Source organism: Desulfovibrio sp. ZJ200 (genome assembly GCF_011039095.1).
Classification (GTDB): Bacteria; Desulfobacterota; Desulfovibrionia; order Desulfovibrionales; family Desulfovibrionaceae; genus Desulfovibrio.
Genome location: NZ_JAAKEH010000013.1, coordinates 1 through 57,384, shown reverse-complemented (window position 1 = coordinate 57,384; position 57,384 = coordinate 1). Strand labels below are relative to the sequence as shown.

The following is a 57,384-nucleotide window of genomic DNA, read 5'->3' as shown; positions in this document are numbered from 1 at the left end:
GAATCTTTTTCATGTGCTTTCTCCTTTTCTGAAGCTGATTTTTTAGAGCATTTTGCCAATGAAATAAGCTAGAGCATTTTCTCTTTGAAAATGCTCTGCTGACGCGAAAGCGGCAGCCGCCGCAACGCGGCGTACATTCAGGCGAAAACCGCGTTTTTTGCCTGAATGCCACCTTTGACTTTCATAACAAGTCAAAGGTAATCTGCTCTAAACGCTCAACGCGCCGGAACGTGCGGCCCTGCGGCCCGTTCCCTCAACCCCTCCCGAACGGAAGGAGACCCGCCATGCCCCGTTTCGCCGCCAATCTAAGCATGATGTTCACGGAACGCCCCTTTCTTGATCGCTTCAGCGCCGCGGCGGATCAAGGCTTCCAATGGGTGGAGTATCTTTTCCCCTATGACTTTGCGCCCGAGGAGCTGGCGCGCGCGCTGGAGCGCAACGCTCTCCGGCAGGCCCTGTTCAACATGCCGCCCGGCGACTGGGCCGCCGGCGAGCGCGGCCTGGCCTGCCTGCCGGGCAGGGAAAAGGAATTCGACGCCGCGCTGGAAAAGGCCGTGCTCTACGCCAAAGCCCTGAACTGCCCCCGCCTGCACGTCATGGCCGGCACAATTCCGGCCGGAACGCCCGCCACAGCCCTTCAGGCCGCATACCTGGGCAATATCCACAGGGCCGCGGAACGTCTGGCCGACGAGGGGCTGGAGCTCTGCCTGGAGCCCATCAACCGGTACAGCATGCCGGGCTATTTTCTGCACGAGCAGGAGCAGGCCGCGGCCTATATCCAACGCCTGGACATGCCCAATGTGCGCCTGCAATTCGACTTTTTCCACTGCCAGATGGAACAGGGCGACGTTTCCGGGCGCTTGCGGCGTTTTTTCCCGCTCATCGGGCATTGCCAGATCGCGGGCGTGCCGGATCGGCATGAACCGGATCAGGGCGAGCTCCACTATCCGTATCTTCTGGGCCTGCTGGATGCACTGGGCTATCAGGGTCTGGTGGGCTGCGAATACACTCCGGCGGCCGGGACCGAGGAGGGGCTGGGCTGGCTCCGCGCCTGCGGCGTGCGGCCGGGCCGTGGCTGAAGCCGGGGCAGGCCTTTTCGCACACGGCAAAGAAGGGGCGCAGGCCGCAACGGGCACAGATGGCGGCGCGCCCGGGAGCCCTTGGCCGGGGCGGCGCCGTGGCGTGCGGCAGTCAAGGCATCCGGACGCCGCGCCCCGGGCTGCAATTTTCTGTTCTTAGAGCAGATTACCTTTGACTTTTTATGAAAGTCAAAGGTGGCATTCAGGCGAAAAACGCGGTTTTCGCCTGAATGCACGCCGCGTTGCGGCGGCTGCCGCTTTCGCGTCAGCAGAGCATTTTCAAAGAGAAAATGCTCTAATAATTGTACTTCCAGCGGATGCCGCCCCAGGTGTTCTCCTGCTCGGTGCGCAGCTCAAGCCTGGTGCGGGGCGTCAGTTCCAGGTCAATGAGAAAGGCCGTGCTGTCCTGCTTCATGCCTTGCTCCACGCCCACATAGATTTGATCGCCGATGTATTTGCCCATTTCCAAGCTGGGGCCCGCGGCGTCCGGATCGTCGCCCGGCCCTCCGGAGGCCGAATTGATGCGCAGCACGTCCACGCCCAGGGTTTTCCGGGTAAAGTCGAAAATCCCGGCCCCGCCCGAGCCGAAACCGGCCAGTTGGGCCACGGCCCCGGCCAGGCGCAGGGCCTCCAGCTGTCCCAGCTCGTCAGTGCTGCGACCGAACAGAATGCGCGAGATGATCTCCTCCCGGGGCAGGGAAGGATCGCTGCTCAGGCTGAGCTTCATTGTGCTCACCGTGCCGCTGATATTCACATGGGCCGTGATATCCGGGGTTTCGCAGGTCAGCACAATATCCAGCAGCGGATTGGACAACGAGCCCCCGCCAAAGGTGATCACCCCGCGCGTGAGCTTGAAATCCCTGGTCAGAAAATTGAAATTGCCGCGTATGGCCCGCAGTTCGCCGGTGATCAGCGGGGCCGCCAACGTGCCGCGCACCAGCAGATCGGCCTGCCACTCGCTGGTCAGGCCGTGGCCCTGGACCATAAAGCGCCCGGGCGCGCGAATCCGCATATCAAGAAGGCCGCCGCCTCCTTCGGCCGGAGATGCCGCGGCGGGCGCGGCCTGACGCCGGGCCCTGGCCGGAGGCGCGGGCGCCTCGCCGGCCCCCTGCACAGGCAGGGTGGTGATGCCGCCGCCGCGCGCCAGCTTGTTGAGCAGCAGCGCGCCCTGATTGATCACGATCTCGCCGCGCACCTGCGGCGCAAAGGCGCTGCCCGTGACCTGGGCCCTGCCGGAAAGATCGATGCGCAGATCCCGGCGGCGCAAGGGCCGCAAATGGTTGAGGCTGCCCTGAATCGTGAGATTGCGACCGTCCGCGTCACCCGTGCCCGCCAGGCGCAGGCTGCCGCCCAGGCCGTCGGCGGCCGTGAGCTCCAGGCGCAGACCGCTCCCGGCCAATATGCCGCCCACCGGGCTTTGGGGGCCCGGTTTTTTTCCGCGCTCTGCCAGATCCAGACGCAGATTGATGTCTGTGAGCAGCACGCCCAGCAGCAAATCCTCGTAGCGGGCCTTGTCCACGCGCAGGCTGCCGCTCACGCGCGGATCAGCCAGGGTGCCGCCCAGATCCAGGGCCAGGGCCACCTGCCCGTCCAGACGCCGATCCGCCAGGGGCAAGAGGGTCCAGAGGGGGCCCACCGCGCCCGTCCAGCGCACCTGCCCGCGCAAGGGCCCCTGCGGCGCGGGCCGGGGCAGGCCGTCGGCCCCGAACACAAGGGGCAGGCGCACGCGCAGACGCGCCTGACTGCCGCCCAGAGCCTTCACGCTTTCCGGGTTCAATTCCAGACGGGCGGCCAGCGCATTGCCCGCGGCGGAGCGCTCGATGCCGCCTGCCAGCGCCAAATCCAGGGGAGCCAGCGGGCTGCCCGGCACGCGCAGCTTATGCACGCGTACCCGGAAGTCCCCGCCGGGCGCGGCCGGCTTGCCGCTCAGGCGCAGGCGGGCCTCCACCGAACCCGCGGGCAGACCGGGCACAAGCGCGCGCCAGGGCTCCAGGGCCAGATGATCCACGTTGACGGAAAAATCAAGCTTGCCCGGGCTCAGCACGCCTTGCGCCCGCACCGCGCCCGACGGCGCAAGAGTCAGATCCAGGCCGGACACCGCAAGCCCCGCGTCGCCGTAGCGCACTTCAAGAGCGCGTGTGGCGCGCAGGCCCAGTTTTCGCCCGGGCACGCGCAGATCCAGGGTCCGCACGTCACATCGGCCAGGCCGCCATTGTGCCTGCACATGGGAAAGCACGCCGCCCGTGGTTTTGAGCTGCGCCTCCAGCGGGCCTTGCAGGGGCCCTTGCGCCACGGCCTCGGCTCCCAGGGCCCATTGCCCCTGCTTGAGTCCGGCCAGGGCAAGACGCGCCGCAAGACTGGCCCGGCCAAAGGCATCCGTAAGCCGCGCCTCGCCCGTCAGCCCGCGCAGGCGCAGAGCCTCGCCCTGCCCCGACGTGAGGCTGAAGCGGGGCACGGAAAAGCCGAGCAGGACTTCCTGCCCGTTTTGCCCCTGCCGCGAGGCAGAGCGCAACGTCAGTTCCAGGGCCGCTTCTCCGTCCAGCCTGTTGCCCGGCGTAAAGGCGGACAAAGCCCGCCAGTCCGTGACCCGGAGGCGCAGGCTGCCGTCCAGGCCGGGCATTTTTTCAGGCACAAGCAGGGCCGTAACCTGGCCCTCGGCCGTCAGGCCCGCGGCGCTCAGATGCAAGCGGCGCAGACCGGCGCTCAGGGCGTCGTCCGCGCCGTGCAGGCCGCGCCCCGCAAAAAGACGGGTCTCAAGGCTCGCGGGCTGTTGATCCAAACGGGCGCGCAGGGCCAGATCCGCGCCGGTTTCGCCCTGTTCCAGCGCCTTTTTCCAGGCCAGGGGCGCGGCTGCAAGCACCAGGTTCAGATCCTCCAGATCATGCCCGCCGAAGGCCAGGGCCGCGCAGGCCAGCGTCAGCCGGACATCAGGCGCGCCGAGCGGTCCGCGCGCCGCAAGATCAAGGCTCAAAGGCGCGCGCAGGGCGGAAAGCGGCTCCCGCGGCCCGGCCTTTGCCGGATCGGAGGCGGACATGGCCGCCGCCTCTGTAGTGCCTTCGGACGCGGGCGCGGACGCAATCACGGAGCTGTGGGGCGCGGGACTCAGGCGGACATGCAACGCGCTGTCCACTTTCCCGTCCAGCCAGCTTCCCGCCCCCCCCTGCCAGACGCCCTGCCCGCTCATGGCGAGCCGGCCGGCGGCAAGATCCAGAGAGTCCAGGCCCAGACGCGCATCAGTCGCCGGGCCCGTGGCTCCGGCCTCCAGCCCGGCCGTGAGCGCGAGCGTCAGGCGGGCTTCCGTGCCGAACAGGGTTTCGGGCAAAGCCGCGTCGCGCAGCACAGGCCGCGCCGCGCGCGCCTCCGCATGGGCCTCCAGATTCAGACGTGTCTGCTCGCCGGATGTCCCCTCAAGGCTTTTCTCGGGCCGCGCCCGGATCGTAACCGTGGCTTGCAGGCCTTCGCTGCTCAGGCCGGGCAAAGCCAGCGGCCTGCCCTGCGCGCCGGTCAGCCGGGCCTCCAGTTGCAGGCGCGCGCCCTCCGCCCCGGCCGCGAACCCGGCCTCCAGATTGCCGAGCAGGGCTCCGTCAGGCCGGGCCGGCGCAGCGCCGCCCAGAATGTCCGGGGGCAGGGCAAGGTTTTCCAGGGAGAATTTTTCCAGGCGCAGAGCAGGCAGCAAGCCCGGCAGATCAGCCCAGGTCCGGGCCGCGTCCGCCAGAGCCAGGCGCAATTCCTGCTCGCTCAGGGGCGGCCTGGGCGGCTCTTCCGGGCCGGGAGGCAGATCCGGCAGGCGCGAAACAACAGCATTGCGGCTTTGCAGCAGGGCAATGCGCACGCTTTGGGGCAGGGCGCGCCAGTCCCAGACAAAGCTGTTTTCCGGCGCATTGAGCCAAATCCCGTGCGCGTCGGCCGCCGTGATCCCAAAGTCCACGGTAAAGGGCAGAGCTCCGGAAAGATGCGTGATCTTGATCCGCAGCCCGCTTTCAGCCAGGGAACTTTCCAGAGCCGTGTTGAGCTTTTCGGTCAGCCAGGCCTGCCCGGTGTCGCTGCGCAGGAGAAAAATCACGACCGCCGTTGCCAGAACCAGCAAAAGAAGCAGCCCGGCCAAAAGGCCCGGCACAAGACGCGCCCAGCGAAAAGAGCGGCGCGGGCCGGGCTGCGGCGAAGTCGGGGAGGATTGCGGCGGCGCGGCCGCGTTGTTTTGCGCGCTCATCAGAAGGACTGTCCTATGCTGATATACACTTGCAGCGGCGGATCGCCCGCAATCTGCCGCAGGGGCGCTGCCACATCCAGACGCACCGGGCCGATGGGCGTGTAATAACGCAGGCCCAGGCCCGCGCCCCAATCCATGTCCCCGATGATTTTCGGGAACTCGTCCTTGTAGACCATGCCGCCGTCCAGAAAGGGCACAATGCCGATATGTTCCGACACCTTGAAGCGCGCCTCCAGGTTCACGATCTGGTAGGATCGGCCGCCCAGGGGATCATCTTCGCTGTCGCGGGGGCCCAGGGCCTGATAGGCATAGCCGCGCACCGAGCCCGCGCCGCCCGCGTAATAGCGCATGCTGGACGGGATGGCGCGCAACGGCGCGCCGCTCATGGCCCCGCCTTCCACGCGCGCGGCCAGAATCAGCGTATCGTCGGGCTGGTTCTTTTTCCTGAACGGCGCATAATAAAAGCTGGCCTCCACAGTGCCCGCCAGGACATTGAAGCCTTCCTCGTAATACCCGGTAAAGGGCTGGAGTTTAATCTCAAGTTCCGAGCCGCTGCTGGGATTGACCGCATTGTTGCGGCTGTCCCGCCGCAGATGCGCGCGCGGGCTGAAGACGCCGTAGGGTTTGGCCTCATGCTCGTTGTCCTTCAGGGAGCCGCCCTCCCCGAACAGGCTGAGGCCGCCCCACCACTGCCGGGCAAGGCGGCGGTCAATGCCCGCCGAAGCGCCGGCCGAGGTCTTGAGATAGGCGCTGGTATCCTCGCGCAGGGCCGAGGCCGAGGCCAGCAAACGCTGCTCGCGCTCCAGAAAGGCCGGTTTTTCAAAAGCCGCCTTCAGCCCCTGCATTTCCGTGGCAATGGGCGCGGTGAGCGTGAGCTTTTCGCCATTATGGAAAAGATTGCGGTGCTCCCAGACGCCTTCCACGCCCAGGCCCGTATCCGTATCATAGCGGGCGCTGCCGCTGATGGAGCGGAAGGCCGCTTCAGTCACGGAAATATCCGCGGGCAGCACGGCCACGCCGTCGTCACGCCCGGCCCTGTCGAGCGCCTTCACGCCAGGTTTGGCCTCAACGGAAGCGAACAGCCCCAGCCCGCGCAAGGTGTCGGCATACGCATCCAGCATGGCGCTGTCCCAGGGCTGCTCGCCCGGCGTCCAGGGCGCAAGGCGCTGCAAATACTCGGCATTGACCTCCCTGGCGCCCTGTACCCGTATCTGCCCCATGAGCGCGGGCGGCCCGGGGTCCAGCACAATGTCCGCATTGAGTTGGCGGGCCTCGCGGTTCAGGCTGTAGCGCGCGTCCGCCACTTTGGCCAGGGGATAGCCTTCGCGGCGCAATTGTTCCGGCAGGGCTTCCACGGCCGCCAGCATGGCGTCGGCCGTGACCGGCTTGCCGATCTCCACGCCCGGCAGCGTGTCGGGAAAGGAGGGCGGCGGCAGATTTTCCCGCTCAAGCCCCCAAAAGCCCGTAACCCTGACCCGATCCCTGAAGGCGTCCGGCACCGCGGGCGCGGGCACATAACGCACCGCGGCCCTGCCCAGCACATAGCGGGAACCGGGCGTGAGCACAAGGGTCACGCGCAGCGGGGACGCGGATTCATCCAGGCTGAAGGCGGCCTTGCCGTCGTAATATCCCTGGGAATGGAGCAGCCTGACCGCGGTTTCCGTGTCGGCGCGGGCCCGGCGCTCCAGGCCCAGCATACTGTCCGGCGGTTCCTTGGCAAGCTGCGCGAGCTGGCTGGCGGCTTTCATTTTATCCGCCAGAGAGGCCGGACCGTCGCGCACCTCAATACGCAGGGCATAGGAGATGGGCGTGCCCTGCCAGGCCGGGTCCAGTTCCGGCTCGGCTGCGGCCATGTTCCCGGCAGAGTCCGCGGCGGTCGTGGTCAACAGCCCGCAGCCGCTCAGCAGCAGACAGGCCAGAAGCGCGCAGATCACGCAAAACCCCTGCAAGGCCGGCCATGCAGGGCTTATATGCCTTCCCGCAGGCTGCTTCTGTGCCCACAAGGTCTGAGCTGAGAAAAATGCGTAACGCATAGTGTAATCAATATATGCCGGAGCGTCTTTATCCGCAAGGCGGAAAGTCGCGTTGCTTCTCACAGGATGCCTCTTTTACGGCTATAATGCGCTGCAATGCGCGAGCCTGGCCAAACAACACGGCTCAAAATCTCCTCCGCGCCGCTTTTTCATGCCTCCGGACAGAACGGCGCTGCAACACTTGCTTTTTCTCGTGGCCCGGCCCGGCTTGGCAAAGAAGGCGGGCTTTGCTAGCATGATTCATGCCGCGCTCTCTGGCGCGGACTGGTATAAACGTCCTGGAGAAAAAGCATGAACTATGATCTCTGCCTGCATATCGACAGCAGCGAGCCGGCCACGCTGCAACTGGTTCTGAAAAACGCGGCCAATTACTGCAAAGCCCTGCCCGGCGAATCATTCCATCTGGTTGTGGTGGCCAATGGCCCGGCAGTGAGGCTTTTTACCGACGAGCATACGGAACTGCGCGAGCAGGCCGTGCCGCTTATGCGACAGGGCCTTGAAATCCGGCTGTGCGCCAATGCCCTGGCGGATAATAAGATTGAACGATCCCGGCTCTGGCAGGGCTGCGAGGTGGCGCCCGCGGGCCTGGTGGAAGTGGTGCGCCTGCAACGTGAGGGCTTTGCCTACATCAAACCGTAGAGCATTTTTTGATTGAAAATATTCATTTTCAATCAAAAAATGCTCTGGCTGATTTCATCAGAGCAGATTACCTTTGACTTTTTATGAAAGTCAAAGGTGGCATTCAGGCGCAAAACGCGGTTTTCGCCTGAATGTACGCCGCGTTGCGGCGGCTGCCGCTTTCGCGTCAGCAGAGCATTTTCAAAGTGAAAATGCTCTAGCAAAACGCTCTACGGCTGTTGTCTGCCGCGCGGCCAGCCATGCGCTTTCCGCCCTCCAGCGCAGGTATGGCGAAGGGCTCAGCCCCGGCTGCGGGGAAAAGCCTCAGCTTTTGCTCCTGGCTGCCTTGCCCGCCATCTGATAGCGCTTCTGGGCCGAAAGCTCGACCTTGCGCAGGCGCAGGGAAAGGGGCGTGACTTCCACCAGCTCATCTTCGCGCACAAAGTGCAGGGCGCGCTCCAGGGTCATTTTTTTCACAGGGGTGAGGATCACGTTTTCATCCTTGCCCGCGGCGCGCAGATTGGTGAGCTTCTTTTCCTTGGTGGCGTTGACGTCAATATCGTTGTCGCGATTGTGCTCGCCCACGATCATGCCCTCGTAGACCGGGTCCCCGGGCTCCACAAAAAGCGTGCCGCGCGGCTCCAGATTGAAGAGCGCATAGGCCACGGCCGCGCCCGGCCGATCCGCCACAATGGAGCCGGAAAAGCGGGTGGGGAAGTCGCCGCGCCATTCCTCGTAGCCTTCAAGGTAGGAGTTCATGATCCCCGTGCCCTTGGTATCCGTGAGGAATTCGTCCCGGTAGCCGATCAGCCCGCGCGAGGGCACGGAAAATTCCAGCCGCACCCGGCCCGTGCCGTTGTTGGCGCAGTTGAGCATACGGCCCTTGCGCTGGGCCAGTTTGTCCGTGACCACGCCCATGAAGATTTCGTCGCAGTCCACATACAAATGCTCAATGGGCTCCAGGGTTCTGCCGTCGGCGTCTTTTTTCAGGATTACCTCCGGCCGTCCCACGGAGAGTTCAAAACCCTCGCGGCGCATGGTTTCAATGAGAATCGCCATCTGAAACTCGCCCCGGCCCTTGACCAGAAAGGCGTCGCGATCCGCCGTGTCTTCCACGCGGATGGCCACGTTGCGCAGGCTCTCCCTGGTCAGTCTGTCCTGAATGGCCCGACTCTGGACGATCTTGCCCTCGCGCCCGGCCAGGGGCGAAGTATTGATGCCGAAGCGCATGGCCACGGTGGGCTCATCCACCCGGATGCGCGGCAAGGCCTTGGGCTTCTCGCGGGTGCAGATGGTGTCGCCGATGGTCACATCCTCAATGCCCGCCAGCACCACAATATCGCCGGGCCGGGCTTTTTCCACCTCGCGGAGTTGCAGGCCGTCGTAAACCTGAAGTCTGGTGGCGCGCAGGGGCCTGGCTTCCCCGTCTTCGCCCACGCAGGCCAGGGATTCCCTGGCGAAAACCGTGCCGTGCATAATCCGGCCCACGGCCAGGCGTCCCAGATAATCCGAATAATCCAGATCCGCCACGAGCATTTGGAAGGGTTGCGCGGGATCATGGGCCGGGCCCGGAATTCTGGTCAAAATAGCCTCAAACAGCGGGGAAAGATCCTTCCGCTCGTCTTCCAGAGCGTTCATGGCCACGCCCGAACGGCCTATGGCGTAGAGCACGGGAAATTCCAGCTGCTCCTCGTTGGCGCCCAGATCAATAAAGAGATCATAAATTTCATTGAGCACTTCCCGGGGCCGGGCGTCCTTGCGGTCGATCTTGTTGATCACCACCACCACGGGCAGCCCGGCTTCCAGGGTTTTGCGCAGCACGAAACGCGTCTGCGGCAGCGGGCCTTCCGAGGCGTCCACCAGGAGGATGGCCCCGCTGGCCATGGACAGGGAGCGTTCCACCTCGCCGCCGAAATCCGCGTGCCCCGGGGTGTCGATGATGTTGATCTTCACGCCCTTCCAGGTCACGGCGCAGTTTTTGGCGGCAATGGTGATGCCGCGCTCGCGCTCCAGATCCATATTGTCCATGACGCGCTCGTCCACATGCTGATCCGCGCGAAACACGCCGCTCTGTTTGAAAAGGGCGTCCACCAGGGTGGTTTTGCCGTGATCGACATGGGCGATGATCGCCACGTTGCGCAGAGAGTCGTTATGCTGCATGATGATAAACCTTGCTGAGTATCACGTCGGAATGGGACGGAAGGATTTCACCTGTCCTCAGGGGAATTTTTAAACATAGACTGAAAAAGCGGCTTTTTCAAGTAAAAACGCGCCGGCTTTGCCTCATGCGCGGGCTGAAAATACGCGCCGCTCCGCCCCGCGCAGCCAAAGGCTTTCAGTTGTCCGCTCCCTGCCCGGACGCGGCGGCCAGTTCCTCAAGCAGCCGGGCCAGCTTTTCACCGGCGCGGCAGGCCACGGCAATAACCTGCTCCAGCGGAACCGGGGCCATGCAATCCGGCAGGTTTTTGTTGGTAAGGCAGGAGATGCCAAGCACGCGCAAGCCCAGATGGCGCGCGGCGATAACTTCCAGAACCGTGCTCATGCCCACGGCGTCGGCTCCCCATTGGCGGTACATGCGGGTTTCCGCCGGGCTCTCCATTTCCGGCCCGTGCACCCCGATATATACCCCGCGCTCCAGGCGGATGCCCAGCTTGAGCGCGGTTTGCAGGGCCAATGCCTGCAGAAAGGGATCAAAGGGCGCGCTCATGTCCGGGAAACGCTCGCCCCAGGCCTGGCAGTTAGGGCCGGCGAGCGGCGACACGCCCGTGTGATTGATCAGATCCGCCATGCACATCAGATCGCCGGCTGCAAAGCGCGGATTCAGGGCCCCGGCCGCATTGGTGATGATCAGGGTCCTGACGCCCAGCCCGGCCATGACCCGCACGCCCATGCAGACCTGCGCCGGGCTGCGGCCCTCATACAGATGGCAGCGCCCCTGCTGCACCAGAACCGGCACGCCTGCCTCGCCCCGCCCCAGACGGCCCCGGACAAAGGCCCCCTGATGCGAGTCCACGCTTGAGAGCGGAAAACCCGGCAGGTCGGCATAGGGAACGGAACAGGCATCCGTGAGCCGCGCCGTCAGCCCGGACAGGCCCGTGCCCAGGATCAGGCCCAGCGGCGCCTTTTCAGAGGCCCCCCCGGGCAGGGCCGCGCGCAAGGCTTCGACGACACGCTGGACTTCTTGCGAGTTTTGCATAACAGTACTTCTTGCCGTTGAATAATTTTTTGGCAAAAGCGCCCAAACGCCGCCAGTATAGCCCGCGCCTTGCCGCCCCACAAGGGCGGAGGAGGCGTTGCGCGTCGCCGCCGAACGGCGCGCGTTGCGGCTGCATTGCGCTCATGCCTGGCGCTGCCGTCGTCATCCGTAAAACGGCATGATCGCAACGGCTGACGCGCTCTGGCATGACTTCGCCCTGCCAGAGCGTTGAGCTCCTTTTAGTAACAAAACGATTCAGGCGCGGCTTATCACGGAGAGAAGCTTGGACAACGTTCAGGACAACATTCCCCTGCAAGAGCACAAGGTGCTGGTGGCCAACCGGGGCGAGATCGCCATGCGGATCATGCGGGCCTGCCGCAAGCTGGGCGTGGCTTTTGCCGCCGTGTACACCAGCGAGGACGCGGCTTCGGGCCATGTGCGCCTGGCCCGTGAGGAAGGCGGAGAAAAAAGCCTGTTCCGCGTGGCCTCGTATCACGACGCCAATGAGCTGATGGCTGTGGCCGACGAGGCGGGCTGCACGGCCGTGCATCCGGGCTATGGCTTTTTCGCCGAGGATTTCCGCTTTGCGCGCCGGGTGACCAAGCGCGATCGCAAGCTGATCTTCATCGGCCCTTCCTGGAAAATCATCCGCGAGCTGGGCGACAAGATCAATACCAAACGTCTGGCCCGCGGCCTGGGCGTGCCCACGGTGCCCGGCTCGGATCGGCCCATTTATGATGAGTTGGAAGCCGAGCGCATTGCCAAGACCGTCTTTGAGTTTCAGACCCAGCAGGGCATCAGGCGGCCGCTGGTGCTGGTCAAGGCCTCGGCCGGCGGGGGCGGCATGGGCATCGAGGAGGTCTATGATCCGGACCAGTTCCGCTCGGTCTACCGGCGCGTGCGCAATTACGCCCTGCGCCAGTTCAAGGATGAAGGCGTGCTCATCGAGCAGCGGATCACGGACTTCAATCACCTGGAAGTGCAGATCGTCTCGGATCGCACGGGCCGCAATCCCGTGCATTTTGGCACGCGCAACTGCTCCATCCAGTCCACAGGCCTGCAAAAACGCATTGAAGTCGCGCCGGGTTTTGCGCCCGACACGCTTGAATACACCTTTGACGCCGCCAAAGTGCTTACGGACATCGTGGATTATTCCCTGACCATGGCCCGCAAGGTGGGCTATGACAATGTGGGCACCTGGGAATGGATCGTCACGCGCAAGGGCGAGCCCTTCCTCATGGAAGTCAATACCCGCATCCAGGTGGAAAACGGGGTTTCGGCCCGTATTTCCCGGATCAAGGGCAAGGACGGCGTTGACCTGATCGCCGAGCAGATCCGCACCGGCCTGGGCCAGCCCCTTGGCTACGCGCAGGAAGATATCGACTTTGACGGCGTGGGCGTGGAATACCGGCTGATCGCCGAAGATCCCGACAATAATTTCACGCCCTGGGTGGGCCGCATTGAGCGTTTTCAGTGGAAGGACGCGCCCTGGCTGACCCTGCTGACCCATGTGCCGCACAAGGAGCCCTACGAGATACCCACGGAATTCGATCCCAATCTGGCTCTGGCCATCGTCTGGGGCAAAGATCTCGCGCAAGCCAGGCAGCGCGGCCTGGCCTTCCTTGATTCTCTGCGGCTGGAGGGCAAAAACGGCGCGGGCGAAGGCCTTAAATCCAATGTGGACTTTCTGAAGGCCAATACCGAACGTATTCTGCGGTTCTAGCATCCAAGGAGTCGGCCATGCCCGCGTTCCCCCTGCCCCATTGCGCCCAGTGCCACTTCAAGCGCGAGGAACGGCTCTGCTGCGCGCCGGACGGCAAACATCCGCCGGACTGTCCCACAGCCTGCCGCCCGGAGCTGAGCGAGGAATGCCGCAGGATCTGCGCCGAGCCTGAAAACAGCCAGATGGCGAGGCAAGCCGCCATAGTGGAACGGAAAAGCTATACCATGTTGCCGCAAGGCGGTCGCATGCCGAACCGACCGCGCATCATGGAAATTGTGGCTTTTGCCAAAGGCATGCGCTACCGCCGCCTGGGTCTTGTTTTCTGCATCGGCCTGCGCCAGGAGGCCGCGGCCACGGCTGCAATTTTTCAGGCTCAGGGCCTTGAGACAGTTTCCGCGATCTGCAAGGTGGGCCGTGTGCCCAAGAGCGAGTTGGGCTTGTGCGGCGAGGACCTGCTCTGCCCGGAGCAGCCGGAGACCATGTGCAACCCCATCCTTCAGGCAAAGCTGATGAACGACGCTCGGGTCGAGCTCAATGTGCTTCTGGGCCTCTGCGTGGGCCATGACAGCCTTGCCCTGCGCCATCTGGAAGCCCCGGCCACGGTGCTGGCCGTCAAGGACCGCATGCTCGGTCACAATCCCCTGGCCGCTGTATATTGCAGCGCAAGTTATTTCAATTACCTCACAAAGCCTGTTTAGCAGGCGCGCCGAACTATGGACAACAATATCGAAAAACGCATCCAAAGCCTGCGCGAGCGGCTGACCTACCTGCGCGATATTTTCGCGGGCAAGCACAAGGACAACGCGGAGCTGCTGGAAGAAAAGCTCACGGCCTTTGCCGCGCGCTCCCGCGCGGGGGAGCTGGAAGACCCCTATGCGGATCTCGCCACCATCGAAGATCTCTTCAGCTACGTGGAGCGCCGCCTGGAAAGCAGCATCACGCCCATGGATCGGGTGCGCATCGTGCGCCATCCCCAACGCGTGTGCCTGCGCGACATCCTGGAAAACGTCTACGACAATTTCACCGAAGTGGGCGGCCAGGACGAGCACAGCCTGGACCCGAGCATGCTCATCGCCCGCGCGGTGATCACCCGCCGCCGGGGCAAGAAGACATACACCCAGTCGGTGATGGTCATCGGGCAGGAAAAGGGCCACGGCGCGGAATTCCGCAACGGCGGCTCGGTCAAGCCCTGGGGCAATGCCAAGGCCCTGCAGTATATGCGCGTGGCCGAAACGGAAGGCATCCCGATCCATTGCTATATTTTCACGCCCGGCTCCTATCCTCTGGAGGATTATCCGGGCGCGGCCCAGCAGATCGCCCGCAACATATACGGCATGGCCGGTCTGCGCGTGCCCGTGGTGGCGGTGATTTCCGAGGGCGGCTCCGGCGGGGCCGAGGCCATCGGCCTGGCGGACAAGCGTCTGATGCTCTCTCACGGCTATTATTCGGTCATTTCCCCGGAGGGGGCCGCGGCCATTGAAGGCCACCTCAAATCCGGGCAGCGCGCCACGCCCGAGCTTATTGAGCACTGCGCCCGGAACCTGAGAATCACGGCTCAGGACAACCTGCGCTTCGGCTACATCGATCGCGTGGTTCAGGAGCCGCCCCTGGGCGCGCGGCCCTGGCACTTCGACTTCTTCCGCTCTCTGCGGCAGGAAGTTATCCGGGCCACGGACGAGGTGGTCATTTCCACCCGCAAGCTGCCCGTCTTCCGGGGGCTTGCGCTTTCCCGCCATCGCAACCCCGAGGCCAATCTGGACGAGCTCTTTATCCGCTGGGGCCTTTCCTCCGCGGCGAAAGATCGCCTGCGCGAACGCCGCCAGCAAAAATTCCTGCGTCTCTCGCGCCAGGCCGCGCGCGACCGGCGGCCGTTCCTGACCAAAAAGGCCGCCGCCGTCTGGGACTGGTTTTCCAAACCTTTTGTCAGCTTCAAGTACGATTTCTACCGCAAGCATCAACGCCAGATCCGCACGCTGATGGAAGAGATCGACAATGAGTGGGAGATGTACAAAAAACGCCTGCTCTCGCCCTGGCGCAAGATTACCCGCAATCTGCCCAGCCGCGCGGACAACAAAGCCAAAGAGCTCACCGCCCTCTCTACCTGGGTGGACGATTCCCGCAGGCGTCGCTGGAACTATCTCTCGCCGCGCTACAAGATTGATCGCACGCTGACCTGTCCCAACAGCGAATCCTACGGCTGCCTGGATCTCTGGGGGCCGGACCTTTTTGCCGAGTTCGCGGGCGTGTGCAGCCACTGCGGCTACCATTTCCCCATGGAACCCGAATGGTATGTGAAAAATGTTTTTGATTTGGGTTCGGTCTTTGAATTCAACAGCGAAATAGAAGCGGGCAACCCTCTGGATTTTCCCGGCTTTTCCGAACGGATCGCCGCCGCCCAGGAAAAAACCGGGGCCAAGAGCGGCTGCATGACCTTTGAGGCCCGCATCGACAACATCAAGATGGTGGTGGCCATGTTCATGGCCACCTTCCGTGGCGGCTCGGTGGGCGCCGCCGAAGGCTACAAATTCGTGGAGGCCGCGCAGCGCGCCGCGAAGAAGCGCTACCCCTTCCTGGCGTATGTGCACGGCACGGCGGGCATCCGCATCCAGGAAGGCACGCACGGCGTGATCCAGATGCCGCGCTGCACCGTGGCCGTTCGCCGCTACATTGAATCCGGCGGCCTGTACATGGTGCTCTACGACACGAACTCTTTCGCCGGGCCGGTGGCCAGTTTTCTGGGCTGTTCGCCCTATCAGTTCGCGGTGCGCTCCTCCAACATCGGTTTCGCCGGGCCGGGCGTGATCAAGGAAACCACGGGCATGGACATTCCGCCCAAATACCACCGCTCCTACCGCGCGCTCTCGCGCGGGCACATTCAGGGCATCTGGGACCGGAGGCAGATCAGGGCCAATCTCAAGCAGGCCCTGCTCACCATCGGCGGCAGGAATCTGTATTACCGGTAGGCAAATCATGGATTCCAGCCGCCGTTCCAGGTGCTGGCGCCACCCCTGCGGCCCTGCGGGGCCAGGGGCTGCCCCGCTCTGTTGACCAGCGACGGCAGAAATTTGTAGTATCGGGGCGCGCCCTCCGGAAAGCCTGCGCGTCACGGAGAGATGGCCCAAAGAATCACTGCCGCCAACGGCTGCCGCATTGAGGGCATCCGGGAGCGACGACAGATCCCCGCCAGGCTCAGGCGGCCTTCTGCCGGGCATCGGCAGCGCAATAGCTTCGTGCTTTCGAGCGCAAACGCATTTGCGAAACCATCAACTGACGCCGCCGACAGGGAAAGAGCCGGTTTTCTGCAAAGACGCGCACGATACGTCAGAGCCCGCAAGAAGCCCTGAAGATCTCGGCGCACAGACAGTACGGATATACCATGATCGACATTTCCGCCTTGCTGGACGAAATCAAGGCCTCGCCCTACCGTGAGATCATCATCCGCACGCCCCACACCGGGCGCGTGACCTTTGCCGCTGTCAAGGCCGGTGAGATGGTCATGGGCCCCCAGGGCCAATGGAAGGAAAAGCCCGGCACGCAGATCGCCACCCTGGAGCGCGAGCGCAATCCCAAGCCCATCTGCGCGCCGGAAAAAGGCGCGGTCAGCCTTGTGCACACCGAGCTGGAGGGGCGCTTTGTGGAAGCGGGCACGCCGCTGGCCGTGCTGCGCCACATGCTCACCCGCGACGAGGTGCAGCACATCATCCTGCAAAGGGCCCTGTATCTCTTCCGGGCGCCGGAGCGGGCCAAATACTATTTCACGCCCGAGGCAGATAAAAAAATCCGCGCCTCGGACACGCATTCCATGATCGTGCGCGAGGGCATGGAACTTTTTATCATGTCGCGCATGAAGCGCGAGGTGCCCCTCTCCTACACGGGGCCGGACGGCGTGATCTACGCCGTTTACTTCAAGTACAATGACAATATGGATGTGGGCGCGCCCCTGATCGGCGTCTGCCCGCCGGATCAGCTCCCGGCCATTCAGGAGGTCATTATGCGCGTGCAGACGGAATGGGCGGAAAAAACATAACACGAAAAGACACTGCTCTGAAAAGCATCTTTTCAGAAGCGGGAGGCAATATGGGTAAAGCACTGCAAATCCGGGTCAGCGCCGTGACCTGGAATCAGGATTTGTTGGAAAAACTCTGGCCGCAACTCACGGAATTGGCGTTCAGCGTGCCCATCCAACATGAAAAGCGCGGGGTGCTGGAAATGGTCCGCGCTCTGGACGAAGGCCTGACGTTCATGAAATGGTCCAAAAACCGCCAGGACGTGATGGGGCCGGGCATCCGCAAGGCGGCAAGCCTGAAGAAAGAGCTTGAAGCGGCGCTGGCCGACTGGCAGCCGCGCGAGGCCAATGCCTTGAGCGACCAGTTGGAAGACGTGCTGGATCAACTGGAACAAGCCTTTGCAGCCTGAACCCGCATTTGTTTTTTGAGGTTGCCGGGCCCGGCCCGGCAACCCCTCCAGGCCACTGCCTGATATATCTTATCCCGGAGCATTGCCATGCTGAATAAAGTCATGATCATCGGCCGCCTGGGCCGCGACCCGGAATTGCGTTACACCCAGAGCGGCGCGCCGGTGGCCAGCCTGAGCGTGGCCACTGACGAATCCTATACGGATCGCGACGGCAACAAGGTCGAACGCACTGAATGGCACCGCGTCTCGGTCTTCCAGCGCCAGGCGGAAACCTGCGCCAACTACCTGGTCAAGGGCAGCCTGGTGTATGTGGAAGGCAGCCTGCAGACGCGCAAGTGGCAGGATCAGCAGGGTCAGGATCGCTACACCACGGAAATCAAGGCCCAGCGCGTGCAGTTTCTGGATCGCAGGAGCGACGCGCCCCGCGCGCACGCCGGTGCGGGCGGCTACGAAGGTGAGTACGCAGCCCCAGGCTCGGGCGGCGGGCCCGCGCCCCGCCGGGAAGCCCCGCGCAGTCAGGGCGGGCAGGCGCAGCCGCGCCAGGCCCCGAATCGCCAGGGCCAGGATCAGGATCTCGGCCCCGCCTTCCCCTCAGAGGCTGCAAACATGGATGAAGTGCCCTTTTAGAGCAGATTACTTTTGACTTTTTATGAAAGTCAAAGGTGGCATTCAGGCGAAAAATGCGGTTTTCGCCTGAATGCACGCCGCGTTGCGGCGGCTGCCGCTTTCGCGTCAGCAGAGCATTTTCAAAGAGAAAATGCTTTGGAGCAGAGAGCTTTTGAAACGCTCGCTCCGACGCGCAACGGCGCAAATCAATTTTCTCTGCTGTCGTCAGCCGTAAGGCGGCACAGCCGCCAACGGCTGACGCGCGCGGCGGGCACTGCTTCGCCCTGCCAGAGCGTTGAGCTGCTTTCATGAGCAAAACGCTCTCATCTTGCGGTCGGCTTTGCGTGACGTCTTTGCCACGCGACCGCCGGCTTGCGCGCCTCCCGGGCAAAACCCGCGTCTCTTCTCCGCCGCGCGCTTCGCCCGCCGCCCGCTCCGACATTCAAAGAAGCCGTAAAAAATTCTGAAAGATAGTTGACTTTTTGTTAGATTATTCACAAGATAACTGTCGAAATTGCTCTACTCCTGCGACGGCGTCACCATTTCCGCCGGGCGCGGCGAGACTTCCATAACCAAAACACGGAGGAGTTCGCGATGTCCAAACTGGTACCCCCGCATGGCGGCAAGGGTCTGGTGTGTTGCCTGCTGGAAGGCAAGGCCCTGGAAGATGAAAAGAAAAAAGCAGCCGGCCTGAAGCAGATCGAGATTTCTTCCCGCGCCAAAGGCGACCTGATCATGATGGGCATCGGCGGTTTTTCGCCCCTGAACGGCTTCATGAACAAAGCCGACTGGAAGAGCGTCTGCGAAAAAATGCTGCTCACCGACGGCACCTTCTGGCCTGTGCCGGTGACGCTCGACATCTCCGCCGCGGACGCCAAAGACCTCAAGGTCGGCCAGGAAGTGGCCCTGGTGCGCAAGGGCGACATCATGGCCACCATGAAGGTGGAAGAAGTTTATGAAATGACCGAAGCCGACAAAAAGTGGGAATGCGAGCTGGTCTTCAAGGGCGAAGGGCCCGACTCGGAAAAATTCTGGGAAGTGGCTCCCGAAGATCATCCGGGCGTCAAAATGGTGCTCGCCCAGAAGGAATACAATCTCGCCGGCCCGGTGAAAGTGCTCTCGCAGGGCGAATTCCCCGAAAAGTTCCCCGGCGTGTACATGACCCCGGCTCAGTTGCGCGCAAAAATGGACGAGCGCGGCTGGCAGAAAGTGGCCGCCCTGCAACTGCGCAACCCCATGCACCGCTCGCATGAATACCTGGCCAAGATCGGTGTGGAAGTCTGCGACGGCGTGGTCATTCACTCCCTGGTGGGTTCCCTCAAGCCCGGCGACATCCCGGCCGAAGTGCGCGTCAAGTGCATCGACACCCTGGTGGAAAAATACTTTGTCAAAAAATTCGTGATCCAGGCCGGCTATCCTCTGGACATGCGCTATGCCGGGCCGCGTGAAGCCCTGTTGCACGCCACCTTCCGCCAGAACTACGGCATCAATAATTTGCTGGTGGGCCGCGACCATGCGGGCGTGGGCGACTTCTACGGCATGTTTGAGGCCCAAGAGATCTTCCGCAAAATGCCCGTGCCTGACGACGACGGCAAGCGCCTGCTCTGCCAGCCCCTGAATATCGACTGGACCTTCTATTGCAAAAAGTGCGACGGCATGGCCTCCATGCGCACCTGCCCGCACAGCAAGGAAGATCGCGTGATCCTCTCGGGCACCAAATTGCGCAAGATGCTCTCCGAAGGCGCGGAAGTGCCGGATCACTTCGGCCGTGACGAAGTGCTCGCCATTCTGCGGGAGTACTATTCCGGCCTGACCGAAAAGGTTGAAATCAAGATGCAGCGCGCCGCCGCCGGTTCCACCATGTAGCAGCGGCCTGCTTGTGACCTGTGAAAAAGGACGCCCTGAAGGGCGTCCTTTTTCATAGAGCAGATTACCTTTGACTTTTTATGAAAGTCAAAGGTGGCATTCAGGCGAAAAACGCGGTTTTCGCCTGAATGTACGCCGCGTTGCGGCGGCTGCCGCTTTCGCGTCAGCAGAGCATTTTCAAAGAGAAAATGCTCTAGAGCATTTGCTTTTGAAATTATTCAATTTCAAAAGCGGCGCTGCCATCATTTCCCCGCAAGCGGGACAAACGCCTGAAAAGCGTGGTTTTCAGGCTCATTCGGCTCTGGCGCAACGCTCTGGCAGGGCGAAGCCAAGGCTGCCGCAGAAGATACATCAGCCCTGAGCCCTGCGCTTTACGAAGCATAAAAAAGAGACTATATACTGCATACTTTTTGGCCTGAGCTTCTTGCGGGAATTTTTTTCACAAAAGCGACCCGCAGCGGCCGCTGCCGGGCGCGCACGCGCCCGAAATCCGGTTACAGGTGGCTCATGAACCGACCTCGCGACATAGTTACCGGCGCATTGTGCATCGCATTGCTGGGCGCGGCATTCTGCATCTGGAGCGCTTTCGGCAACGACGTCAACTTTTGTGTGACTGCCGGCTGTTCCCTGTACCAGGACTTCACCCTGGGCGGCATTTCCCTCTGGTGGGCAGGCTGCGCCACCTTTGCCCTCCTGGCTCTGACGGCCCTGCTGGGCGCGGCGACCCTGGGCCGGGCGGTTGCCGGGCTCGCGCTGCTGGGCGACACCTGCCTGCTTCTGCTCATGGCGCTCACCGCGCCGTGCGTGAGCTGCCTGGTGGCAGCCGTGCTTTTTGCCTTGAGCTATCTGAGTTTTCGGCAGGCCGAGGCCCGGGCCGGACGCGGCCGCGAGCCCCGGGCCCGGCGTTCTCTTTTGCTCTGGGTCTGGGCCGCGCTGTTTATTGTCAATGTGGGCGCAGTGGCCCGCTCCCAGGCCGCGCTCTGGCCCATCACCGAAAACGGCGACGAAGCTTCGGTGCGCATGTTTTTCTCGCCCTCCTGCCCGAGCTGCCGCGAAGGCGTGGCTTTGCTCTCCGGCCATGTGGACGTGGCTTTTTATCCCTTGGCGGAAAATGATAACGATATCTACAAAGTAGCCAGCATGCGCCGTCTTTTGGACACGGGCATGAATCTGGCCGAAGCCCTGGCCCAGTCCCAGGAAGTCGCGCGTCCCTCGGGCCTTGCCGCCTGGAGCCCGGATCTGTTGTGGCTGCGCTTCAGAATGCTGCGCAACAAAGCCCATGTCTTTTCCTCCGACGCGCAGACTGTGCCCTTCTTTGAATATCATGGCCTGCCCGCCATGCTTGTCAAACAGAGCAAACACAGCTCCCCCCGCAGCCAGGCGACACCGCCCCGGGCCCCGGCGCCCCCGTTTTCAGCCGAGCCGCCCATGCCGGATCGCCCTTCCGCAGTCCCGCCCCAGCCCGGCGCGGACGCGACCCTGCCTCTGGAGCCACAGGTGGCGGGCCAGTGCGGCGGTCCCACGCCCTGCCCCTGACAGGCGTACCCGGTCGGATACATGTTTTTCACGGCAATGACGAAATTTCAGATGCAAAACGACAGGGCATGCTTCTCTTTGGAGCATTTTTTGATTGAAAATATCCATTTTCAATCACTTCGCTGCCATCATTTCGCGTCCAGGACGCTGTCTGGACACTCGTTTGGTGCGGGCGCCAGCTAGAGCATTTTGCTTTTGAAATTATTCAATTTCAAAAGCGGCGCTGCCATCATTTCGCGTCCAGAACGCGGTCTGGACGCTCATTCGGCGCGGGCGTCCGCTCCCGCGGCCGCCAGAGCAATTTCAAAGTGAAATTGCTCTAACGCTGTCGCCCAGAGCGTTTAGCTACTTTCATGAGCAAAACGCTCTGGTCAGATGCGTCAGCCCTGGCGTAAATGCGGGTGAGGACTTGACGCATTTCCTCCTTCCCCCTTATATGAGAAGGTCATCTTTACACCCCCTCCGTGGTACGCATGAACGCACTGGAACTTTTTCGCAGCCATAGACAGGAAGTGGCACGCCTCTGGACAGAGGCGGTCTATTCGACGTATCCATTTGAAACAACAGGTTTTCTTCGCACACAAGAGGACCCTTTCGGCAATCCCGTGGCGCACATGACCAAGGCGGCGGCGGCGGCGGTTTATGATGCCGTGGCCGGCGAAGACGTGGACATGAAAACGGTGAAGGGCGCGCTGGAGCGTTTCGTCAAACTGCGCGCCGTGCAGCAATACCTGCCCAGTCAGGGTCTCGGCGTGTTTTATCTCATGAAGCCCATTTTGCGGCAGCGCCTTTTGCCTCTGTGTGCAGCGCAAGGCGAGCTTGAAGCCTATCTGGAGGCGGAATCGCGTCTGGACAGCCTGACGCTGCTGGCGTTTGACATCTATGTTGCGGCGCGTGAAACCCTCGCGGAATCACGCATCAAGGAAATACGCAACCAGCACGCGCAGTTGGCGCGCTGGGCGCAGAAATTGGAGAACGGCCCGTCCGATCCGCCCGGCTCATCCGGCACGGAGGGGCGCTGACGCCGCCAGGGCATGGCGCGGTGCAAGTCGCCTGGAATGAATGTTCTTCTCAAAAGCCCGCTGGGGGCTTTTGAGACAACTTTAGTGGAAGTGAGGTAGGGAATGTTTTCATCATTACTGCTGGTGCTGCTCACAGGAGCCGTCGCCTGGGCGGGAGCGGCCGCAGGGTTCGCCACCCTGTTCGGCGTGGCGCTGCCGTATGTGGCGGCGGTCGTCTTTATTGTCGGCATGGTCTGGCGCATGGTCTACTGGGCCAAATCGCCGGTGCCCTTCCGCATTCCCACCACCGGCGGGCAGGAACAGTCACTTGATTTCATCAGGCAGAACAAGATCGACTGTCCCAGCACGACCTGGGGCGTGGTGAAGCGCATGTTTCTGGAAGTCTTTTTCTTCCGCTCCCTGTTCCGCAATACCGTGGCCGACGTGCGCGAAAACGATCCCGTGAGCAACGGGCCGCGCAACATCTATTACTCTTCCCTGTGGCTGTGGTTTTTCGCCCTGCTCTTCCACTACTGCTTTCTGCTGATCTTCATCCGCCATTTCCGCTTCTTCGTGGAGCCGGTGCCCGCGGCCGTCACTTTTCTGGAATCCATTGACGGGATCATGCAGGTGGGCTCGCCGCGCTTTTACTGGACCGGCGGCCTGGTGCTCGTGGCCCTGCTCTTTCTTCTGGGGCGGCGGCTTTTCAATCGCCGCCTGCGCTACCTCTCCCTGCTCAATGACTATTTCCCGCTCTGGCTGCTGATCGGCATCGTGGGCACGGGCCTCTGCCTGCGCTACTTCGACAAGACCGAAATCGCCCAGGTCAAGGTGTTCATCATGAGTCTGGCGCACTTTGCGCCCGTAGCGCCCGAGGGCATCAATGCCATGTTCTTCGTGCACCTTACCCTGGTCAGCGTGCTGCTGATTTACTTCCCCTTCTCCAAGCTCGCGCATATGCCGGGCGTGTTCTTCAGCCCCACCCGCAACATGGCCAATAATTCACGGCGGGTGCGGCACATCAATCCCTGGAATCCGCCCAAGCAGTACTTCACCTACGCCGAATACGAGGATGCCTACCGCGACGCCATGGCCGAAGCAGGCCTGCCGCTGGAAAAGCAACCCGACAAGGCCGCCGAGTAAGGAGTCGTAATCATGGCAAAGTTACCTACGCCGCAAATGCTTGTGGCCAGCCGTCCGGCTTTTCCGGAAAAAAGCTGGCTCGACACCAAGCCGGAATTCACGCCGGGCAGTTTCTGCTACCCGGCCAAGAAGGAAACCATGGAACTTCTGCATATGCCCAATCCCCACGAGTGGGATCCGGCCGCGGAAGACTGGAATCTGCCCGAAAACTGGGAAAAGATCCTCTGCGACGCTTTTGCCGAGCGGCTGGAAAAGCACCGCTCGCTGAAGCTTTTCATGGACATCTGCGTGCGCTGCGGCGCCTGTGCGGACAAGTGTCATTTTTTCCTGGGCACCAATGACCCCAAAAACATGCCGGTGCTGCGCGCCGAACTGCTGCGCTCGCTGTACCGCCGCGACCATACCATGCTCGGCAAAATTCTGGGCAAAAAAGCAGGCGCGCGCGGCTGGGACATGAGCGTGGTCAAGGAGCTCTTCTACTACGCCTACCAGTGTACGGAATGCCGCCGCTGCTCCCTGTACTGCCCGTACGGCATCGACACTGCCGAAATCACCATGATCGTGCGCGAGCTGCTGCATGAGGTGGGCCTGGGCATTCACTGGATCATGGACCCGGTCAAAAATTGCAGTTTCACGGGCAACCATCTGGGCATCCAGCCCCACTCCTTTGTGGAAATCGTGGAAATGCTGGCCGACGACTGCGAAACCGTGACCGGCATCCGGCCCAAGACGCCCTTCAACAAAAAGAATGCCGAGATCCTCTTCATTACGCCCTCGGGCGACGTGTTCGCGGACCCGGGCATCTATACCTTCATGGGCTATCTGCTGCTCTTCCACGAGCTGGATCTGGACTACACCTTTTCCACCTATGCCTCGGAAGGCGGCAACTTCGGTTCCTTCACCTCGTTCAACATGGCCAAGAAGCTCAACGCCAAGATGTACGCCGAAGCCGCCCGCCTGAACGTCAAATGGATACTGGGCGGCGAGTGCGGGCACATGTGGCGCGTGATCAATCAGTACATGGACACCTACAACGGTCCTGCTCCGTCCAACATGGAAATTCCGGTCTCGCCCATCACGGGCACGGTGTTCGGCAATGCCGCATCCACCAAGATGGTCCACATTGCCGAGTTCACGGCCGACCTGATCCACCACAACAAGCTCAAGCTGGACCCGAGCCGCAACGATTATCTGGTCACCACCTTCCACGACTCCTGCAACCCTGCGCGCGGCATGGGCCTGCTTGAGGAGCCCCGCTATGTGCTCAAGGCCGTCTGCAACAACTTCGTGGAAATGCCCGAAAACACCATCCGCGAGCAGACCTTCTGCTGCGGCGCGGGGTCGGGCCTGAACACCGAGGAAATCATGGAACTGCGCATGCGCGCGGGCATGCCCCGCGGCAACGCCCTGCGCTATGTGCAGCAGAAATACGGCGTCAATCACATGGCCTGCGTCTGCGCCATCGACCGCGCCACCCTGCCGCCGCTGGCCGATTACTGGGCTCCCGGGGTTTCGGTGAGCGGCTTGCACGAGCTCGTCGGCAACGCCCTGGTCATGAAGGGCGAGAGCAAGCGCACCATGAATCTGCGCCAGGAAGACCTGCCCGGCGTGGCGGAGGACGAGCCGGAGGAAAGCCCGGCGGATGCGCCCCGGGCGCAGGGGGAGGGCCAATAAATGTATAACGCCAAAGCTGTCATTATCGGGATCGTCATCTTTGTGATCCTGTTCACCTCTCCGTTCTGGATGAGCTTTCTGGGGCAATCCTACACCAATCCCGGCGTAGTGCTGCCCAAGGACGAAAAGAACTGCATTGAGGATGTGGAATTCATGCGCGCCCAGCATATGCGCCTGCTCGACGAGTGGCGCGATCAGGCCCTGCGCAAGGAAAATCGCGTCTATGTCTCCGCCAGGGACGGCAGGAAGTGGACCATCAGCCTGCAGAACACCTGCATGAAGTGCCACACCAACTACAAGGAATTCTGCGAGAAGTGCCACGTGGCCAACAGCGTCTATCCCTATTGCTGGACTTGCCACATTATTCCCACGGAGGGCAAGTGATGAACAGGAGCAGAAGAAGCTTTTTGAAAGTGGCGGGGCTGTCGGCCTTTGCCCTGAGCAGCGGGATGGCGGCCCTCACCGGCCTTGCGGGCACGGCCCGGGCCCAGATTGCGCCCGGGCGCTATGTGCGGAATGAAAAATCCCTGACCGCCAAACGCTGGGCCATGGTCATCGACACGCGCCAGTTCCGGGGCCCGCAAGACTACGAACCGCTGATCGAGGCCTGCCACACGGCCCACAACGTGCCGCACATTCCCGGCAATCAGAACATCAAATGGCTCTGGCTGGACAGTTACCCCCATGCCTTCCCGGACGACATGAACGCGCACATCAACGACAGAACGCGCCAGGCCAGTTATCCGCTGCTCTGCAATCACTGCAGCAACCCGCCCTGCGTGCGGGTCTGCCCCACGCAGGCCACCTACAAGATGGAAGACGGCATTGTGGCCATGGACTATCACCGCTGCATCGGCTGCCGTTTCTGCATGGCGGGTTGTCCCTACGGCGCGCGTTCCTTCAACTTCAGAGATCCGCGCCAGTTCCTGCCCAATCCCGTGCCCAACCCGGCCTTTCCCACGCGCATGATCGGCGTGGTGGAAAAATGCAACTTCTGCGTGGAGCGCCTGGCCGAAGGCAAGATGCCCGCCTGCGTGGAGGCCTCGCGGGGCAAGCTGCTCTTCGGGGATCTGGAAGATGCCAACTCAACGGTGCGTCAGGCCCTGGCCGCCAATTACAGTATACGCCGCAAACCCAACCTGGGCACGCAACCCGGCGTCTACTACCTTATCTAGGGAGAACAGGCCATGCTTGAAAAACTGCTCACCGGTCCCAAGACCTATTATGTGTGGCTGCTCTTTCTGCTCTGCGTCATCGCGGGCTGCGGCCTTGTTTACTGGCAGCAATTGCAGACGGGCCTGGCCATCACCGGCATGAGCCGTGATGTGTCCTGGGGCCTGTACATTTCGCAGTTCACCTACTTCGTGGGCGTGGCGGCCTCGGCCGTGATGCTGGTGCTGCCCGCCTATTTCCACCACTACAAGAAATTCAAGCGCATAATCATCTTTGGCGAGTTCATGGCCGTGGCGGCCGTGGTCATCTGCGCCCTGTTCATCGTGGTGGATCTGGGGCAGCCCCAGCGCATGCTCAACGTCATGCTCCATCCCACGCCCAATTCGGTCATGTTTTATGACATGATCGTGCTGATCGGCTATCTCTGCCTGAATATCGTCATCGGCTGGGTCACTCTGGAGGCCGAACTGCGGGACGTGGAACCGCCCAAATGGGTGAAGCCGCTGGTTTACCTTTCCATTCTCTGGGCCTTTTCCATCCACACGGTCACGGCCTTCCTCTATGCGGGCGTTCCCGGCCGTCACTACTGGCTGACGGCAATCATGGCCGCACGCTTTTTGTCCTCGGCGTTTTGCTCCGGTCCGGCCATCCTCCTGCTGCTCATGCTGCTGCTGCGGCGACTGACCGGCTTCGAGCCGGGCAGGGAAGCCGTCAGGACTCTGGCCACGATCATTGTTTACGCCATGTGCGTGAACGTCTTCTTCTATCTGCTTGAGCTCTTCACCGCCTTTTACAGCCAGATTCCGGGCCACATGGAGCCCATGCTCTTCCTGTTCGCCGGGCACGGCGGGCATCTGGCCTGGGTAAGCTACTGGATGTGGGCCGCGGTCATCATGGCCTTCGCCTCTTTGGCCCTCCTGATTCCGCCGCAATGGCGCACCGGCCCGCTGATGCCCGTGGCGCTGATCATGCTGGTGGCCGCCACCTGGATCGACAAGGGCCTGGGCCTGCTTATCGGCGGCTTTACGCCCAATATGTTTGAGGCCATCACGCCGTATATGCCCACGCTCAAGGAAATTGTGGTGGCGCTGGGCGTTTATGCCGTGGGCGCGCTGGTGCTTTCCCTGCTCTGGAAGATCGCCCTGGCGGTCAAGAAAGAAAGCGGGCATTTCGGAGATTGACGGTTCCTGCCGCATGAGCTTCCACAACGCCCCGCGCCAAAAGCGCGGGGCGTTTTTGCTGCCCCGGCCCGCGTGCGCCTCTAGAGCAATTTGACTTTTATTTTATTTAAAAATCGTTTAGATTGCAGAGATGAAATTTGCATCTGAAGAAATCCGAACCAAGGCTGTTCATGCGTATCTTGATGGAAAAGCAACAGCCAGGCAATTGGCAGATATTTTAGGTTATACCCCGGCTAGAGCATTTTTTGATTGAAAATATTCATTTTCAATCAATTCGCTGCCATCATTTCGCGTCCAGAACGCGGTCTGGACGCTCATTCGGCGCGGGCGCCAGCTAACGCTGTCGCCAGAGCGTTTAGCTAATTTCATTAGCAAAACGCTCTGTGAAGAGCTGCGCCAAAAGTTCCCCGCATCCGCTCCCCTGCGCGGGGGATTCGCTGCCAACAATGCGACATGCTTGACTTTCAGGCCCCGGCCTGTGCATACTGAGCCATCTCGTCTTTCCTTTTTCGCCAGAGCATTTTCACCTTTACCATGCTCTCGGTCGGATTACCTTTGAAATTTTACAAATTTCAAAGATGTCGTTCCGGGAACGATTTTTCCCGGAAGCAACGCCGCATGGCGGCGCGCTGTACCCTGTGCAGCGTTTTAAAGGCAATATGTTCTAGGAGCCCATGATGCAGAACGCGCTGAAGGAAGCTATCATCATCTGCAAAACCCTGCTGCGCAACGGTTATGACGCGCATGTGATCAACGCCCCCCTGCAGGAAGCTTTGCTGCAAAAAGCCGCGCAACCGGCTGTTGACATCGGCTGCGAGCCGGATATGGATACCTTGATCAAGCTCTTTCCCAAGGCGCGCATGGAGTCGGAAAAACGCGCCATGGCCGAGATGGAGGAAAACGGGATACTTTTCCGCTTCTACCCCCTGGAAGTGGCGGATGCCGGTCACCCCGAGCTTTCCCTGCTGCGCATCACGCCCAGCATGGCGGCCATGCTGGAGCCCGGGGAGCGGCGGCAACTGCGCATGACCGGCTTCGGCAGCCCCGCGCCCAGCGGCGACGCGTATGAGGGTTTTGCGGACGTGAAGGGCGGAGCCATCCGCCTTGCCGGTCTGCCCGACGAAACCCTGCGCCACAACTATCTTCTGGCTATCAGGGCTTTGCGCTTTGCGGCCAATTACGACATCCCCATCGAGCCCAATACCTGGCTGGCCATTGTGCGGGCTTCAGCGCGCGTGCTGGATTATGTGCCGGCCACGGACATTATGGACGAATGGCGCAAGGTGGCTGCGGAGTCCATGTACCGTTTCGTGCGCCTCTTGTATGACGCGCACATCCTGCAAGGTCTGATTCCTGAAGTGGCGGCGCTTTCCTGCATCCGCCAGCAACGCGACAAGAACGGCGAGGAGGAAACGGTTTTCGAGCACACCCTGAAATGCATGCGGCATTACCCGGAGGAAGGCTTTCATTATGACTGGCTGGGCACAATGGCCATGCTCTTTCATGACGTGGGCAAGCTCTATACCGGCGAATACTTCGACGGCCAGTGGACGTTCTACCAGCACCACCGGGTCGGGGCCAAGGTCACGCGCAAGATACTCCGCCGCCTGCACTTCGCGCAGGAAGACATTGACCTGCTCTGCCATCTGGTCAACCACCACATGCGTTTTCACTTTATGCTGACGGACAGGGGCATACGCCGCTTCAAGGCCCTGGACGAATACCCCCGGCTTATCGCCATGTCCCGCGCCGACATTCAGGCCCGCGACGGCAGCTACACCTCCTTCAATCACAATATGAAATACCTGGATCGGGCCGAAACGCCGGAGCAGATGCTGGAACCGCTTCTGAACGGCAATGAGATTATGAGCGAAACCCGCCTGACTCCCGGCCCTCTGGTCGGCGTGATCCGCGACGCGCTCTTGCAGGCCCAGATCGCGGGCGAAGTCACGGACCTGGAATCCGCCGTGGATTTTGTGCGGGCCTATGCGCGCAAGTCCGTGGGCTGACCCACAGGCGTGCTGAGGGCACCCTGACATCTTTGAACTTTCTCCCGGACAGCCTGATTTTATTCCACAGACATGGCCGCTTCCGGGGTTCCGCGGTTTGGGCCGTGCGCGTCGGGCAGGATCAAGCATGATCAATCTTCTCAATTTCACCCTGCCCGAGCTCACTGCCTGGATGCAGAATGAGCTGGGCGAGCCCAAATTCCGGGCCGTGCAGGTCTGGCAGTGGATCTGGCAAAAAATGGCCCGTGACTTTGCGGACATGAGCGATGTTTCCAAGGCCTGCCGTGCCCGCCTTGCCGCAACGGCGCGCATTTCCTGGCCCGAGATCGCCGGTTTGGAAGAAAGCCGGGACGGCACCACCAAGTTTCTGCTCCGCCTGGAGGACAGCGCGCTGGTGGAGACCGTGCTGATTCCCTCGGATTCACGCGAGGGCGTCCGGCGCTGGACCCAGTGCCTTTCCTCCCAGGTGGGTTGCGCCATGGGCTGCACCTTTTGCGCCACAGGCCAAATGGGCTTTGAGCGCAATATGAGCATGGGCGAGATCCTCGGTCAGATTCTGGTGGCCCGCGAGCATCTCGGCGACAAGCGGCCGGACTGGCCCATACTGCGCAATCTGGTCTTCATGGGCATGGGCGAGCCCCTGCTCAATCTCACGGAAGTCATGCGCGCCCTGCGCAGCCTGAACAACGACAAGGGGCTCAATTTCTCGCCGCGCCGGATCACGGTCTCCACCTGCGGCATTGAAAAAGGCCTGGCAGAGCTGGGCGAAAGCGGTCTGGCCTATCTGGCCGTGTCCCTGCATGCGCCCACGCAGGAGTTGCGGGCCCGAATCATGCCCAAGGCGGCGCGCTGGCCTTTGGATCGACTTCTGGCCGCGCTCGACTCCTACCCGCTGAAGACGCGGGAACGGATCACCTTTGAATATCTGCTGCTTGGCGGCATCAATGACGGGCCGGAACAGGCCAGGGAGCTGGCCCGGCTGATCCACGGCATGGGCAGGGGCAAAGGCAAGCTCAACCTTATCGTCTATAACCCGGCTGAAGGCGCGCCCTACGCCGCCCCGGACGAAGCGCGGGTTCTGGCTTTTGAGCAATATCTCTGGAAACGGCAGATAACGGCCATCATCCGCAAAAGCAAAGGGCAGGACATCAAGGCCGCCTGCGGGCAGCTTAGAGCAATTTCACTTTGAAAATGCTCTAAAGCGGCCCGGCATACCGACCCGGCCTGAGCGAACAACGGCCGCAGCCCCGCTTTCAGGGGCGGGCCCGGCGTTTGCGGCGGGGTTCTGCCGCGCTCCGGAGCCTGAGCCACTGCCCGCGCAGGAGCAGACGCATACATACCAGGGGGAAGAGCGCAAGAACGCAGAACAGGTGCCCCAGCTTGATCAGGGCATAGGTGGAGTCGTACACGGAAAATCCCGGCAGGTTATGCAGGATCAGGACTATGCCGCTGATCCCCAAAAATCCCAGCAAGATGGCCCGGACCAGGCCGAAACGGGTCAGGGCGTATTCCCGCCGTCCCAGACGCCACCAGACCACGGCAGCGTATGCGCCCAGCAGCAGGAGCGCGGCCGCGGACCAATAATGCGCCACTGTGGGCGACGAGCGCCAGACAGGCATGATGCCGCAACGATGGGCCACGGGCAGATGCGCCAGGCCGCTCAAGACAGCCGCCAGCACGGCGGCGAACCACAGCAGATTGAAAAAAGATGAGAAAAGCCTGGGGCGTTGCGTCATACGTTGCGCTTTTTCTGTTTTTCCCGCCAGGTGCGCACCCAGGCCAGGCCCGCTCCGGCCAGCGGAGCCAGCAACACGGCGCCCAGCAAACGGTTTTCGCGCTCCATGCTGGCGCCCGCCGGGCGCATGCTGGGCCGTCCGGGTCCGATCTGTTCCTCACGCAGCAGAGCCGCCTCTATATCCCGGAAAAGCAGGGAGGAGACATACAAAGCATTGGTTCCGCCGTTTTCCTTGAGGCCGAAAATATCGCCGCCGCGCTCGTCGGCCAGGGCTTTGGCCTTTTCCACCATTGCCGCGCGGGGCCCGATGCTTTGCGCCTTATGGGGGCAGGCCGCCACGCAGGCAGGCGGCTTGCCCTGGGCCAGCAATTCCCGGCAGTAATCGCATTTGAACATCTGGCCGTTGCCCAGATACCGCGGCGCAAGCTCAAGGTAGACCCCAACCCCTGATTGGCGCCTGGGAATCAGCCAGGGGCAGGCGCGGTCGCACTGGCCGTCCCCCATGCACACGGAATGATCGATATATACCGCGCCGTTCCGGTTTTGACGGGCCGCGCCGGTGGGGCAGAGATTGGCGCAGGGGGGATTTGTGCAATGCATGCAGCGCCGGGGCAGAAAAACCCTGCGCTCGCCCTGCTCCGTCTGTACGGTGCAGGACTGGATGTACAGCCAGTTATAGGGCGTCAGGCGATCGATGATGCCGCGCCGCTCAGACCAGTCGCTCACGCGCACCCATTGCGGATAGGGTTGCGGAATGGGTTTCACCGGCAGAGGAATCCGCTCAAGATTGCGGCTGCGGCAGGCCTGCACACATTGGCCGCAGCCCACGCAGGCATCCACGTCAATGAGTGTGGCCAGATCCTTGCCGGCTGCCCGGGCTTTGCCCGGAGCGAGCGGCAAAGCGCCGCCAAGGGCCAGACCCGCGGCGCACTTCAAAAAGCGGCGACGATGCCCACGACTGTCCATAACCGATCTATCCTTCCAGTGCGACCGCAGTCACAAAACGTGATCAATGTTCAAACAGGTTCTGGCCGGGCAGTGAAAGAACATACCGTGAACATTTCAGGAGCAGAACAGCGTGGCGTGTGCCGCCTGCCGGCAAGGCATAGTCATCGTGCCGCATACGGCAAATTCACGACGCCAATACTTCGGAAAAGCCGCGTGCAGCGATCCGACACTTCCGCCTTCAATCATGTCTGCCGAAAATGTAAAGCAGACGAGGCGAGGCGTCAATGCCACGCGCGGCGCGCCATCGCCACCAGGGTCTGCCCCGGCAAACTCACGCCGCTTGCGGCTCGGCCTCCTCTTCAAAGGGCGGCGGCGGCCGCCAAAGCCAGAACAAGGCCAGAAGGGGCAGCAGACCGGCCAGCTCTGCGGCTTCACGCGGCAGCGCAAGGCCGACGCCCCACCATAACGCCAGGCTTGCACCCGCCGCGCCCAGCATCAGCGCCCACTGCCCCGGACTCATGGGTCTGGCCGCCCACTGAAAAAAACTGACTGTGAGAATGGCCACCCAAACCTTGGTAAAGGTCAGGGAGAGCGCGGCGCCTTCAAGGGGCATGGAAGGAATGAGCGTTATGCAGCAGACGATGTTCACGGCCAGGCCGCTGAGATAAAAACAGAGCAGAAGTTTTTGCCGACGCATGCCGATCATGGCGTAGGCGGCCAGATTGTGCAAAAAAGCCGTGGCAAGGCAGGGCGTGAGCAACTGCTGGGCCGTGACCGCGCTTGCGTAATTGGGCCCGTAAATCAACGGCAGAAAACGATCGCTCTCCACGCAGATCAAAAAAATGATCGGCAGGGAGGCGGCCCACAGCGATCGGGCCGTCTGCCCGGCCAGACGGCGGAAGATTTCGCGATCCTGTTGCCAGAATCTGGCCAGCAGGGGAAAGATGACCTTGCCGAGCAGGGCGCTGGAAACAAGCACCGAGAGGCCTTCCACTGTTTCCCAGGCCACGCTGTAGCCGCCCACGGCGGCATCCCCGCCGTATTGCTTCAGAAAAAAGACGTTGAGTTTGTTGTAAAACATGGCGCAGGCGGCCATGCAGGTAAAGATCAGGCCGCTTTTCATCTGCCGGGCCAGATCCAGCATGCCCGCAAGCCCTATGCCCGCAAGGGGGTTGCGCCCCAGAGCGGCGAGGGCAAGGATGATGCACAGCAAGGATTCCACGGGCTTGTACAAGGCAATAAAAATGGGCGGAGCATTGAGCAGGACGCAGACAATGCCGTAGCCGATGCCGATCAGCGAGGACGGCACGCGGATGCGCATTTCCACATCCTGGCGGCCCCGGGCCTGGCAAAGCGCGAAAAAGGAATCGCTGACCCCGTCAAGCCCCAGGCCCGCGGCAATGCAGAGCACGATCAGGCGCAGCTCGGGCGTATAGCCCTGCCAGCCGGTGATCAGCCAGGTGACGCCGAGCGCAGTCAGCAAAATGGCCAGCTTGAGCCAGGTCACTTCCCCGAGCAGCGCGCGCGGGCGGCTCTCGCGCCGGGCAAAGGTGGAGAGCAGAAAGTCGTTAAGGCCCACATCGGCAATGGTTTTTACCAGATACCCGTACGACAGGGCCAGCATGATCTGGCCCAGCATGTCTTTACTGTGGCGGGCCAGCAGAATGGTGAAGATGGTCCAGGAAAGATCGCGCGTCCACTGTGCGCCCAGAACATAGCCCAGCCGCCGGGGAATGCTTTTCAGCTTCATGGAGGCGGCTTACCTGCTCCCGCCAAACCGCACCACAGCCTTGAAACCGGGCTTCAGCTCAAGCTCCGGATTCGGCACAGTCAGCTCCACAGTATAATAGGAGGGGTTGCCCACGTTCATATCTGTGGAGACCCAGGAGATCTCAGTAACTGTGGCCGTAAACTTCTTGTTCTGCAGGGAGGGAATTTCCACCTCGGCAGTGTCGCCCACCTTGATGCCGCTGACTTCGGCCTCATAGACTGGCACCTGGATCAGCACGGGATTGAGCTGCCCCACACGGATGGGCATGCTGCCGGCAGCCAGCGTGGTGCCCGCGTTCAAGGTGGCGTCCAGGGAAAGCACATAGCCCCTGATCGGCGAGGTCAGCACCAGCGTCGGCGGCAGTTGCTCGCCCTCAATGATTGTGGTGCCGTAATACCTTTCCAGCTCCTTAAGCCGCGCGGCAAAATTGCTTTCCGTCTTCCGGATGGTGATCCGCAGCAGCTCAATGCGCTGCTTCAGGGAAGCCACGTCGTCTTCCAGGCGGGCCAGGGCCTGTCTGGAGCCCAGGCCGGAAGCGACCAGCTGGCGGGCCTTGTTGCGCTGGGCCGTGATTTCGGCCAGGCGCCGCTCAAAATCCAGCACCTGTCCTTTGAGATGCTCGGTGCCCGCGCCGGTGGCCACTTCGCGCTGCAGCACGCGCTCGGCTTCTTCCTGCAAATGATAGCGCAGCAGGGGCGAGCCCTGCTCCACCGCGTCGCCGGCCTTGACCAGCACCTCGTCCACCACGGCATTAAAGGGAATGGGCACCGCGCGGGTGACGGTGGTGACCACCTTGCCGGTAAGAATCGTGGATGTGCCTTCAGCGGCGGTCGCAGGGCCTGAAAGCTGAAGCAGCAACGCAAGACAAAGCGCCGTCCGGAAGACGGCGGAGAGGGAAAACGCGGGGGCGAACCACATCACATGAACTCCTTGGCGGGCAACCCGAGGAAGCGCTCCTGCAAGAGATTGGCGACGTACATCCATTCCAGATTCGCGAGTTTGTATTCCATTTCCGCCTCAATATAGGAAATCCTGGCTTTGACCATTTCTTCCTGGCGTTTGGCCAGCGCCGGCAGTTGCTCCGTGCCCTCGGTAAAGGCGATATGGGCTTCCTTGTACTGAAACTCTGCGGTATTGAAGCGGGTTCTGGCCAGCTTGAGCTGGTTTTCGGCCAGGGCCACGCGCTGCTCCGCCTGCAGCCAGGTGTTGGAGTAGGCGCTGCGCTTGCGGGCCATTTCATGAAAAGCCTGGGCCTTTTGCATGCGCGCGGTCTGCACACCCCGGTAGCGGCGGCCCCAATCCAGCAGCGGAAAATCAAAATTCAGATGCAAAAACGTGTCTTCGCTGCCGCTGGCCGGCTGATACTGCCCGGCCGGAGGATAATTATTGATCTGGATGGACATGTCGGGAATATACTGAGCCCAGGCCACCATAATATTAAAGTCCCCGAGCTTGATCTGGGCGCGCAGCAGGAGTTCGTCCTCGCCTGTGGGCCAGCGTTCCTCCCAGCGCAGCTTGTGGCCGTCAAAGCCGGTCAGGATGCCATCCGCGCTGGCCGTATCCACATTCAGGCGCTGCTGGGGCTCCACCCCGGCCAGAATTTTAAGCTGCGTGCGCTGCATCACTTCTTCCATGCCGGTTTTTTCCACCATAAGCTCTATTTCGCGCTCGTGCTGCGTGGCCAGATTCAGCGAAACACCCTGGCGGCCTTCCACGGATTCCACCTGTTTCCAGTACTGCACCAGTTCCTTGCCCACAGGCAAAAGCTCTTTCTGGGCCGCTACGATTTTTTGCTGGGCCTGGAGCTTGAGATAGGCCTGGGCGATTTTGTAAATGGCCTCGCCTACGGCTTTGCGGTGCGCGGCAATGGCCAGGTTGACCATGATTTTCTGCACCTGATGCTCAAAATAGGTGGCCACGGGATTGGGGAAGGCCGCGTAAAAACCCACACGGAACTTGGTCCGACCGTAATCGCCCGGGGTATCCTTATTGTCCATGTTATAGACAGTAAGGTTGTTGGATACCTGGAGGCTCATGCGGGGCTCGGGCAGATACTTCCAAATCGCGTCGGTCAGGGCCAGGCGTTTGATTTCCAGATCCACGGCGCTGTTGACCAGCAAGGGCGATTGCTGGATGGTCAGAAAGACGCAATCCTCATAGCTGAAGCTTTTGTCCGGATCATAGAGATTGGGCACAGCGGCTTCCAGTTTGGCCTTATTTTCCACGGGCACGCCGGGCGCTTCTTCCAGCCAGTGTTTGGCCGGAAGCTCGGGCGATTTGAGACCGGCTTTATTGGAAGCACAGGCGGAAAAGAAAAAAGTCAGAAAAATCAGCGCCAGAAAAAGCGGACGCGCGGAAAGCGCGATTCGTGCAAAATGCGGCATCTGTCGACCCTTTGGACTCGCGCCAGGCGGCTGCGCATTGTCAAGGTTGCTTTACTGCTGCTCGTCGGCACCCTTCGGGGTTGCCGCCTCCTGCCGATCAAATTCCAGATGATGCAAAGTCACAAGGACGCGGCCACGGGCATCCTCCGCCTGAGCGTCGAAGCGCAGCAATTTGCCGTCAGCCCACGAACGCCGCAATTGCAGACGACAGGGCCCCTGCCCGCCGCGCTCCGCGCCAAAGCGGATAAAGCCCGCCGCGTTCAGCCGCCAACGGCGCAACGCCTCAGCCGGGGTTGCGGCACTGCCCTCCAGGGCAATGATCAGCGACGCGGCCTGCACCAGGCCCTCCACCATTTGCAGGACCCGAGTATAGCTCCAATTGCTTTCGGGGGCAATGGGCTGTTCCGGCGCGGACAAGGTTGCAAGGTATATGCCGCCGGGCAAAGCCGAAAAACCTGAAAGAATCCGCCAAGGCTCGCCCATGCCCAGCGCGTCGTAGACAGTGTTTATCCTTTCAACGCCCTGCCCGGAACAATCTGTTTTTGATGCGGGCCAAAGCGGCGGCACCTCGCCGGGAGCCGCGGCCAGCAAAACCATGCCAGAGCTTACCGCCGCATACTGCCCGGTATGGCGACCGTTGGCCGTCAAACGGCGTACGGAAAGATCCGCCCGGCACATGCGGGTCATGACCTGATCCTGCGCAAGCCAGGGGAGCGCCTCCACGATCAGGCGGCATTCACGGGTGACCCCGGGCGGCAGGTGCGGGAGTTCATGAAAGCGCACATCGGAAAGGCCTGTGACTGCCAACCAGGGCACGAGCAGCCGGGAACCCTCCACCAGCGCCTGAAGAGCACGGCTCACCGGCAGCCGGGGCAGGGAACCGCCGCCCGTTTTTCCGCCTCGGCCGCCATGCGCCGCAAGGGCGGGGTCCGCAAAGCGGGAGAACTGGCAGGCTCCCTGAAACAGCGTTGCCGTGGGCCTGAACCGGGGCTGAGGGTCGGGGAACACCAGGGGAGAAAATTCCGGGCGTTCCAGCATGAGCTGGGCCCGCGGCGGCCGATCCGGGCAAAAATCGCTTTCGCGCGCCCAGATCACCCGCTCGGCCGAACCGTGCAGCATTTCACGCGCCAGCATGTCGCCGAGTTCATTGAGTCCCGCAGGCAGGCCGCCATCCAGGAGGCGAATGGCGCGGGCGGCAAAGCCGCCTTCCAGGGCCAGGCTTGCGAGGCGCTTTTCCAGCGGCCCGTCGCAGGCAAAGGCAGCCCGCCCGGGCGCCTGCACGCTGAGAACGCAGGCATAGCGCAGGCCATGCGCCGTGGCGGCCCGCAGGCAGTCTTCCAGCAAAAGCGCGGCGCTCTGAGGCGCATCCGCGTTGTGGGGCGCGAACAACACGCCGTCCACGCGCCCCTCCTGCCCGGCCAGAGCCTGCACGATCGCGCGCAGGCTTTCGGCATCCGGCCTGCTCTCAAGGCCGCAAGAGAGCGGCGCCAGGCGCGCCCCGGCCCTGGCCAGAGGCGCGCAGGCATCCAGCAGCCCCTGAGGAACGGCCAGCGTGCAGCCCAGGGGGGCAATCCCGCTCAGCAAGCCCGGCAGCAGGGTCGGATGGAACACAAAAAGCGCCAGCACGTCCCCGCGCCGGAGGGGCAGGCCCTGACCGCACGGGTCCAGCGCAAGCGGACGCAGAGAGGCGCAAAAATCCCGCTCTGCTTCCGGACAGCCGCCCTGGGGCACGCCTTCGCCGCCGGGGACAGGCGCAAAACGGCACAGGGGCGAAGACGCGCGGGCCCGGACAGGGCGCGCGGGGCCGGCGGCGGCCAGATGATTTTTGCCCCGGGCCGGGCTGCGTTCCGCTGCTCCAAGAATGCGTGTCAGATCCCCGACAGTCGCCACCTGGAGCAGATCTTCAAAATTGATCGTCAAACCAAGGCGTTGTTCCGCTTCCTGAATAATCAGGGGGAAACGGCTGGAACGCAACGCCAGGTCATACCGCAAATCCATTTCCGGGCGGAGCTCTTCAGCCGGGCGACCGCTGGCCTGGGCCAGCACTTCCAGCACAATGCGCAGGCGCGGCGGCGGAACGGCGCTTGTGCCGGAAGAGGCAGCGGGCGCAGCCGGGGCCGCGCCTTCCGTCGGCCTTGCCTCGCCGCGGCAGGGCGTCTCAGGCGGATCGGGCGGATCTTCGCCCAGAGGCCGGAGACCGCCATACGGCGCAACCGGCGCGGCATGGCCCCCAGCGGACGCCTCCCCCGGCCGCGGCGTGCGCAGATGCGCCCGCAGAGCCGCGCGCGGCAGGTGGCCCAGAGCGTACAAACGGGCGCAAGACCGGCGCAGGCCTTCGGTTTCCCTGCCCTTGCGCCCGGCGGAAAGGCAAAGCCCGCGCGGCTCAATATCGCTCACCAGGCCGCAGAGCGTGTCCTGGGGGCCCAGTTCCAGGAAATGGCGGATGCCGTGCCGATCCCACATGGCGCGCACGCATTCCGTCCAGCGCACGGAATTTTCATCCAGATCCGCGATATAGCGGCAGATGGAGGGCTGATCGTCGGGGTAAAAGCCGGTGGTAATATTGCTGAGCAGGGGCAGACGCGGCGCGCGCATCTCCAGCGCGTTCAGCCGCCGCAGGGAAAGATCGCGCAGAACCCGCATGCTCGGATGGTGAAAAGCCAGGCTGACATTGAGCATGATGGCCGGAATACGCCGCTTGCGCAGGCTTTTGCGGGCTTCCAGCAGCGCCTCGCGAGGACCGCTGAGGATAAACTGTCTGGGCGTGTTGTAATTGGAAACATAGAGCGCGGGCCAGGACGCGCGTATTGCATCAATGATCCCGGCATCGGCGTGCACGGCCATCATGCCGGTCTCGCGCGTGGCTTTGGCTTCCAGCTCAGCCACATGCACGGCGCGGGTGTCCAGAATATACCAGGCCACTTCCGGCTCGTACACGCCGGCAAAGCACAGCGCGATCAGCTCGCCCAGGCTGTGCCCGCTCATCAGGGCAGGCTTGAGCCCCAGGGAGACAAACTGGCTCCACTGGGCGTATTCCAGCAGAAAGACATAGGGCGACTGCCAGCGGGAGAGGCTGATTTTTTCCAGATCAGTCTCATCCATGAGCGCCAGCACATCCCAGTCGGCCACGGCGGCGATGCGATCCATGGCGGCCCTGGCCGCGGGGAAATTGTCGTACAATTCCCGGCCCATGCCCGGCCAGACCGCGCCCATCCCGGAGCACATGACTGCCAGCGGCGGCGCGGCCGCAGCCGGAGCGAGCCATATCCCCCGATCCTCAAGACCGCGAACCGCCTCCTGCGCCGGCGTGGCCGGAAGCGCAAGAAGTTCCTGCCGCCACAGCGGATTGACGCTTGCCAGCCGCCATTCCAGCCCTGCCTGACGCAATTGCGCGTACCGTACTCCGTCGGCAACGAGCTCTTCCCGGTTCTGGCCGTCTTCCTCATACCTGGCAGCGTCCACGGCGCGCGGCAAGGCCGCGGACTCCCGCCCGGCGCACGCGGCGGGCACGCAAGCGGCCTGATCCGGTTGGTCCGGTTGGTCCGCCTGGTCCGGGGCCGGGCGCAGGCGCAGAAATTCGCATATCAGCCCGGCCGGGGCAGCAGACGCGCCCGCGGCGGCAAAGGCGCGGCGGCAGACCAGCAGCGCCACCACGGCGCAACGTCGCGCGGCAAGCTCGCGGGCCGCTGCCCCCAGCAAGGCGGGGCTGAACCGCGCCGCGATCACGCGCGGGACGGCGCAAAGGCCGGGCGCCGCCTCGCACGCCAGCTCCCGCGCCAGCATCCGCCCCAGTTCCCGGGCCTGTTGCCCCGCGGGCCGACCTGAAAATTCGGGAACAACGCATGGCAAGGCCTCGCGCTCCACGCACAGCCAAAGGGCCGTCGGCTGCGCCGTGGCGGCCATGCCCCCGGCGTCGGCCGCGCAGGCCTGCCGTTCGCGCAGCCATTCCCGCCACCGCGCCGCAAGAACGGCTGCCGATGCCTGCGCGGCAGGCAAAGAGACACGGCGGAAGGCTTCCACCGTGCATGCGGCAGGGAGGCCGGACGCAAAGCCGGATGTGTCGTAGTTGGACATAAATCGCTTGTTGCCTGCGCGCGACGCCGCGCCCGGACGACCCCGACGCGGCGGATGCGGCTTGATTGGGCAAAAATGCTAGGGCATATCCAGGGCATTGTCCAGCCATAACAGCGCGGGCGCGCATTCCGGACTTGCCATGCAACCCGGCTTTGGCTATGCTGAATCGTTACAAAGCTGTGACCGGAATAATCGGCGTCCCTACACGCCGCTCAGAGCGGCGGCAGATCCAGGATAACCCCGTGAGGATAAGGCATGAAGAACAACCATTCCTGTCAGGCCGGCCCCGCGGCGGCGGAACAATCCGCCGTTGCGCATGAAAGCTGCGCTTCCGGCTTTACCCGTATGCGTTCCAAGCTCTCCTTTGATCGGCTTGTGGAAATGGGCGCCAAAATGGGGCTGGAAAACCCGCTTTTTGTTTGCCACGATCGGGCCGCCAAGGCTACGACGCTGGTCAGGGGCAAAGAATACCTCAATTTTTCCACCTATGACTATCTTGGCATCAACGCCCACCCGGAGATTACCGAAGCCGTGACCAAAGCGGCGAGCGTGTTCGGCACCTCGGCGGGCGCAAGCCGCCTGGTGGGGGGCGAGCGCCCGCCGCATCGCGAGCTGGAACAGGCAATGGCCGATCTGTACGAGGTGGAAGACTGCATTGCCTATGTCAGCGGGCATGCCACCAATGTTTCCACCCTGGGCTTTTTATTCGGCCCGCGCGACGCCATCTTTCATGACGGCCTGGCCCACAACTCTCTGGTGCAGGGCTCGCGGCTTTCGGGCGCCGCCCGGTATTCCTACGCGCACAACGATTGCGACGCCCTGGAAGAGATGCTCAAAACCCGCAGGGGCGAGCACAAGCGGGCAGTGATCGTCACCGAAGGTCTGTTCAGCATGGACGGGAACATCCCGGATCTGCCCAGAATTATCGAACTCAAGAAAAAATACGACTGCATGCTGCTGGTCGACGAAGCCCATTCCCTCGGCGTGCTGGGCAAGACCGGGCGCGGCGTGCGCGAGTATTACGGCATCAAACCCACAGACGTGGATATGTGGATGAGCACGCTCTCCAAGGCCATGTGCGGTTGCGGCGGTTTTATTGCCGGCAGCCGCGAGCTGGTGGAATTTCTCAAGTACGGCTCTCCGGGCTTTGTGTTCAGCGTTGGCATGCCGCCGGTTATTGCCGCGGCCTGCAGCAAGGCCCTGGAAATCATGCTGCGCGAACCGCAGCGCGTGCATAAGCTCCAGCAAATTACCCGTTTCTTTCTTGAGTACGCCCAAAGTAAGGGCCTGGACACAGGCGCGGCCCAAGGCTACGCCATTGTGCCCGTAATGGTCGGGGATTCGATGGTTGCGGGCTTTTTGTCCGCGGCTTTGTTCAAGCGCGGCATCTATGTCATGCCCGTCACCTTCCCGGCGGTCAAGGAAGGCACGGCGCGGCTGCGTTTCTTCCTTTCCGCGGCCCATCAGGAAGAGCACATCCGCAAGACACTGGACGCCGTAGCGGAAGAACTTCCAAAAGCCCAGGCCATTGTGGAAAAATATCAGCGTGAGCATCAGGACGAGGCCCAGACAGACGAGAAGTCATGATGTATGAAATGACTTCCAGCGCATAGCGTTTTAAAAGCAATATGCTTTAGAGCGGTTTGCTGTTGAAAACGGCAACCGCTCTGGCGGTCGCGGGAGCGGACGCCCGCGCCGGCGTTAGCCGTTAGCAAGCTTTGCTTGCTTGCGCCAGCCGTTGGCGAGTCTGCGAGCCTTACGGATGGCGACAGCGGTTGCGTTGGCTGGCTGTCGCAGTAACCAGTTGCTGTCTTCATCCGTAGCTTCCTTCGTCGCAACGGCTGAAGCAATGAGCCTGAAAACCACGCTTTTCAGGCGCTTGTCCCGCTTGCGGGGACTTGTCCCGCTTGCGGGGAAATGATGGCAGCGCCGCTTTTGAAATTGAATACTTTCAAAAGCAAAATGCTCTAGAGCAGACCGCCCTGAGACATCAGGCACGCGGCAGATCTGTTTTTCCCGCGGCAGCGCGCCCGGCTGTCGCCGTTGCCGTCTGTTTCAGCCGGATCGCTTTGTCTGTCCGGCTTTTTTTCTTTTGCGCCGGAGAATGCCATGCCCTTTCCCGAGACGGCCCCAGCGACGCCATCCTCTCCTTCCGAGCCCCGGAACGCTTCTGCAGGCGCGTGCCGCCCCATGCCCGTCATCGCCTATGTGCTTCTTTGGTTCCCCCTCGCCTCCGAGACGTTCATATTCCGCGAAGTCGTCCAGCTGCTGCGCCTGGGGCTCTCCATCCGTGTTTATACCTTATACGGCAAAGCGCTGAAAGGATGCAGCAGGGAAATGCAGGCTTTTCCCGGCCCGGTGCGGCGCATGGGCGTGCAGGCCTTTTTCAGGCTCTGGGGCGCTTTTTTCCGGGCACTGCGCCACGATCCCGGCACGGTTCTGCAACTCATGCGCGAGGGCTTTTTCCGGCGCATGCGCAATCTGGAATCCCTGGGCGAGAACCTCTGGTGCTTCCTGGCCGGTTTTTTGCTGGCCGAGCAATGCCGGGCCGACGGCATCACGCTGATCCACGCCGCCTGGGCCAACGGCCCGGCCACCGCGGCCTGGGTAGCCTCGCGCCTCACAGGCATTCCCTTTGCCTTTACGGGCCGCGCCGGCGACATTTATCCTCAGGACGGCATCCTGCGCGAAAAATCGCGCGACGCGCTCTTCATCCGAACCAACAATCAGGCCAATGTGCGCTGGCTGCAAAGCTTTTGCGAGCCGGATCAGCGCCATAAAGTGCGGCATATCTACAACTGCCTGACGTTCTCCCAAAGCGGGAAATGCAGGCTCAGCATGCAAAAGCCCTATCGCCTGCTGGCCGTGGGCCGTTTTGCCCGCACCAAAGGCTTTCCGGAGTTGCTGACGGCCCTGGCCCGGTTGCAGCGCGAACGGGTTCCCGTGCGCCTCACCCTGGTGGGCGACGGGCATTGGCGGCGCAAGCTCACCGCCTTGCGCAAACGCCTGCGCCTGACGGAAGTGGTGGATATGCCGGGTTTCGTGCCCCACGATCAGTTGCGCGGCTTCATGCAGAATCATGACGTGCTGATCGTGCCCAGCGTGGTGCATCGGAACGGCGATCGCGACGGCATTCCCAATGTGATCATGGAGGCTCTCTCTCACTGCATGCCGGTGGTGGCCACGGACGTTTGCGGCATTTCGGAAGTGATCAGGGACGGCGAAACCGGCCTGCTTGTGCCGCAAAGAGATCCGCGGGCGCTTGCCCTGGCCGTGCGCCGCATTCTGGAAGACAAGGAGCAGGCCCGGCGCATGGCCGAAGCCGGGTATGCGCTGGTGCAGCAGATGTTTGACGCCAGGACCAATATCACGGCCTTGCGCGATCTCTACGCCTCGCAAATGCTGCGCCAACAGGCCGAACAAGCGGGAGCAACGGTGAAGCCCGCCCGAATGGGCGCAGTGCCGGCCGCGGAAGAAAGCCCATGAGCACTCCCAGGCCTGAACTCCTGCTGGCCGCCAGCCTGGACGTGGAAGAAGAAGGACTCTTCGGGGGCCGCTATAGCCGCCGCCGGCCCAGCGTGACCAACACGGCCCGGCTGGCGCAACTGGAGCCTTTGTGCGCCGAGGGCCTGCGCCCCACGCTTTTTTGCGCGCACAGCGTGCTGACGGACCCGGCCTCATGCGCGACTCTGGCCCGCCTGCGGGACAGATTCGGCGCGGAAATCGGCGCGCATCTGCACCATTGGAATACCCCGCCGCTCACCTTGGAAAACCCTGCGCGCAGTGACGCCAGGGCCGGCGCCGCCTGTGCCGTGGCTGCGCCGCCAGATCCGGCAAAAAACGCCGATGTTGCGGACAAGGCGCCTGCCGCGGGCGTGCCGCTGCCGCTCATGGCGGCCAAGCTCGCCCGACTGTTCAAAGCGGGCCGGGATTTTCAGAGCGCGCCGCTGACCAGCTTCCGCATGGGTCGCTGGGATCTGCACCGCGCGCACTGGCCGCTGCTGGCTCAGGCGGGGGTGCTGTGCGATGCCTCGGTGCGGCCCCTGCATTGCGCGGCGCGGCCCATGCAGGGGCCGGATCATTTCGGCGCGCCGTTTGAGCCGTACTGGGTGCCCACAGGGGGGAAAAATATTTTTGAAGTGCCGCTGACCGTCACGCCGCTTGTCCGCCCCTTGCCGCCCCTGTTGCGGGCCATGCCGGGCAAGGCGGGCTCGGCGGCGCGGGCGGGCCTGAAAACCTGGGGAGCTCTGGCCCTGTTGCCGGTCTATCATCCCTTGTGGGCCATGCAGGCCGTGACCCGGCTCTTTGTGGCCCGCGGCGGTCGCGTGCTCTCGCTGACCTGGCATTCCTCGGAGATGATGCCCGGCGGCGCGCCGCATATACCCGATGAAGCCGCCGTAACACGGCTGCTGACGAAAATCCGGGCCTGGATGGCATGGTTGCGCGGCCGCTGGCCTGTGCGCAGCCTGAGCATGCAGGAGCTGCGGCTCGAACTGGGCCCCGGGGCCGCCTGCCCGCAATCTGAAAAACCCTGCGACTGGACCATCGACACAAAAAAAAGGGAAGCGCAAATACAGGAGAATCCGCATGACAGAGCGTAGCGTCCCGGCTGCTTCCACGCCGCTGCCCCCGGGCCTGCCGCATGTGGCCTATGTGCTTTTATGGTATCCGCTGTTCACACAACCCTTTATCTTCCGCGAGGTCGAAGGCCTCAAGGCGCGACTGCCCCTGACCGTCTACAGCCTCTATGCCCGCAATTTGCGCCACTGCTCCACGGAAATGCGCGCTGCCGCGCCCGCGGTACGCGCATTCGGCAGCAAAGCCTGGCCCCGTTTCGCCCTGGAGCTGCTGCGCCAGTTGCTGACCCATCCTGTACGGCTGGGCAGGCTTTTTCGGCGCTGCATGGTGCGGCGCTGGCGCAGCCTGGAAACCTTCGGCGAAAATCTCTGGGCCTTTTCTGCGGGCGTCTACCTGGGCCGCCTGTGCCGGGAGGACGGCATTGACATGATCCATGCCCCGTGGCCGCGCGGCACGGCCACTGCCGCCTGGGTGGCCGCAAGCATCGCGGGCATCCCCTTTTCCACGTCGGCGCGCGGCGACAACCTGGAGCCCGCGGACCCGGATCTGGGCGACAAACTCCGCGCGGCTCTGTTTGTGCGCGCCAACAACGCCGCGGATCAGGCCCGCATTGAGCACTTTGATCAGGGGCAGGCAAAAAACAAAACCTATCTTGTGTACAACAGCTTGACGCTGCCCCCGCCGCCCTCCCCTGATAACGAGACCCTGCTGCAACGCCGCCCGGTGCGCCTGCTGGCTGTGGGGCGCTTTGACGTGACCAAGGGCTTTGACGTCTTGCTCAAGGCCTGCGCCATACTGCGGGAGCGCGGCCTGGACTTCACCCTGACGCTGGCCGGAGGCGGCGGCACGGCCATGGGCCTCGGGCCCCTGGAAGCCGCTCTGCTCAAGCTGCGCAAGGATCTCGGGCTGGAAGAGCGCGTCCGGATGCCCGGGCTTGTTTCGCACAATGAATTGCCGCGCATGCTGCAAGGGCACGATATTTTTGTGGCGCCCTGCGTGGTGCACGCTTCCGGCCGTCGCGACGGCATCCCCAATACCGTGATTGAAGCCTTGGCCTATGGCCTGCCGGTTGTCAGCACCACGGTCAACGCCTTGCCCGAAGTGGTGCGCGACGGCCGGACGGGCCTGACCGTGCCGCCCAATGATCCCGCGGCTCTGGCCGATGCCGTCATCCGGCTCGCGGAGCATCCCGGCGAGGCGCGCGCCATGGGGCGCAACGGCCATTGTCTGGCCTCGGAAATGTTCGATCACCAGACCAACAACCAGCGGCTGGCCGAACTCTTCATCAGCCAGTACGCCCGCTGGAGAAAATCATGTGCGGCATAGCGGGCATCTGCCGTCTGGACGGAGAGGCGCTGCCCCCGCAGGCCGGCGCATGGGTCAGGGCCATGACCGATTGCCTGACGCACCGGGGCCCGGACGGCGAAGGGCTGTGGCAGGCCGGCGCGGTCTGCCTTGGGCACCGGCGTCTTTCGATCATTGATCTGGCGGGCGGGGCCCAGCCCATGCAGGATGCCGGCAATACCCTGAGCGTGACCTACAACGGCGAAATCTACAATTTCGCCGAACTCAGGGCCGAGCTTCAGAAACTGGGCGCGCGTTTCCGCACGGGCTCCGACACGGAAATCATTCTGGAAGGCTATCGCATCTGGGGGCCGGAGTGCCTGACGCGCTTTGACGGCATGTTCGCCTTTGCCCTCTGGGATGCGCGGCGTCGGCGCCTGTTCTGCGCGCGCGACCGCTTCGGCAAAAAACCTTTTTTTTACAGCCTCCAGCACGGCCGCCTGCACTTCGCCTCCGAGCTCACGGCCTTGCGCCGCGTGCCGGAACTGGCCTTCAGCGTGGACCAACAGGCCGTGATGCGCTATCTGGCGTATGAGTATGTGCCCACCCCCAACACGATGTACAGCGAAGTTCAAAGCCTGCCGCCCGCGCATCTGCTCCTGCTGGAAAAAGGGCAGGTTCGCCTGGAGCGCTATTGGGACATGCCCGTGCCGGACGAAAGCGACCCCAGAGACGAGCGGGAGCTCTGTGAGGAACTGAACAGGCTGCTTTCCAGATCTGTGCAACGGCGGATGATCAGCGACGTGCCGCTGGGGGTTTTTCTGTCCGGCGGCATTGATTCCTCCATTGTGGCCGGGCTTATGGCCCGGCAGTCCGCCACGCCCGTCAAGACCTTTTCCATCGGCTTCACCGAGGCGAGCTACGACGAATCCCGCTTTGCGCGCCTTGCGGCAAAAGCCTTCGGCACGGATCACCACGAACGCGTGCTTTCGGCCGGGGAATGCGCGGATGAGCTGCCCGGCATTGTCAGCCGCATGGACGTGCCCATGGCCGACGCCTCGGTGGCCCCCACCTGGCTGCTCTCGGGCGTGGCCCGCGAGCACGTCACCGTTGCCCTGGGCGGGGACGGCGCGGACGAGCTCTGGGCCGGATACGAGCATTACATCGCTTTCAAGACGGCTGAATGGTACAACGCCCTGCCCGCCTTGGCCCGGCGCGGGATCATTGAGCCCCTGGCCCGGCATCTGCCCGCATCAGCCGGATACATTAATCCGCGCCTGGCCGCGGCCACCTTTTTGCGGGGGGCTCACGCTCCGGCCTGGCAGCGGGTGCAAACCATGCTCACGGCCTTTACCCCGGAGATGCAGCGTGCCATCCTTGCGCCGGAATGGCTTGCGGCCGCGGCTGAAGGCGCGGATTTTCTCCGGCCCGAGCGCCTTTTTGCCCCCACCCGGAAGCAATACGAGCACTGGCAGCCGGAAAACGCCGCGTCCCCGCTGGCCCGCGCCTTCCACGTCTATGTGCGCCAATTCATGCTGGACGACATTCTGGTCAAGGTGGATCGCTGCTCCATGCTGCATTCTCTGGAAGTGCGCGCCCCCTTTCTGGACAAGGACGCGGCGGAATTTGCCGCGCGCCTGCCGCTGCGCTGCAAGTTGCGGGGATTCAAACGCAAATGGCTGCTCAAAAAGGCTTTTGCCGATCTCTTGCCGCCCGAGATCCTGCACCGCAACAAACGCGGCTTTCAGATTCCCGTGGCCCAATGGCTGCGCGGCCGCCTGCGCCCGCTCATGGAGGATCTGCTCAGCGCCGAACATCTGCGCAGGCAGGGCATCTTTCATCCCCGGGCCGTGCGCGCGCTCATGGACGCGCATATCTCGGGCCGGGCGGATCTGCGCAAGCCGCTGTGGACCTTGCTGGTTTTTCAGCTCTGGCAGCAGGCAAGAACGAATGCCTGACGCCCTGCACTCCGGGATCGCAGCAAGCCCGCCATGCGGATTTTCCGAAAATCCGCAGCGGAGAGTTTGAGATCTTCAGGCTCCAAAATCTCCTCCGCAGCGGACCTTGCTAGTAGAGGCCTTATGCTTATATCTTGCAATTGACACAGCGCACGAAACATCTCACAGCGTGTTGAAGACAAGGAGATTCTCATGACCAGCCAGATAAAAACCGTTTTGCTGCTGGCCCTGCTTTCCGGGCTCATCATCGTGCTGGGCGGCATGTTGGGCGGCCGCGCCGGCGTGATCATCGCCTTTGGCCTGGCCCTGGTAATGAATGTGGGCAGCTACTGGTATTCGGACAAGCTTGTGCTGTCCATGTACCATGCCAGAGAGCTGGCCCCTGAGGAAGCGCCCTATCTGCATCAGATCGTGGAAGAGCTGGCGCGCAATGCGGGCATCCCCAAGCCGCGCGTCTGCGTGGTGCCTGAAGAAGCCCCCAATGCCTTTGCCACGGGCCGCGACCCGCAACACGCCGTGGTGGCCGTGACCGAGGGGCTGATGCGTCTGCTCTCTCCCCAGGAGCTTCGCGGCGTGGTCGCTCATGAAGTCGGCCATATTGTGAACCGCGACATTCTGATCCAGACTGTGGCCGCAGTGCTGGCCTCGGCTGTTATAACCCTGGCCAATATTTTTCAGTTCACCGCCATTTTCGGCGGCAACCGCGACGGCGAGGGCGGCGGCAATCCCATCGGCGCTCTGGTTCTGGCCCTGCTGGCGCCCATTGCCGCGGGCCTGATTCAGATGGCCATTTCGCGCTCGCGCGAGTATCTGGCCGACGACACGGGCGCGGAACTCTGCGGCCAGCCTCTGGCCCTGGCCGGAGCTCTGGCCAAACTGGGCGAGGCCAGCGGACGCATTCCCATGCGGGAGGGCAAACCCACCACCGCGGACATGTTCATTGTGGCTCCCATGTTCAGCATGGGCGGCAGCATGGCCAATCTGTTCAGCACGCATCCGCCCCTGGAAGAACGAATCCAGCGGCTTCAGGCCATGGCAGCCCGGCGCTGAGCTTCAGAGCAGCGTACCCTGGAGCAGATTACCTTTGACTTTTTATGAAAGTCAAAGGTGGCATTCAGGCGAAAAACGCGGTTTTCGCCTGAATGTACGCCGCGTTGCGGCGGCTGCCGCTTTCGCGTCAGCAGAGCATTTTCAAAGAGAAAATGCTCTGGAATCGCCGCGCTTTTGCAACGGCTCCATCCGAAAAAGCTGCTTGTGCCTGCTGTCGTCAGCAACAAGGCGGCGTTTGCGCATGGTACAGTCGCCATGCTCCCAAGACACGGGCCGGGCCCGAGGAGTGAAGATGAAAGCACGTTTGCTGTCCGGGATACTGCTTGCAGCGCTGCTTGCGGCGTGCGGAGGGAAAAAGGCTGTGCAAGCCGACGCGGCGGCGGCCGTGGCCGCGCCCTGCCCCTTTGTCTATGTGTACGCGCCGGGCAACTACATTATTGATATTGCCGGCGGTTCGGAAGTGGTGCTGGACCCGGCCGCCCAGGAATTCGAGTTGTTCTGCTCGCCGGGAGAGGCCCGCGCAGCCCTCGAAGCCGCAGTGGCCGAGGGCAGTCTCCCTGCCGGAGACTGGCGCGTCTACCGCCTTGATGGCGGCCTGGACGATCTGGCCCAGAAATCCGCGGCGAACCGCTATACGCTCAAGCGCATGGCGCAGGTGGTGGATTGGGTGACGGAAAACAGTTAGATCATTTTCTCTTTGAAAATGCTCTGCTGACGCAAAAGCGGCAGCCGCCGCAACGCGGCGTACATTCAGGCGAAAACCGCGTTTTTCGCCTGAATGCCACCTTTGACTTTCATAAAAAGTCAAAGCTAATCCGCTCTAGATCAATTTCACGTGGAGATTGCTCCAGGGGCTGCGGAACAGGGCAGACGCATCTTATGCGGCAGCCCTGTGGCTGTCCCCTTGGCTTCTTGCCTTCATGTGCAGGCAATGGCATACTTGCAAAATGAATAACTTTCATGCCGCATGCCCCGACGGTCGCGAGCCTGCCTGTCGCCCTTTCGCCCGGCTGCCGGAGCCTCGCGCGCTGGGGCTGGGCCTTGCCTCTTCCGCGCCCGTGCCTGGCGATCAGGCCTGTTTTGCCTTATGGAAAAAATACGCCATGCTGCCCAATATTCAGCGCCATTCGCTGCTGGTGGCCCGGATAGCCACGGAACTGGCGCGCCGCGCCGCGGAAAAGGGTTTTGCGGTCAATGTGCCCCAGGTGCGCGCCAGCGCGTTGCTGCACGATATCGCCAAATCCTATTGCGTGCGCCACGGCGGCAGCCATGCGCAACTGGGGGCCGGCTGGGTTGTGGCGGAAACGCGCAATTACGCTGTGGCCCAGGGAGTGATGCTGCATGTGCACTGGCCCTGGCCGCTTCCTGAGGGCGCAGGCATCTGCGCGCTGCCGTTTTTCGTGATCTATGCCGACAAACGGGTCCGGCACGACAGTTGCGTTTCGCTGGCCGAGCGCTATGAGGATTTGCTTGAGCGTTACGGTCACAGCGAAGCGGCGCGGCAAGGCATTCGGGCTTCCTATGAGCAGGGCAGGAACATTGAGCGCGCCTTGTCGGCGCAGTTAGGATGGGCGTTGCATGAAGATTCTTTTGATTGCGGGCGGCTGGTCCAGTGAGCGTGAAGTTTCGTTGAACGGCGGTCGCGGCATGGCCGAGGCCCTGCGGGCGCGCGGCCACAGTGTGACTTTTTTTGATCTGCTGACGGACTTCGGGCAACTGCTGGACCAGGCGCGGCAGCATGATTTCGCGCTGATCAACCTGCACGGCGCGCCGGGCGAGGACGGCCTGGTGCAGGCCATGCTGGAGCGCGTGGGCTGCCCCTATCAGGGCTCCGGCCCGGCGGGTTCTTTTCTGGCCTTGCACAAGGCCGCGGCCAAGCAGTTGTTTCGCCATGCCGGTCTTCCCACGGCCGATTGGGAATTTCTGCCCGCCCCTCCCCCGCAAGGCTGGCAGCCGCGCCTGAGCTATCCCCTGTTCGTCAAAAGCAATACCGGCGGTTCATCCCTGCGTCTGGGCCGGGCCCGCAACCGGGCCGAGCTTGACGCCGTGCTGGCGGAAATCTTCGCTGCCGGGGAGGAAGCGCTGATCGAGCCTGAACTCAGAGGCCGCGAGGTCACCTGCGGCATTCTGGGCGAGGAAGCCTTGCCGCCTGTTCTCATTGAGCCGGTGGCCGGGGATTTTTTTGACTATGAGAGCAAATACGCCAGGGGCGGCGCGCGGGAGATCTGCCCTGCGCCCCTTTCGCCGGAGCTGACGGCGCAGGTGCAGAAACTGGCCCTGGCCGCGCACAGGGCCCTGGGCCTCACGGCTTACAGCCGTGCGGATTTCATCGTGGGCAAGGATCAAAGCCTGACCCTGCTGGAGGTCAACACGCTGCCAGGCATGACAGCCACAAGCCTGGTGCCGCAGGAGGCCCGGGTTATCGGCCTGGATTTCGGGCAACTCCTGGAGCGGCTCATGGAGCTCGGCCTGCAACGGCACAAGAGCTGAATCATGACGGGGAACGGCGCTCCGCGGCCAGCCGCGCAGCGCATGATTAGGGCATTTTTTGATTGAAAATATCCATTTTCAATCAAAGAATGCTCTCGTTGTGCACATGCTGCGGCCAGGCGTAGGGAATGCTCAGATCATCAACGGGCAAACGCTCGCTTTCAGCCGGATCATGGGGGATGTCCGCGCAGTTGCAGATCAGCGCCGGGGCCTTGCCCAACGCCGTGAAGCCGTACCAGACGCCCACCGGAATGCGCAGCAGGCCGTAGCAGTCAGGTCTGCCCAGGTTCAACTCGCACAGCCTGCCCTGTGTGATTGAGGCGGGCCGGTCGTCGTAGAGCACGATTCTGAGCAGGCCGCAGGGCACGGCAAAATGCTGCGTCTGGCGGCGGTGTCGCTTCCAGGCCTTTATTGCGCCGGGCAGCACTTCCGAAAAATAAATCTCGCCAAAGCCCGCGTGAAAATCCGGAAGCAGGGGCGAATCCGGCCGCAGCATGTGCAGCACAGGGCCGCCGTGAGCGGGAATGACCTTCAGGGGCTGAAAGAGCGCGCCCGCCACGCCCACGTCCCGCGCCGCCATATCCGATGCCGGGTCCCTGCCGCAGGCACGCGTACCGCCCATCAGCGCACCCAGACCTGGCCGCGCTGTTCAGCGGCGTTGACGTAGGCCGCGATCTGGCCCAGGCTGAAATCCAGCATGCCCTGCCTGTCCCCTTGGCCTTGATAAAAACGATGATACCACTCCGCCGTGTAGCGGATGGTTTCCTCAAAGGTGAGGGTAGCCTTCCAGCCAAGATGCGCCAGGGCTTTGTCGCAGCAAAGCTTGAGCAGCGTGCATTCTTTCATCTCCGCCTGCCCGGCCGTGTTCATGCGGCTCTCAAAGCCCGGCCAGTGACGGGCCAGGGCTTCCGCCACTTCGGCCACGGTATTGTTCACATCCGCCGCCGGGCCGAAATTATACGCCTGGCCCCGCGGGTCAAAGGCGCAGCCGCGCGGGGGCTCGCCTTTGCCCAGCAGACGCGCGCCCAGCCAGAGATAGCCGGAAAGCGGCTCCAGCACGAGCTGCCAGGGCCGCGTGGCCCAGGGGCTGCGGATATGGGCGGCCTGCCCGGCGGCCCAGGCCCGCGCGCAGTCGGGCACGATCCGATCCTGCGCCCAGTCTCCGCCGCCGATCACATTGCCCGCGCGCACCGTGGCGCAGGCCGGTCCGTCCTTGAAAAAGCTTTGAAAATAGGAGTGGGCGATAATTTCCGCGCAGGCCTTGGAGGCGGAATAGGGATCTGCGCCGCCCAGATGGTCTGTTTCGCGGTAGCCCCAGACCCATTCGTCGTTGCGGTAGCATTTGTCCGAGGTGATCATGACCACGGCCCGCGTCGTGGGGCAGCCGCGCACGGCTTCCAGCACGTTCATGCTGCCGAGCATGTTGGTTTCAAACGTATCCGCAGGGTCCGCGTAGGAGCGGCGCACCAGAGCCTGCGCCGCCAGGTGGAAGACCACCTCGGGCCTGAATTCCCGCATGGCGCGGATGAGGCTTTCGCGGTCGCGGATGTCGCCGCGCAGATCCCGCAGGTGATCGGCCAGGCGCATGGCCGCGAAGTGCGAAGGTTCGGTGGGAATGCCGTTGGAAAAACCGGCCACCGTGGCCCCCAGCCGGATCAGCCAGGCCGCCAGCCAGGAACCCTTGAAACCCGTATGGCCGGTGATGAAAACCCGGCGTCCTTGATATGCATTGGCAAACATGGCTATTCCTTCTTGTGAAAAGGAGAGGATGCTGTTTTTTCTTGTTCCGGCAGTGAAGGACGGTTGCTTTCAGTGGGCCGGAGCGGCGCGCGTACTGCGCTGCCTGCTGTTTCTCGTGAGGTTTCTCACCGGCGCGGCTCGCATTGCCCGCACCGCGCGTTGGCTCTGCGGCCACGGCTTCGCCCCTCGTCGGCTCTTTCGCCGGAGCAGAGAGGCCCGGGCGAAAGGGGCCATGCAATGACTGCAGTCAGGAACAAAGCTGGCGCGTGCCAGGGGCGAACAGACGCTGTCATCCAGCGCCTACACCCAGAAGGCCTGGCCCGAGTCCCAGAGTTCGTTCAGCTTGAGGGAATCACGCAACGTATCCATGCACTGCCACTGGCCGGGATGCGGATACATGGCCAGCCGCCCCTCGGCGGCCAGTTGCTGCAAGGGTTCTTTCTCCAGATCACAATTTTCATCTTCGCTCAGATAGTCCAGAAAACGCCGCTCAAAGACGAAAAAGCCGCAGTTGATGTATTCGTCGAGCACCGGCTTTTCCTCCCAGGAAAGGATCTTGCCGTCCGCGCCCGTGCGCACGGCGCCGAAACGTGAGGGCATGCGCACGCCGGTAAAGGTGCCGATGGCTCCGGACCGGGTGTGGAATGCCAGCAGTTTGTTCAGATCGATGTCCGCCACGCCGTCGCCATAGGTGACCATGAAACGCTCGCCGTCAATATATTTGGCCACGCGCTTGAGGCGACCGCCCTTGAGGGTCTCCTGCCCGGTGTCGCAGAGCGTCACGCGCCAGTCCTCAAGATGGCCGGCGTGGGCAGTAAGCGCGCCGGTTTTGAGCTCCACGGTGAAATCCGTGTGGCGCATATTGTAGTCATGGAAGTACTGTTTGATCACCTCGCCCTTGTAGCCCAGAGGCAGGATGAAATCCTTGAAGCCGAAGCGGGCGTAAATGGACATGATGTGCCAGAGCACCGGCCGCCCGCCGATTTCCACCATGGGCTTGGGTTTGATCGAGGTTTCTTCGCGCAGGCGCGTGCCCTTGCCGCCGCACATGATGATCGTTTTCATAGGCCCTCCCGGTGTCGCTTTGAAACCTGCCCCGCAGGACTCGGTTACCTGTAGCAGAAGCCGGGGCGGAAAAAAAGCCCCGGCGCCCCCCGGCAGGGCTGACGCATCTACGCATTAAGTTCAATATTTTACTATGTTATTAGAACAGCTGGTAAGAGCCGCTTCGGCGGCGGAACCGCACTTCGCTCCCACGAAGCCTGCGGCTTCGGGCAATGCTGCCGCATCGCCGCCAGGGCTGCCGCATCTTATGCGGCAGCCCTGGCCCCCGGCAACGGGCTTTGCAATATGCCGCCTGTTGCGCTATAGTATTTCCGTTACAGCGATACTATCGCGCCCTGGCGCGCAAACGAGGTAGTTATGAATATTCTGCGCAGGCCGTCCCCCTTTCTGCTGGCGGCGGCTTTACTGGTGGCCCTGCTCGCGGCCTGCTTTGCTTCCGGCCCGCAAAAAACCCTGAACAAGCTGGCTGAGGCCCTGAACAAGAACGACAGCGCGGCTTTTCTTTCCCAATTGGATGTAAAAATGTTTGCGGCCAATCAGATCAAAAATCTCACCCGCGAAGATCAAGCCCTGAGTTCGCTTGACTCCCTGGGCCGCATGCTGGGCCTTGGCGGCATGGACGACCTTTTGGGCAGCGTGATGGACATGGAGAGGCGTCTGCAAAAGCAGTATGTGCGCGGCGTGAGCAGCGGCGAACTGATGGCCCGGTGCCGCGAAGCGCAAAGCCCGGATTGCCCCTGGACGCCGGAAGCGCTGCAGAATGCCGAGATTACCCAACTGAGCGACACGGCTGCCGTGGCCAAGGTCACAACCCCGGCCCGGATGACCAGTTGGCTGGCCCTGCAAAAAAGAGGCGACAATTGGCTGGTGGTGGGACAGGCGGTTCTGGAAAGCACGGCCAGGGACTATGCGCAGGGCAAGACGCCGCCTCCGGCCGCAGGCGCGCCGCTGCGCCAAGACAGGCCCGAGCGCGCGGAACCCGCGGATAAGCCCGCCAGCGAGGGCGTCATGACTATTTAGAGCGTTTTGCTTTTGAAACGCTCGCTCCGGCGCGTAACGGCGCAAAAAAATTTCCTCTGCTGTCGCCATCCGCAAGGCGGCACAGCCGCCAACGGCTGACGCGCGCGGGCGGGCATGGCTTCGCTCTGCCAGAGCGTTTTAGCTACTTTCATTAGCAAAACGCTCTAGAGCAGATTACCTTTGACTTTTTATGAAAGTCAAAGGTGACATTCAGGCGAAAAACGCGGTTTTCGCCTGAATGTACGCCGCGTTGCGGCGGCTGCCGCTTTCGCGTCAGCAGAGCATTTTCAAAGTGAAAATGCTCTAAGCAGGAAGGTCATGGGCAAGGTGAGCCTGCGGGAAAAAGCATATCCTGTTGACAACACTTTTTCCCGGTATTCTGCCTCAGGATCTGTAATCCGAATTCAGCGTGACGTATTCATGCCCCAGATCCGAGGCCTGCAAAGCATACGCGCCCGGCCCGTCGCCCAGGCTGATGTCCACCGTCACATCCCTGGCCTTGAGCAGTTCGGCCAGCTTTTCCTCCTGATCGTCATTCACGGGCCGGCCCTTGCAAAAGCGCTCCACCCCGCAGAGCCGCAAGCCCACCTGGGCCGGGTCGAAGCGCGCGCCGCTGTAGCCCACGGCCGTGACGATACGCCCCCAGTTGGCGTCCCCGCCGTAGATGGCCGTCTTGACCAGCTGGGAATGCCCCACGCTGCGCGCCACGCGCGCGGCGTCCGCGTCGTCCGCCGCGCCGGTCACGCTGATATGGATCACCTTCTTCGCCCCTTCGCCATCCATGACCAGCATATGCGCAACCGTGCCCAGAATGGCGGTGAGCGCCTCTTCCAGGAGGGTCAGATCAGCCGTGTTGCGGGCGGCAACGCCGGACGCGCCATTGGCCAGGCCCAGAATGGTGTCGTTGGTCGAGGTGTCGCCGTCCACACTGACCCGATTGAAGGTTTTTTCCACGGCCCGGCCGAACATGGCCTGCCAGGGGTCACGCGCAACGCTCGCATCCGTGAGGGCCACGCAGAGCATGGTAGCCATGTTCGGGCAGATCATGCCCGCGCCCTTGGCCATGACCGTCAGCCGCACCGTGCCCCCGGAAAGCGCCAGCTCGCGCGCGGCAAACTTGGGAAAAGCGTCCGTGGTCATGAAGGCGCGGGTAAAACCCTCGGCGTCGCGGCTGCCCAGGCTTTGCGCCAGAGCAGGGACGGCCGCGCGCCAGAGATCCATTTTGAGCGGCGCGCCCACCACGCCCGTGGAGAGGGGCAATATCTCATGCGGGGCAAGCCCGATGGCCTCGGCCGCCATTGCCTGCGTGGCGCGGCAGTCGGCAAGGCCCTGTTCGCCGGTGCAGGCGTTGGCCTGGCCGGAATTGGCCAGCACCGCGCGGGCCGTGCCGTATCGGGCCAGAATTTCCTGGCAGACCAGCACGGGCGCGGCCTTGAAGACATTTTGGGTAAACATGCCGGCCAGCACGCAAGGCCGGTCGGATACAATCAGCCCCAAATCGTCGCGGCCCGGCTTCTTGAAACTGGCTGCCGCGGCTCCGGCCCTGAACCCTTTGGGAAGATCGTTGATCATTTTGCAACCTCACTCAGGCGATACTCTGATGCTCTACGCGCCTGTATCCTGCCCGGCCACGCGCAATGGTCCTAGAGCAGATTACCTTTGACTTTTTATGAAAGTCAAAGGTGGCATTCAGGCGAAAAACGCGGTTTTCGCCTGAATGTACGCCGCGTTGCGGCGGCTGCCGCTTTCGCGTCAGCAGAGCATTTTCAAAGTGAAAATGCTCTAGAGCAGATTACCTTTGACTTTTTATGAAAGTCAAAGGT

At 62.6% G+C, this 57,384-nt stretch carries 49 protein-coding genes (1 of these 49 only partly in view); 31 read left to right on the top strand and 18 right to left on the bottom strand.

All coding sequences use genetic code 11. From position 1 onward, the window contains the following. Nucleotides 1-13 carry the 5' end (the start) of a flavodoxin family protein gene (locus G7Y52_RS05735; RefSeq protein WP_165067530.1) on the bottom strand. The gene continues 527 nt to the left of window position 1, outside the view, so only the first 13 of its 540 coding nucleotides appear in the window; it begins with the start codon at nt 11-13; its stop codon lies beyond the left edge, outside the window. 271 nt (nt 14-284) lie between these two features. Between G7Y52_RS05735 and otnI the strand changes: the two genes are divergently transcribed. Next, complete coding sequence (gene otnI, locus G7Y52_RS05730) at nt 285-1,079, top strand: 2-oxo-tetronate isomerase (protein ID WP_165067527.1); 795 nt, start codon at nt 285-287, stop codon at nt 1,077-1,079. A gap of 295 nt (nt 1,080-1,374) precedes the next feature. Here otnI and G7Y52_RS05725 read toward each other — a convergent pair whose 3' ends face one another. Both G7Y52_RS05725 and G7Y52_RS05720 read right to left on the bottom strand, forming a co-directional pair. Further along, nucleotides 1,375-5,289, bottom strand: coding sequence for a translocation/assembly module TamB domain-containing protein (locus G7Y52_RS05725; protein WP_165067524.1), 3,915 nt, complete (start codon nt 5,287-5,289; stop codon nt 1,375-1,377). After that, complete coding sequence (locus G7Y52_RS05720; protein ID WP_241159605.1) at nt 5,289-7,223, bottom strand: BamA/TamA family outer membrane protein; 1,935 nt, start codon at nt 7,221-7,223, stop codon at nt 5,289-5,291. The genes G7Y52_RS05725 and G7Y52_RS05720 overlap by 1 nt, the downstream gene beginning before the upstream one ends. 390 nt (nt 7,224-7,613) lie before the next feature. Here G7Y52_RS05720 and G7Y52_RS05715 point away from each other — a divergent pair, with 390 nt between their 5' ends. Further along, nucleotides 7,614-7,961, top strand: a complete 348-nt coding sequence (locus tag G7Y52_RS05715; protein ID WP_165067521.1) for a DsrE family protein — start codon at nt 7,614-7,616, stop codon at nt 7,959-7,961. A gap of 32 nt (nt 7,962-7,993) precedes the next feature. On the opposite strand, the gene G7Y52_RS05710 is transcribed toward G7Y52_RS05715, so the two are convergent. The 3 genes from G7Y52_RS05710 to G7Y52_RS05700 all read right to left on the bottom strand — a co-directional run bounded on the left by G7Y52_RS05710 (nt 7,994) and on the right by G7Y52_RS05700 (nt 11,136). After that, nucleotides 7,994-8,164 carry a hypothetical protein gene (locus G7Y52_RS05710; protein ID WP_165067518.1) on the bottom strand — a complete coding sequence of 57 codons (171 nt, stop codon included), beginning with the start codon at nt 8,162-8,164 and terminating at the stop codon, nt 7,994-7,996. 100 nt (nt 8,165-8,264) lie between these two features. Then, the gene (gene typA / locus G7Y52_RS05705; protein WP_165067515.1) at nt 8,265-10,100 is read right to left on the bottom strand and encodes a translational GTPase TypA; all 1,836 of its coding nucleotides are present in this window, start codon (nt 10,098-10,100) and stop codon (nt 8,265-8,267) included. A gap of 175 nt (nt 10,101-10,275) precedes the next feature. After that, nucleotides 10,276-11,136 (bottom strand): purine-nucleoside phosphorylase, encoded by an 861-nt coding sequence (locus G7Y52_RS05700; protein ID WP_165067513.1) that lies wholly within the window; start codon nt 11,134-11,136, stop codon nt 10,276-10,278. Between the two features lie 304 nt (nt 11,137-11,440). On the opposite strand from G7Y52_RS05700, the gene G7Y52_RS05695 reads away from it, so the two are divergent. From G7Y52_RS05695 to rlmN, 17 genes are all read left to right on the top strand, one after another. Further along, a complete protein-coding gene (locus G7Y52_RS05695) occupies nt 11,441-12,859 on the top strand; it encodes a biotin carboxylase N-terminal domain-containing protein (RefSeq protein WP_165067553.1) in 1,419 nt (472 codons plus the stop codon). Nucleotides 12,860-12,876: 17 nt separating this feature from the next. After that, nucleotides 12,877-13,557, top strand: a complete 681-nt coding sequence (locus tag G7Y52_RS05690) for a DUF1847 domain-containing protein (protein ID WP_165067511.1) — start codon at nt 12,877-12,879, stop codon at nt 13,555-13,557. 15 nt (nt 13,558-13,572) lie between these two features. Next, nucleotides 13,573-15,822, top strand: coding sequence for an acetyl-CoA carboxylase carboxyl transferase subunit alpha/beta (locus tag G7Y52_RS05685; RefSeq protein WP_165067509.1), 2,250 nt, complete (start codon nt 13,573-13,575; stop codon nt 15,820-15,822). A gap of 413 nt (nt 15,823-16,235) precedes the next feature. Continuing rightward, nucleotides 16,236-16,886 (top strand): biotin attachment protein, encoded by a 651-nt coding sequence (locus G7Y52_RS05680; RefSeq protein WP_165067507.1) that lies wholly within the window; start codon nt 16,236-16,238, stop codon nt 16,884-16,886. Nucleotides 16,887-16,936: 50 nt separating this feature from the next. After that, nucleotides 16,937-17,275, top strand: a complete 339-nt coding sequence (locus G7Y52_RS05675) for a hypothetical protein (RefSeq protein ID WP_165067505.1) — start codon at nt 16,937-16,939, stop codon at nt 17,273-17,275. 87 nt (nt 17,276-17,362) lie between these two features. Next, entirely contained in the window at nt 17,363-17,902 is a 540-nt protein-coding gene (locus tag G7Y52_RS05670; protein WP_165067503.1) for a single-stranded DNA-binding protein, read from the top strand. A 573-nt stretch (nt 17,903-18,475) separates the two neighbouring features. Next, nucleotides 18,476-19,747 carry a sulfate adenylyltransferase gene (sat, locus tag G7Y52_RS05665; RefSeq protein WP_165067501.1) on the top strand — a complete coding sequence of 424 codons (1,272 nt, stop codon included), beginning with the start codon at nt 18,476-18,478 and terminating at the stop codon, nt 19,745-19,747. 507 nt (nt 19,748-20,254) lie between these two features. Next, nucleotides 20,255-21,283 (top strand): hypothetical protein, encoded by a 1,029-nt coding sequence (locus G7Y52_RS05660; protein ID WP_165067499.1) that lies wholly within the window; start codon nt 20,255-20,257, stop codon nt 21,281-21,283. 473 nt (nt 21,284-21,756) lie between these two features. Next, entirely contained in the window at nt 21,757-22,305 is a 549-nt protein-coding gene (locus G7Y52_RS05655; RefSeq protein ID WP_165067497.1) for an RsbRD N-terminal domain-containing protein, read from the top strand. 102 nt (nt 22,306-22,407) lie between these two features. Beyond that, nucleotides 22,408-23,427 carry a sulfate reduction electron transfer complex DsrMKJOP subunit DsrM gene (dsrM, locus tag G7Y52_RS05650; RefSeq protein WP_165067495.1) on the top strand — a complete coding sequence of 340 codons (1,020 nt, stop codon included), beginning with the start codon at nt 22,408-22,410 and terminating at the stop codon, nt 23,425-23,427. Between the two features lie 12 nt (nt 23,428-23,439). After that, nucleotides 23,440-25,101 carry a sulfate reduction electron transfer complex DsrMKJOP subunit DsrK gene (gene dsrK, locus G7Y52_RS05645; RefSeq protein ID WP_165067493.1) on the top strand — a complete coding sequence of 554 codons (1,662 nt, stop codon included), beginning with the start codon at nt 23,440-23,442 and terminating at the stop codon, nt 25,099-25,101. Then, on the top strand, nt 25,102-25,485 hold the full coding sequence (dsrJ, locus tag G7Y52_RS05640; protein WP_165067491.1) for a sulfate reduction electron transfer complex DsrMKJOP subunit DsrJ: 384 nt from the start codon (nt 25,102-25,104) through the stop codon (nt 25,483-25,485). Then, nucleotides 25,485-26,276, top strand: a complete 792-nt coding sequence (dsrO, locus tag G7Y52_RS05635) for a sulfate reduction electron transfer complex DsrMKJOP subunit DsrO (protein ID WP_165067489.1) — start codon at nt 25,485-25,487, stop codon at nt 26,274-26,276. Before dsrJ ends, dsrO begins: the two co-directional genes overlap by 1 nt. A gap of 12 nt (nt 26,277-26,288) precedes the next feature. Then, complete coding sequence (gene dsrP / locus G7Y52_RS05630) at nt 26,289-27,455, top strand: sulfate reduction electron transfer complex DsrMKJOP subunit DsrP (protein ID WP_165067487.1); 1,167 nt, start codon at nt 26,289-26,291, stop codon at nt 27,453-27,455. 130 nt (nt 27,456-27,585) lie between these two features. After that, entirely contained in the window at nt 27,586-27,708 is a 123-nt protein-coding gene (locus G7Y52_RS15470) for a hypothetical protein (RefSeq protein WP_277424292.1), read from the top strand. Between the two features lie 424 nt (nt 27,709-28,132). Then, complete coding sequence (locus G7Y52_RS05625; RefSeq protein WP_165067550.1) at nt 28,133-29,464, top strand: HD domain-containing protein; 1,332 nt, start codon at nt 28,133-28,135, stop codon at nt 29,462-29,464. Between the two features lie 127 nt (nt 29,465-29,591). Beyond that, complete coding sequence (rlmN, locus tag G7Y52_RS05620; protein ID WP_165067485.1) at nt 29,592-30,653, top strand: 23S rRNA (adenine(2503)-C(2))-methyltransferase RlmN; 1,062 nt, start codon at nt 29,592-29,594, stop codon at nt 30,651-30,653. A gap of 64 nt (nt 30,654-30,717) precedes the next feature. On the opposite strand, the gene G7Y52_RS05615 is transcribed toward rlmN, so the two are convergent. The 6 genes from G7Y52_RS05615 to G7Y52_RS05590 form a co-directional block, all read right to left on the bottom strand. Then, nucleotides 30,718-31,200 (bottom strand): FeS-binding protein, encoded by a 483-nt coding sequence (locus G7Y52_RS05615; protein ID WP_165067483.1) that lies wholly within the window; start codon nt 31,198-31,200, stop codon nt 30,718-30,720. Next, nucleotides 31,197-32,165, bottom strand: coding sequence for a 4Fe-4S dicluster domain-containing protein (locus tag G7Y52_RS05610; RefSeq protein WP_165067481.1), 969 nt, complete (start codon nt 32,163-32,165; stop codon nt 31,197-31,199). The genes G7Y52_RS05615 and G7Y52_RS05610 overlap by 4 nt, the downstream gene beginning before the upstream one ends. Nucleotides 32,166-32,478: 313 nt before the next feature. Further along, a complete protein-coding gene (locus tag G7Y52_RS05605) occupies nt 32,479-33,897 on the bottom strand; it encodes an oligosaccharide flippase family protein (RefSeq protein WP_165067478.1) in 1,419 nt (472 codons plus the stop codon). Nucleotides 33,898-33,906: 9 nt separating this feature from the next. After that, a complete protein-coding gene (locus G7Y52_RS05600) occupies nt 33,907-34,836 on the bottom strand; it encodes an efflux RND transporter periplasmic adaptor subunit (protein WP_165067475.1) in 930 nt (309 codons plus the stop codon). After that, a complete protein-coding gene (locus tag G7Y52_RS05595; RefSeq protein ID WP_165067472.1) occupies nt 34,836-36,302 on the bottom strand; it encodes a TolC family protein in 1,467 nt (488 codons plus the stop codon). The genes G7Y52_RS05600 and G7Y52_RS05595 overlap by 1 nt, the downstream gene beginning before the upstream one ends. Before the next feature lie 51 nt (nt 36,303-36,353). Next, nucleotides 36,354-40,376 carry an acyltransferase domain-containing protein gene (locus tag G7Y52_RS05590; protein WP_165067468.1) on the bottom strand — a complete coding sequence of 1,341 codons (4,023 nt, stop codon included), beginning with the start codon at nt 40,374-40,376 and terminating at the stop codon, nt 36,354-36,356. A gap of 255 nt (nt 40,377-40,631) precedes the next feature. Between G7Y52_RS05590 and G7Y52_RS05585 the strand changes: the two genes are divergently transcribed. After that, entirely contained in the window at nt 40,632-41,963 is a 1,332-nt protein-coding gene (locus G7Y52_RS05585; RefSeq protein WP_165067464.1) for an aminotransferase class I/II-fold pyridoxal phosphate-dependent enzyme, read from the top strand. 114 nt (nt 41,964-42,077) lie between these two features. Here G7Y52_RS05585 and G7Y52_RS14895 read toward each other — a convergent pair whose 3' ends face one another. Next, entirely contained in the window at nt 42,078-42,374 is a 297-nt protein-coding gene (locus G7Y52_RS14895; RefSeq protein WP_206215204.1) for a hypothetical protein, read from the bottom strand. A gap of 192 nt (nt 42,375-42,566) precedes the next feature. Between G7Y52_RS14895 and G7Y52_RS05580 the strand changes: the two genes are divergently transcribed. The 5 genes from G7Y52_RS05580 (at nt 42,567) to G7Y52_RS05560 (ending at nt 49,246) form a co-directional block, all read left to right on the top strand. Beyond that, entirely contained in the window at nt 42,567-43,862 is a 1,296-nt protein-coding gene (locus tag G7Y52_RS05580; protein ID WP_241159604.1) for a glycosyltransferase family 4 protein, read from the top strand. Beyond that, nucleotides 43,859-44,977, top strand: coding sequence for a glycosyl transferase family 1 (locus G7Y52_RS05575; RefSeq protein WP_165067458.1), 1,119 nt, complete (start codon nt 43,859-43,861; stop codon nt 44,975-44,977). Before G7Y52_RS05580 ends, G7Y52_RS05575 begins: the two co-directional genes overlap by 4 nt. Further along, complete coding sequence (locus tag G7Y52_RS05570; protein WP_165067455.1) at nt 44,964-46,280, top strand: glycosyltransferase family 4 protein; 1,317 nt, start codon at nt 44,964-44,966, stop codon at nt 46,278-46,280. The genes G7Y52_RS05575 and G7Y52_RS05570 overlap by 14 nt, the downstream gene beginning before the upstream one ends. Beyond that, the gene (gene asnB, locus G7Y52_RS05565; protein WP_165067452.1) at nt 46,268-48,196 is read left to right on the top strand and encodes an asparagine synthase (glutamine-hydrolyzing); all 1,929 of its coding nucleotides are present in this window, start codon (nt 46,268-46,270) and stop codon (nt 48,194-48,196) included. Before G7Y52_RS05570 ends, asnB begins: the two co-directional genes overlap by 13 nt. Before the next feature lie 192 nt (nt 48,197-48,388). Further along, nucleotides 48,389-49,246, top strand: coding sequence for a zinc metalloprotease HtpX (locus tag G7Y52_RS05560; RefSeq protein WP_165067449.1), 858 nt, complete (start codon nt 48,389-48,391; stop codon nt 49,244-49,246). Here G7Y52_RS05560 and G7Y52_RS05555 read toward each other — a convergent pair. Further along, entirely contained in the window at nt 49,222-49,470 is a 249-nt protein-coding gene (locus G7Y52_RS05555; RefSeq protein WP_206215203.1) for a hypothetical protein, read from the bottom strand. The two genes, G7Y52_RS05560 and G7Y52_RS05555, sit on opposite strands and share 25 nt — an antisense overlap. Nucleotides 49,471-49,538: 68 nt before the next feature. Here G7Y52_RS05555 and G7Y52_RS05550 point away from each other — a divergent pair, with 68 nt between their 5' ends. From G7Y52_RS05550 to G7Y52_RS05535, 4 genes are read left to right on the top strand one after another with little or no spacing between them, the layout of a single operon-like run. Further along, entirely contained in the window at nt 49,539-49,931 is a 393-nt protein-coding gene (locus G7Y52_RS05550; protein WP_165067442.1) for a DVU_2496 family lipoprotein, read from the top strand. After that, nucleotides 49,910-50,197, top strand: a complete 288-nt coding sequence (locus tag G7Y52_RS05545) for a hypothetical protein (RefSeq protein ID WP_165067439.1) — start codon at nt 49,910-49,912, stop codon at nt 50,195-50,197. Before G7Y52_RS05550 ends, G7Y52_RS05545 begins: the two co-directional genes overlap by 22 nt. Continuing rightward, nucleotides 50,194-50,862: an HDIG domain-containing metalloprotein gene (locus G7Y52_RS05540; protein ID WP_165067436.1), complete on the top strand. Its 669-nt coding sequence runs from the start codon at nt 50,194-50,196 to the stop codon at nt 50,860-50,862. The genes G7Y52_RS05545 and G7Y52_RS05540 overlap by 4 nt, the downstream gene beginning before the upstream one ends. Next, nucleotides 50,825-51,736, top strand: coding sequence for a D-alanine--D-alanine ligase (locus tag G7Y52_RS05535; protein WP_165067433.1), 912 nt, complete (start codon nt 50,825-50,827; stop codon nt 51,734-51,736). The genes G7Y52_RS05540 and G7Y52_RS05535 overlap by 38 nt, the downstream gene beginning before the upstream one ends. A gap of 82 nt (nt 51,737-51,818) precedes the next feature. Here G7Y52_RS05535 and G7Y52_RS05530 read toward each other — a convergent pair whose 3' ends face one another. From G7Y52_RS05530 to rfbF, 3 genes are all read right to left on the bottom strand, one after another. Then, entirely contained in the window at nt 51,819-52,316 is a 498-nt protein-coding gene (locus G7Y52_RS05530; protein ID WP_165067547.1) for a dTDP-4-dehydrorhamnose 3,5-epimerase, read from the bottom strand. 41 nt (nt 52,317-52,357) lie between these two features. Further along, the gene (gene rfbG, locus G7Y52_RS05525; RefSeq protein ID WP_165067430.1) at nt 52,358-53,476 is read right to left on the bottom strand and encodes a CDP-glucose 4,6-dehydratase; all 1,119 of its coding nucleotides are present in this window, start codon (nt 53,474-53,476) and stop codon (nt 52,358-52,360) included. Between the two features lie 300 nt (nt 53,477-53,776). Then, complete coding sequence (gene rfbF / locus G7Y52_RS05520; RefSeq protein ID WP_165067427.1) at nt 53,777-54,541, bottom strand: glucose-1-phosphate cytidylyltransferase; 765 nt, start codon at nt 54,539-54,541, stop codon at nt 53,777-53,779. A gap of 357 nt (nt 54,542-54,898) precedes the next feature. On the opposite strand from rfbF, the gene G7Y52_RS05515 reads away from it, so the two are divergent. Then, nucleotides 54,899-55,561 carry a hypothetical protein gene (locus tag G7Y52_RS05515; RefSeq protein WP_241159603.1) on the top strand — a complete coding sequence of 221 codons (663 nt, stop codon included), beginning with the start codon at nt 54,899-54,901 and terminating at the stop codon, nt 55,559-55,561. A 384-nt stretch (nt 55,562-55,945) separates the two neighbouring features. Here G7Y52_RS05515 and argJ read toward each other — a convergent pair whose 3' ends face one another. Continuing rightward, entirely contained in the window at nt 55,946-57,130 is a 1,185-nt protein-coding gene (gene argJ / locus G7Y52_RS05510; protein WP_206215172.1) for a bifunctional glutamate N-acetyltransferase/amino-acid acetyltransferase ArgJ, read from the bottom strand. Nucleotides 57,131-57,220: 90 nt separating this feature from the next. Here argJ and G7Y52_RS05505 point away from each other — a divergent pair, with 90 nt between their 5' ends. Further along, complete coding sequence (locus G7Y52_RS05505; RefSeq protein WP_165066112.1) at nt 57,221-57,373, top strand: hypothetical protein; 153 nt, start codon at nt 57,221-57,223, stop codon at nt 57,371-57,373. The last annotated feature ends 11 nt before the right edge of the window (nt 57,374-57,384 follow it).

Coding starts and splice junctions, on each gene's coding strand:
- otnI (WP_165067527.1), top strand. CDS start 285: ATGCCCCGTTTCGCCGCCAATCTAAGCATGATGTTCACGGAACGCCCC.
- G7Y52_RS05725 (WP_165067524.1), bottom strand. CDS start 5,289: ATGAGCGCGCAAAACAACGCGGCCGCGCCGCCGCAATCCTCCCCGACT.
- G7Y52_RS05715 (WP_165067521.1), top strand. CDS start 7,614: ATGAACTATGATCTCTGCCTGCATATCGACAGCAGCGAGCCGGCCACG.
- typA (WP_165067515.1), bottom strand. CDS start 10,100: ATGCAGCATAACGACTCTCTGCGCAACGTGGCGATCATCGCCCATGTC.
- G7Y52_RS05700 (WP_165067513.1), bottom strand. CDS start 11,136: ATGCAAAACTCGCAAGAAGTCCAGCGTGTCGTCGAAGCCTTGCGCGCG.
- G7Y52_RS05690 (WP_165067511.1), top strand. CDS start 12,877: ATGCCCGCGTTCCCCCTGCCCCATTGCGCCCAGTGCCACTTCAAGCGC.
- G7Y52_RS05685 (WP_165067509.1), top strand. CDS start 13,573: ATGGACAACAATATCGAAAAACGCATCCAAAGCCTGCGCGAGCGGCTG.
- G7Y52_RS05680 (WP_165067507.1), top strand. CDS start 16,236: ATGATCGACATTTCCGCCTTGCTGGACGAAATCAAGGCCTCGCCCTAC.
- G7Y52_RS05675 (WP_165067505.1), top strand. CDS start 16,937: ATGGGTAAAGCACTGCAAATCCGGGTCAGCGCCGTGACCTGGAATCAG.
- G7Y52_RS05670 (WP_165067503.1), top strand. CDS start 17,363: ATGCTGAATAAAGTCATGATCATCGGCCGCCTGGGCCGCGACCCGGAA.
- sat (WP_165067501.1), top strand. CDS start 18,476: ATGTCCAAACTGGTACCCCCGCATGGCGGCAAGGGTCTGGTGTGTTGC.
- G7Y52_RS05660 (WP_165067499.1), top strand. CDS start 20,255: ATGAACCGACCTCGCGACATAGTTACCGGCGCATTGTGCATCGCATTG.
- G7Y52_RS05655 (WP_165067497.1), top strand. CDS start 21,757: ATGAACGCACTGGAACTTTTTCGCAGCCATAGACAGGAAGTGGCACGC.
- dsrM (WP_165067495.1), top strand. CDS start 22,408: ATGTTTTCATCATTACTGCTGGTGCTGCTCACAGGAGCCGTCGCCTGG.
- dsrK (WP_165067493.1), top strand. CDS start 23,440: ATGGCAAAGTTACCTACGCCGCAAATGCTTGTGGCCAGCCGTCCGGCT.
- dsrJ (WP_165067491.1), top strand. CDS start 25,102: ATGTATAACGCCAAAGCTGTCATTATCGGGATCGTCATCTTTGTGATC.
- dsrO (WP_165067489.1), top strand. CDS start 25,485: ATGAACAGGAGCAGAAGAAGCTTTTTGAAAGTGGCGGGGCTGTCGGCC.
- dsrP (WP_165067487.1), top strand. CDS start 26,289: ATGCTTGAAAAACTGCTCACCGGTCCCAAGACCTATTATGTGTGGCTG.
- G7Y52_RS15470 (WP_277424292.1), top strand. CDS start 27,586: ATGAAATTTGCATCTGAAGAAATCCGAACCAAGGCTGTTCATGCGTAT.
- G7Y52_RS05625 (WP_165067550.1), top strand. CDS start 28,133: ATGCAGAACGCGCTGAAGGAAGCTATCATCATCTGCAAAACCCTGCTG.
- rlmN (WP_165067485.1), top strand. CDS start 29,592: ATGATCAATCTTCTCAATTTCACCCTGCCCGAGCTCACTGCCTGGATG.
- G7Y52_RS05615 (WP_165067483.1), bottom strand. CDS start 31,200: ATGACGCAACGCCCCAGGCTTTTCTCATCTTTTTTCAATCTGCTGTGG.
- G7Y52_RS05610 (WP_165067481.1), bottom strand. CDS start 32,165: ATGGACAGTCGTGGGCATCGTCGCCGCTTTTTGAAGTGCGCCGCGGGT.
- G7Y52_RS05605 (WP_165067478.1), bottom strand. CDS start 33,897: ATGAAGCTGAAAAGCATTCCCCGGCGGCTGGGCTATGTTCTGGGCGCA.
- G7Y52_RS05600 (WP_165067475.1), bottom strand. CDS start 34,836: ATGTGGTTCGCCCCCGCGTTTTCCCTCTCCGCCGTCTTCCGGACGGCG.
- G7Y52_RS05595 (WP_165067472.1), bottom strand. CDS start 36,302: ATGCCGCATTTTGCACGAATCGCGCTTTCCGCGCGTCCGCTTTTTCTG.
- G7Y52_RS05590 (WP_165067468.1), bottom strand. CDS start 40,376: ATGTCCAACTACGACACATCCGGCTTTGCGTCCGGCCTCCCTGCCGCA.
- G7Y52_RS05585 (WP_165067464.1), top strand. CDS start 40,632: ATGAAGAACAACCATTCCTGTCAGGCCGGCCCCGCGGCGGCGGAACAA.
- G7Y52_RS05580 (WP_241159604.1), top strand. CDS start 42,567: ATGCCCGTCATCGCCTATGTGCTTCTTTGGTTCCCCCTCGCCTCCGAG.
- G7Y52_RS05575 (WP_165067458.1), top strand. CDS start 43,859: ATGAGCACTCCCAGGCCTGAACTCCTGCTGGCCGCCAGCCTGGACGTG.
- G7Y52_RS05570 (WP_165067455.1), top strand. CDS start 44,964: ATGACAGAGCGTAGCGTCCCGGCTGCTTCCACGCCGCTGCCCCCGGGC.
- asnB (WP_165067452.1), top strand. CDS start 46,268: ATGTGCGGCATAGCGGGCATCTGCCGTCTGGACGGAGAGGCGCTGCCC.
- G7Y52_RS05560 (WP_165067449.1), top strand. CDS start 48,389: ATGACCAGCCAGATAAAAACCGTTTTGCTGCTGGCCCTGCTTTCCGGG.
- G7Y52_RS05550 (WP_165067442.1), top strand. CDS start 49,539: ATGAAAGCACGTTTGCTGTCCGGGATACTGCTTGCAGCGCTGCTTGCG.
- G7Y52_RS05540 (WP_165067436.1), top strand. CDS start 50,194: ATGAATAACTTTCATGCCGCATGCCCCGACGGTCGCGAGCCTGCCTGT.
- G7Y52_RS05535 (WP_165067433.1), top strand. CDS start 50,825: ATGAAGATTCTTTTGATTGCGGGCGGCTGGTCCAGTGAGCGTGAAGTT.
- G7Y52_RS05530 (WP_165067547.1), bottom strand. CDS start 52,316: ATGGCGGCGCGGGACGTGGGCGTGGCGGGCGCGCTCTTTCAGCCCCTG.
- rfbG (WP_165067430.1), bottom strand. CDS start 53,476: ATGTTTGCCAATGCATATCAAGGACGCCGGGTTTTCATCACCGGCCAT.
- rfbF (WP_165067427.1), bottom strand. CDS start 54,541: ATGAAAACGATCATCATGTGCGGCGGCAAGGGCACGCGCCTGCGCGAA.
- G7Y52_RS05515 (WP_241159603.1), top strand. CDS start 54,899: ATGAATATTCTGCGCAGGCCGTCCCCCTTTCTGCTGGCGGCGGCTTTA.